The 49,144-nt window shown below is 63.9% G+C and carries 46 protein-coding genes and 2 pseudogenes; 25 read left to right on the top strand and 23 right to left on the bottom strand.

Features of this window, described 5'->3' with window-relative positions:
• Nucleotides 1-104: 104 nt before the first annotated feature.
• The 3 genes from ACFV15_RS21875 to ACFV15_RS21865 all read right to left on the bottom strand — a co-directional run bounded on the left by ACFV15_RS21875 (nucleotide 105) and on the right by ACFV15_RS21865 (nucleotide 3,155).
• A complete protein-coding gene (locus ACFV15_RS21875) occupies nucleotides 105-533 on the bottom strand; it encodes a hypothetical protein (RefSeq protein ID WP_378352372.1) in 429 nt (142 codons plus the stop codon).
• A 118-nt stretch (nucleotides 534-651) separates the two neighbouring features.
• Entirely contained in the window at nucleotides 652-1,929 is a 1,278-nt protein-coding gene (locus ACFV15_RS21870; RefSeq protein ID WP_378352371.1) for a hypothetical protein, read from the bottom strand.
• Nucleotides 1,926-3,155, bottom strand: a complete 1,230-nt coding sequence (locus ACFV15_RS21865) for an MFS transporter (protein WP_378352369.1) — start codon at nucleotides 3,153-3,155, stop codon at nucleotides 1,926-1,928. Before ACFV15_RS21865 ends, ACFV15_RS21870 begins: the two co-directional genes overlap by 4 nt.
• A 112-nt stretch (nucleotides 3,156-3,267) precedes the next feature.
• On the opposite strand from ACFV15_RS21865, the gene ACFV15_RS21860 reads away from it, so the two are divergent.
• The 5 genes from ACFV15_RS21860 (at nucleotide 3,268) to ACFV15_RS21840 (ending at nucleotide 8,758) form a co-directional block, all read left to right on the top strand.
• The gene (locus ACFV15_RS21860) at nucleotides 3,268-3,708 is read left to right on the top strand and encodes a gamma-glutamylcyclotransferase family protein (protein WP_378352367.1); all 441 of its coding nucleotides are present in this window, start codon (nucleotides 3,268-3,270) and stop codon (nucleotides 3,706-3,708) included.
• A gap of 88 nt (nucleotides 3,709-3,796) precedes the next feature.
• Nucleotides 3,797-4,717, top strand: coding sequence for an O-methyltransferase (locus ACFV15_RS21855; RefSeq protein ID WP_378352365.1), 921 nt, complete (start codon nucleotides 3,797-3,799; stop codon nucleotides 4,715-4,717).
• A complete protein-coding gene (locus ACFV15_RS21850) occupies nucleotides 4,705-5,256 on the top strand; it encodes a GNAT family N-acetyltransferase (RefSeq protein WP_378352363.1) in 552 nt (183 codons plus the stop codon). The genes ACFV15_RS21855 and ACFV15_RS21850 overlap by 13 nt, the downstream gene beginning before the upstream one ends.
• Complete coding sequence (locus tag ACFV15_RS21845) at nucleotides 5,253-6,245, top strand: SIS domain-containing protein (protein ID WP_378352361.1); 993 nt, start codon at nucleotides 5,253-5,255, stop codon at nucleotides 6,243-6,245. Before ACFV15_RS21850 ends, ACFV15_RS21845 begins: the two co-directional genes overlap by 4 nt.
• Before the next feature lie 1,790 nt (nucleotides 6,246-8,035).
• On the top strand, nucleotides 8,036-8,758 hold the full coding sequence (locus ACFV15_RS21840; RefSeq protein ID WP_378352360.1) for a hypothetical protein: 723 nt from the start codon (nucleotides 8,036-8,038) through the stop codon (nucleotides 8,756-8,758).
• A 45-nt stretch (nucleotides 8,759-8,803) separates the two neighbouring features.
• On the opposite strand, the gene ACFV15_RS21835 is transcribed toward ACFV15_RS21840, so the two are convergent.
• The gene (locus ACFV15_RS21835) at nucleotides 8,804-8,935 is read right to left on the bottom strand and encodes a hypothetical protein (protein WP_378352358.1); all 132 of its coding nucleotides are present in this window, start codon (nucleotides 8,933-8,935) and stop codon (nucleotides 8,804-8,806) included.
• Between the two features lie 88 nt (nucleotides 8,936-9,023).
• On the opposite strand from ACFV15_RS21835, the gene ACFV15_RS21830 reads away from it, so the two are divergent.
• Nucleotides 9,024-9,956: a hypothetical protein gene (locus ACFV15_RS21830; protein ID WP_378352356.1), complete on the top strand. Its 933-nt coding sequence runs from the start codon at nucleotides 9,024-9,026 to the stop codon at nucleotides 9,954-9,956.
• A gap of 3 nt (nucleotides 9,957-9,959) precedes the next feature.
• On the opposite strand, the gene ACFV15_RS21825 is transcribed toward ACFV15_RS21830, so the two are convergent.
• Both ACFV15_RS21825 and ACFV15_RS21820 read right to left on the bottom strand, forming a co-directional pair.
• Nucleotides 9,960-10,985 (bottom strand): hypothetical protein, encoded by a 1,026-nt coding sequence (locus ACFV15_RS21825; protein ID WP_378352354.1) that lies wholly within the window; start codon nucleotides 10,983-10,985, stop codon nucleotides 9,960-9,962.
• A gap of 477 nt (nucleotides 10,986-11,462) precedes the next feature.
• A complete protein-coding gene (locus tag ACFV15_RS21820; protein WP_378352352.1) occupies nucleotides 11,463-12,971 on the bottom strand; it encodes a hypothetical protein in 1,509 nt (502 codons plus the stop codon).
• 187 nt (nucleotides 12,972-13,158) lie between these two features.
• On the opposite strand from ACFV15_RS21820, the gene ACFV15_RS21815 reads away from it, so the two are divergent.
• Together ACFV15_RS21815 and ACFV15_RS21810 are read left to right on the top strand one after the other, a co-directional pair.
• Entirely contained in the window at nucleotides 13,159-13,905 is a 747-nt protein-coding gene (locus ACFV15_RS21815) for a hypothetical protein (protein ID WP_378352351.1), read from the top strand.
• 624 nt (nucleotides 13,906-14,529) lie between these two features.
• Nucleotides 14,530-15,273, top strand: a complete 744-nt coding sequence (locus tag ACFV15_RS21810; RefSeq protein ID WP_378352349.1) for an ATP-binding protein — start codon at nucleotides 14,530-14,532, stop codon at nucleotides 15,271-15,273.
• 969 nt (nucleotides 15,274-16,242) lie between these two features.
• Here ACFV15_RS21810 and ACFV15_RS21805 read toward each other — a convergent pair.
• The 3 genes from ACFV15_RS21805 to ACFV15_RS21795 all read right to left on the bottom strand — a co-directional run bounded on the left by ACFV15_RS21805 (nucleotide 16,243) and on the right by ACFV15_RS21795 (nucleotide 18,035).
• Complete coding sequence (locus ACFV15_RS21805) at nucleotides 16,243-16,599, bottom strand: hypothetical protein (RefSeq protein ID WP_378352347.1); 357 nt, start codon at nucleotides 16,597-16,599, stop codon at nucleotides 16,243-16,245.
• Between the two features lie 461 nt (nucleotides 16,600-17,060).
• Complete coding sequence (locus ACFV15_RS21800; protein WP_378352346.1) at nucleotides 17,061-17,351, bottom strand: hypothetical protein; 291 nt, start codon at nucleotides 17,349-17,351, stop codon at nucleotides 17,061-17,063.
• A gap of 486 nt (nucleotides 17,352-17,837) precedes the next feature.
• Nucleotides 17,838-18,035 (bottom strand): hypothetical protein, encoded by a 198-nt coding sequence (locus tag ACFV15_RS21795; RefSeq protein WP_378352345.1) that lies wholly within the window; start codon nucleotides 18,033-18,035, stop codon nucleotides 17,838-17,840.
• A gap of 516 nt (nucleotides 18,036-18,551) precedes the next feature.
• Here ACFV15_RS21795 and ACFV15_RS21790 point away from each other — a divergent pair.
• Nucleotides 18,552-18,692, top strand: a complete 141-nt coding sequence (locus ACFV15_RS21790) for a hypothetical protein (RefSeq protein ID WP_378352343.1) — start codon at nucleotides 18,552-18,554, stop codon at nucleotides 18,690-18,692.
• A 20-nt stretch (nucleotides 18,693-18,712) separates the two neighbouring features.
• Here ACFV15_RS21790 and ACFV15_RS21785 read toward each other — a convergent pair whose 3' ends face one another.
• On the bottom strand, nucleotides 18,713-19,327 hold the full coding sequence (locus tag ACFV15_RS21785; RefSeq protein ID WP_378352342.1) for an Ltp family lipoprotein: 615 nt from the start codon (nucleotides 19,325-19,327) through the stop codon (nucleotides 18,713-18,715).
• A gap of 1,323 nt (nucleotides 19,328-20,650) precedes the next feature.
• Here ACFV15_RS21785 and ACFV15_RS21780 point away from each other — a divergent pair.
• Nucleotides 20,651-20,908 (top strand): hypothetical protein, encoded by a 258-nt coding sequence (locus tag ACFV15_RS21780; protein ID WP_378352341.1) that lies wholly within the window; start codon nucleotides 20,651-20,653, stop codon nucleotides 20,906-20,908.
• A 493-nt stretch (nucleotides 20,909-21,401) separates the two neighbouring features.
• Nucleotides 21,402-21,824, top strand: a complete 423-nt coding sequence (locus tag ACFV15_RS21775) for a hypothetical protein (protein ID WP_378352340.1) — start codon at nucleotides 21,402-21,404, stop codon at nucleotides 21,822-21,824.
• 302 nt (nucleotides 21,825-22,126) lie between these two features.
• On the opposite strand, the gene ACFV15_RS21770 is transcribed toward ACFV15_RS21775, so the two are convergent.
• Together ACFV15_RS21770 and ACFV15_RS21765 are read right to left on the bottom strand one after the other, a co-directional pair.
• Nucleotides 22,127-22,345, bottom strand: coding sequence for a hypothetical protein (locus ACFV15_RS21770; RefSeq protein ID WP_378352338.1), 219 nt, complete (start codon nucleotides 22,343-22,345; stop codon nucleotides 22,127-22,129).
• 482 nt (nucleotides 22,346-22,827) lie between these two features.
• Entirely contained in the window at nucleotides 22,828-23,151 is a 324-nt protein-coding gene (locus ACFV15_RS21765; RefSeq protein WP_378352336.1) for a hypothetical protein, read from the bottom strand.
• 399 nt (nucleotides 23,152-23,550) lie between these two features.
• Here ACFV15_RS21765 and ACFV15_RS21760 point away from each other — a divergent pair, with 399 nt between their 5' ends.
• Nucleotides 23,551-24,375, top strand: coding sequence for a hypothetical protein (locus tag ACFV15_RS21760; protein ID WP_378352335.1), 825 nt, complete (start codon nucleotides 23,551-23,553; stop codon nucleotides 24,373-24,375).
• Nucleotides 24,376-24,516: 141 nt separating this feature from the next.
• Here ACFV15_RS21760 and ACFV15_RS21755 read toward each other — a convergent pair.
• Nucleotides 24,517-24,783: pseudogene (locus ACFV15_RS21755) on the bottom strand (transposase); the annotation flags it as partial.
• A gap of 306 nt (nucleotides 24,784-25,089) precedes the next feature.
• On the opposite strand from ACFV15_RS21755, the gene ACFV15_RS21750 reads away from it, so the two are divergent.
• Both ACFV15_RS21750 and ACFV15_RS21745 read left to right on the top strand, forming a co-directional pair.
• Nucleotides 25,090-26,514 (top strand): hypothetical protein, encoded by a 1,425-nt coding sequence (locus ACFV15_RS21750; RefSeq protein WP_378352333.1) that lies wholly within the window; start codon nucleotides 25,090-25,092, stop codon nucleotides 26,512-26,514.
• Nucleotides 26,515-26,692: 178 nt separating this feature from the next.
• Nucleotides 26,693-26,845 (top strand): hypothetical protein, encoded by a 153-nt coding sequence (locus ACFV15_RS21745; RefSeq protein ID WP_378352331.1) that lies wholly within the window; start codon nucleotides 26,693-26,695, stop codon nucleotides 26,843-26,845.
• 193 nt (nucleotides 26,846-27,038) lie between these two features.
• Here ACFV15_RS21745 and ACFV15_RS21740 read toward each other — a convergent pair whose 3' ends face one another.
• The 4 genes and pseudogenes from ACFV15_RS21740 to ACFV15_RS21725 form a co-directional block, all read right to left on the bottom strand.
• Entirely contained in the window at nucleotides 27,039-28,097 is a 1,059-nt protein-coding gene (locus tag ACFV15_RS21740; RefSeq protein ID WP_378352330.1) for a hypothetical protein, read from the bottom strand.
• Between the two features lie 201 nt (nucleotides 28,098-28,298).
• Nucleotides 28,299-29,051: a hypothetical protein gene (locus ACFV15_RS21735; protein WP_378352329.1), complete on the bottom strand. Its 753-nt coding sequence runs from the start codon at nucleotides 29,049-29,051 to the stop codon at nucleotides 28,299-28,301.
• An 18-nt stretch (nucleotides 29,052-29,069) separates the two neighbouring features.
• The gene (locus ACFV15_RS21730) at nucleotides 29,070-29,228 is read right to left on the bottom strand and encodes a hypothetical protein (protein ID WP_378352328.1); all 159 of its coding nucleotides are present in this window, start codon (nucleotides 29,226-29,228) and stop codon (nucleotides 29,070-29,072) included.
• Nucleotides 29,229-29,327: 99 nt separating this feature from the next.
• A pseudogene (locus ACFV15_RS21725) lies at nucleotides 29,328-29,516 on the bottom strand (transposase); the annotation flags it as partial.
• Between the two features lie 685 nt (nucleotides 29,517-30,201).
• Between ACFV15_RS21725 and ACFV15_RS21720 the strand changes: the two are divergent.
• From ACFV15_RS21720 to ACFV15_RS21685, 8 genes are all read left to right on the top strand, one after another.
• Nucleotides 30,202-31,008: a hypothetical protein gene (locus tag ACFV15_RS21720; protein ID WP_378352327.1), complete on the top strand. Its 807-nt coding sequence runs from the start codon at nucleotides 30,202-30,204 to the stop codon at nucleotides 31,006-31,008.
• On the top strand, nucleotides 31,005-32,138 hold the full coding sequence (locus ACFV15_RS21715) for a class I SAM-dependent methyltransferase (protein ID WP_378352326.1): 1,134 nt from the start codon (nucleotides 31,005-31,007) through the stop codon (nucleotides 32,136-32,138). Before ACFV15_RS21720 ends, ACFV15_RS21715 begins: the two co-directional genes overlap by 4 nt.
• A complete protein-coding gene (locus ACFV15_RS21710; RefSeq protein ID WP_378352324.1) occupies nucleotides 32,135-33,169 on the top strand; it encodes a UbiA family prenyltransferase in 1,035 nt (344 codons plus the stop codon). The genes ACFV15_RS21715 and ACFV15_RS21710 overlap by 4 nt, the downstream gene beginning before the upstream one ends.
• Nucleotide 33,170: 1 nt before the next feature.
• On the top strand, nucleotides 33,171-33,785 hold the full coding sequence (locus tag ACFV15_RS21705; RefSeq protein ID WP_378352322.1) for a hypothetical protein: 615 nt from the start codon (nucleotides 33,171-33,173) through the stop codon (nucleotides 33,783-33,785).
• Nucleotides 33,775-34,530 carry a class I SAM-dependent methyltransferase gene (locus tag ACFV15_RS21700; RefSeq protein ID WP_378352321.1) on the top strand — a complete coding sequence of 252 codons (756 nt, stop codon included), beginning with the start codon at nucleotides 33,775-33,777 and terminating at the stop codon, nucleotides 34,528-34,530. The genes ACFV15_RS21705 and ACFV15_RS21700 overlap by 11 nt, the downstream gene beginning before the upstream one ends.
• Nucleotides 34,531-34,538: 8 nt before the next feature.
• Nucleotides 34,539-35,273: a class I SAM-dependent methyltransferase gene (locus tag ACFV15_RS21695; protein WP_378352319.1), complete on the top strand. Its 735-nt coding sequence runs from the start codon at nucleotides 34,539-34,541 to the stop codon at nucleotides 35,271-35,273.
• Nucleotides 35,270-37,516 carry an NACHT domain-containing protein gene (locus tag ACFV15_RS21690; protein WP_378352318.1) on the top strand — a complete coding sequence of 749 codons (2,247 nt, stop codon included), beginning with the start codon at nucleotides 35,270-35,272 and terminating at the stop codon, nucleotides 37,514-37,516. The genes ACFV15_RS21695 and ACFV15_RS21690 overlap by 4 nt, the downstream gene beginning before the upstream one ends.
• Before the next feature lie 313 nt (nucleotides 37,517-37,829).
• Nucleotides 37,830-39,221 carry a hypothetical protein gene (locus ACFV15_RS21685; RefSeq protein ID WP_378352317.1) on the top strand — a complete coding sequence of 464 codons (1,392 nt, stop codon included), beginning with the start codon at nucleotides 37,830-37,832 and terminating at the stop codon, nucleotides 39,219-39,221.
• Nucleotides 39,222-39,844: 623 nt separating this feature from the next.
• On the opposite strand, the gene ACFV15_RS21680 is transcribed toward ACFV15_RS21685, so the two are convergent.
• Nucleotides 39,845-40,831 carry a hypothetical protein gene (locus ACFV15_RS21680; RefSeq protein ID WP_378352316.1) on the bottom strand — a complete coding sequence of 329 codons (987 nt, stop codon included), beginning with the start codon at nucleotides 40,829-40,831 and terminating at the stop codon, nucleotides 39,845-39,847.
• 73 nt (nucleotides 40,832-40,904) lie between these two features.
• Here ACFV15_RS21680 and ACFV15_RS21675 point away from each other — a divergent pair, with 73 nt between their 5' ends.
• A complete protein-coding gene (locus ACFV15_RS21675; protein ID WP_378352315.1) occupies nucleotides 40,905-41,573 on the top strand; it encodes a hypothetical protein in 669 nt (222 codons plus the stop codon).
• On the opposite strand, the gene ACFV15_RS21670 is transcribed toward ACFV15_RS21675, so the two are convergent.
• From ACFV15_RS21670 to ACFV15_RS21650, 5 genes are all read right to left on the bottom strand, one after another.
• Nucleotides 41,557-42,666: a hypothetical protein gene (locus ACFV15_RS21670; RefSeq protein WP_378352313.1), complete on the bottom strand. Its 1,110-nt coding sequence runs from the start codon at nucleotides 42,664-42,666 to the stop codon at nucleotides 41,557-41,559. The two genes, ACFV15_RS21675 and ACFV15_RS21670, sit on opposite strands and share 17 nt — an antisense overlap.
• A gap of 300 nt (nucleotides 42,667-42,966) precedes the next feature.
• On the bottom strand, nucleotides 42,967-43,317 hold the full coding sequence (locus tag ACFV15_RS21665; RefSeq protein ID WP_378352312.1) for a hypothetical protein: 351 nt from the start codon (nucleotides 43,315-43,317) through the stop codon (nucleotides 42,967-42,969).
• 694 nt (nucleotides 43,318-44,011) lie between these two features.
• Complete coding sequence (locus ACFV15_RS21660) at nucleotides 44,012-46,093, bottom strand: P-loop NTPase fold protein (RefSeq protein ID WP_378352311.1); 2,082 nt, start codon at nucleotides 46,091-46,093, stop codon at nucleotides 44,012-44,014.
• A 99-nt stretch (nucleotides 46,094-46,192) separates the two neighbouring features.
• A complete protein-coding gene (locus ACFV15_RS21655) occupies nucleotides 46,193-47,110 on the bottom strand; it encodes a hypothetical protein (RefSeq protein ID WP_378352310.1) in 918 nt (305 codons plus the stop codon).
• A gap of 84 nt (nucleotides 47,111-47,194) precedes the next feature.
• A complete protein-coding gene (locus ACFV15_RS21650; RefSeq protein WP_378352309.1) occupies nucleotides 47,195-47,644 on the bottom strand; it encodes a hypothetical protein in 450 nt (149 codons plus the stop codon).
• 174 nt (nucleotides 47,645-47,818) lie between these two features.
• Here ACFV15_RS21650 and ACFV15_RS21645 point away from each other — a divergent pair, with 174 nt between their 5' ends.
• Both ACFV15_RS21645 and ACFV15_RS21640 read left to right on the top strand, forming a co-directional pair.
• Nucleotides 47,819-48,124, top strand: a complete 306-nt coding sequence (locus ACFV15_RS21645) for a hypothetical protein (protein WP_370945353.1) — start codon at nucleotides 47,819-47,821, stop codon at nucleotides 48,122-48,124.
• Nucleotides 48,124-48,987, top strand: a complete 864-nt coding sequence (locus ACFV15_RS21640; protein ID WP_378352307.1) for a transcriptional regulator — start codon at nucleotides 48,124-48,126, stop codon at nucleotides 48,985-48,987. The genes ACFV15_RS21645 and ACFV15_RS21640 overlap by 1 nt, the downstream gene beginning before the upstream one ends.
• Nucleotides 48,988-49,144: the final 157 nt, after the last annotated feature.

The raw sequence follows: 49,144 nt of genomic DNA, 5'->3' as shown, positions 1-49,144 counted from the left end.
GGCGCCCTCCTGGGGGCCCCGGGTGCGGGGCCGCCCTTATTATCGTTGTGGGGGGGGTGGGGGTGGGGGGGTTTTCCCCCCCCCCCCAACGCTCACGACGTCGGTCAGAAGTGCTCGTCCCCCTTATCCCAGTCCATGGAGGGCCTCGGGACACGGGGGTTCAGGGCTTCCGCGATCCAGATGAAGCGCTGGCTGCCGGCTGGGTCGGTCACGCTGACCGTGAATCCAGCGCGCATGCAGGCGTCGGTGTTGCGCGTGTGAGTGTCGACCAGGCACTTGTGAATCTTGCGTACCAGGGTCTTCCCGTCCCGCTGCACCTCAACGGTCAGCCACGTCGGATTGGTCTTGCCGCACCCGTAACCCTGCACCCTGACATTCACAACGGTCGCCGACGCCTGGTAGCCGGTTGTGACAACCGCGCACCCCGTGCCACCCCCACCGGGATGTTCCCCGGCCTGCGCGGGCGCCGCCATGGCCCCCCCGGACATCAAAAGCCCGAACGTCGCTCCAACAATCCTTGTCGCCTTCTTCATTGTGCTACCTCAAAGTCTTGAGCCGCGGCGTTTCGCGAACCTTGAGAGCAGCATGACGACGCGCCCGCCCAGACTCCGCCCAGACGAAGCCCACGCCCAAGCCCGGGCCGTGTCTGTCTCAGCTGTCCCGATGGGTGAAGGCGGTGGTCGCTCGGGCCTGGGAGTTCGCGCCCAGGTTCACCACCGCGCCGCCACCTTTCGGCACGGCTCGGTTGAACGTACCCGCGAAGCCTTCCGGGGTGACGAAAAGGCCCCAAGCCGGTGTCCAGTCGTGTATCTCGCCTGTCGAGGCGTCCACCACCGGCTCGGTCGCCGCTAGTACGCGGCGTTGCACCACGAAAGACCGTCGCACAGCCTCGTCCAGCAACTCCGCCCAGTCCTTTTCGGACGTTTCCCAGCCCGCTACCACGCCGTGGCCGCCGAAGTCGCGCGGTGGCTTGACGATCAAGTGCTCACGTTCGTGGATGCACCGGTCCACGAGGTCGCGGGTGACCTTTCTGGTCCACGGCAGCACCCGGTCGACCAGCGCCCGTTCCGCGGCGGACATCCAGCGCGCGTCGGACAGCAGTGCGAGTGCTCCTTTGTTCGAATACAGTGAACTGCTCATCGGCGTGAACAGCGCGCAGGTGCCTGCCGCGTGCGCACGGAGGATCTGGTCGACCGCGGGGGTGTTCGCCGGTACGTGGTCCACGGTGAAATAGCGCAGCACCACGTCGATCCGGGTGCCGCCGAGAAACAGACGCCTGGAACGGGTACGCACCTCGCTGAGCCCGCCCAGCACCACGTCCATGCCGAGCCGGGAGAACGCCTCGGCGTAGGAATCGAGCAACTCGCGGTACGCGGGCAGGTCGGAGTCGGCGCACACCAGTGCCACTACCGGATCCGGCACGGGTGACGCCGCCCGCAACGACCGGGCCACGGCGGCCGTTGTGTCGACGTACCCCAGGCCGTGCTCCGCCGCGAACGAGGCGAACGATGGCACGCTCAGCAACGCCTGGTGCAGGGAGGTGGTGTCCAGGCCGCCGAGGTCGCTGGCGACATTGAATTCCAGCATCGTGAACGACGAGCCGTCACGGTAGAAATCGGCGCGGCCGTACTGAAGTGGCGGTCCGTCGTGATAGGACGTCAGCAAGCCGGACGTCACGGGATCGATGCCGAGCGTGGAGCAGTAGCGCGCCACGTCGCCGTCGAACACACGGGAAGGCAACGACCCCAGAAGATCCAGCACGGCGATCGCGTCGCGTGCGCACGACAGGAGCTCGGACTCCGGCACGAAGAGTGGGCGGGACAGCAGATTGCCGCGCCAGAACCGCCGATAAGCGGGTGGTAGCTCCGCAGCCCCGACCGCGTCCGCCAGTGCCGGGTTCGAGATATACCGCGCCGTGACGGAGTTCATGCCGCCACCGCCTCAGGCAGGTCTCGCAGCCGACGCAGCGGGGAGAGCAGCAAGACCATCGCGGCGCCAAGGAAACCGGCTCCGGCCACCACCAGCGCCCACCGCGCGCCGAGTGCCGTGCCCAGCAGGCCACCCGCCAGCGCGCCCAACGGGAGCGCGCCCCACATCAGGAAACGCACGCTCGCGTTCATCCGGCCGAGCAGGCGGTCCGGGCAGATCGCCTGGCGGAAGCTGAGGTTCGACACGTTGAACACCGAAAGGATCAGGTGTGCCAAGAAGAAGCCCGCTGCGAAGAACGCGAGCCCCCAGCCCGGGAAAGTCAGTGGCAGCAACAAGAACGCGGGCACACACGCGAGCTCGGACACCCAGATGGCGCGCGAGCGGCCGATCGCGTCGGCGACCTTGCCCGCTACCAGTGCGCCGGCCAGACCGCCGGCGCCGGCCAGCGCGAGCAGCGCTCCGACCACGGACCCCGCCAATGCCAGCTCTTGCGCCAGCAGCACGACGACCAATGGCTGGGTGATGCCGTAGCTGAAGTTGAAGATCGTGGCCGCCACCGTAGTCGTGCGTAGCAATCTGTTGCCCAGCACGAATTTCAGGCCTTCGGCGATCTGCGAACGCAGCGAACGCGCCTCGGAGTTCGCGGGTAATTCCTCCACCGCGGGTATTCGGGACAACAGGAACGCCGACGCCACGTAGCCTGCGGAGGTCAGGAAGACGGCGTTGACGGCACCGAGCGCCTGGGACAGCACGCCGCCGAGCGCGGGACCCGCGGCCACCGCCGTCGAGCGGGTGGACTCCAAGCGCCCATTGGCGGCCACCAGTGCCGCTCGCCCGACCAGCGCGGGCACGTACGACTGGTAGGTCACGTCGAACACGACCTGCGCGAGGCCTGCGGCGAACACCACGAACAGCAGTTGCGGGAACGTCAGCACGTCAAACCACCACAGCGCGGGCACGAGGGTGAGCAGGCCCGCTCGCAGCAGGTCACAGCTGATCAGCACGGGACGTCGGCGCATGCGGTCGGCCAGCACGCCGGCAGGCAACGCGATAAGCAGGAAGCCCGCGGTCTGTGCCGCGGACAGCAGTCCCAGTTCGAAGGGGGTCGCGGCGAGCACGGTCGCGGCGAGCAGCCGCACCGACACGTCGCCGATCTGACCGCCGAACACGCTGGCCGCCTGCCCCGCCCACAGCAGTCCGAAACCGTTCCCCCGAGCCTTTTCCACGCGAACACAGTTGCACGGGTATATTTTTCCCACAATGTGAAGTGCTCAGCCTCACACGCCGATCTCTGCTATTTAGACCCCTGCTTGAAGAGATCTCTGAAACAGTGCAGGCATGATCGACGCCAGTGGGCGCAACCGGCTCGCGAATCAGCCGGACGAATTGTTCGCATACGGAAGTCTCACGTTCCCCGAGGTGCTCGACGTGCTACTGGGCCGCGTTCCGGAATGCGTACCGGCAACGGCGCCCGGCTGGCGCATCGCGGCTTTGCGGGAGCGGCCGTTTCCGGTACTCGTGCCCGGTGAAGGAGTTGCCGAAGGTGTGCTGGTCATCGGTCTCACGTCGGCTGAATGGCAGGTGGTCGACGCGTTCGAGGCGCCTTCGTACGAACTGCGTGAGCTCGACCTCGACATCGGTCCCGGTTGGACATACGTCGCGGGTGCCGAGGCGGACGCGGACTGGGGAATACTGCCGAGCGACTGGGTGAGAGCCGATTTCGACCTGCATACTTATCTGCGGCGATGTGCCGAATGGCGTAATACCATTACCGCGTGATGCAGTTCAATGCGCGTTATGCGGAAAAAGTTCATTGTTAAGCGCACGCACGCAAGATGATAGTGCGGAGAATTTCTAGGGGGTTTCAATGACTGCCATCGTGCGGTCGAGGACGGCGCACGCCGTCATCGATTCGGCATTGGGAGGCTGCGCGGAGTACCGGGCTTTCCGGAACGGCCTGATGTCGCGTGCCGACTACTCGCGATGGGTCGAGGCTCACTTCGACGAGCTGAGCGAGCTGGGGTTGAACCGCGACAAGCAGAACCTGTCCACGCGCTTTCCCAGTGACGACCACGCCTGCGTGACGGACCTGCTCGCGGCGCTCGCGAAGGACGGGCTCGTGCCGGGCACCGAATACCCGGTGGACGCGTTCGAGGAGTTCGCCCAGCGGGTCGCCGAAGAGTGGGACCACGGCGGGCGGACCACCTTCATCTTCTCCGAGGAAGCTCGGCTGATGTTCGCGCTGGCGCACCAGGTGCGCCCGCGCAACGCGGTGTTCCTCGGCTCCTACTACGGGTACTGGGCGATCTGGGCGCTACCGGCCATCGCTGCCACAGGCGGGCATTTGACGCTCGTTGACGTCGACGGAGATGTGATGGCGCTGGCGGAACGCAACATCGCCGCGCTCGGCTACGCGAACCTGGTCGACTTTGTGGTCGCCGACGCCGCCGAGTACGCGCGCACGATGAACGACGTGGACCTGTGCGTGCTGGACGCCGAGGGTCCGCTGGACGCGCCTGACCCCGATCTGCGGGACAAGGCGATCTATTACCCGCACACCCGGGCCATCAGCCACGCACTGCCGGCGGGCGCGTTGCTCGTGGCGCACAACGTGCTGCTGGATAATTTGACCGAGAACGCCTACTTCGCGGGCCGCATCGCCGGCAACAAGGCCCAGTTCGCCAAGTGGAAGGGCCACCTGGACGCGTTCTACGACGTGCACCAGGTGTTCTCGACCACCGAAGGCGTTGGCGTGTACCGGAGAAACAGTTCGCCATGCGCGGGATAGCCGGCCTGCCGACCGTGCGGGTGGCCACGTCCGCAGATCTGGAGGACATGCGGGCGATCTACAACCACGCGGTGCGGCACACGGACGCCACCCTTGACACCGACGAGAAAACGCCGGAGCAGATGGCTATCTGGCTGGCCGCGCACGGCGGCCGCAACCCCGCCGTGGTCGCCGAGCGGGACGGCCAGGTCATCGGCTACGGCACACTGAGCCCGTTCGCGCCTCGTGGTGGATATCGGCCCAGCACCGAGATCTCGGTCTATGTAGCGCCTGGCGCGCAGGGCACGGGCGTTGGCAAGACGTTGACCGGCTGGCTGGTGGACTTCGCGCGCGACGAGGGCTACAGCACGATCATCAGCTTCAACACCGACACCAACATCGCGTCGATCCGGATGATCGAGCGGTACGGGTTCGCGCGCACCGGCTTGATCCAGCACGTCGGGGCCAAGCTGGGCAGTCTGGTCAACCTCGCGGTCTTCCAGCTGATCTTCCCGGAAAACCTATCCCGCTACCAGAACGAACAGGACAGCACAGCATGACGGACCTCGCCTTCGACCACCATGTCGCGCAGCAGCCGGACGTGGTCGCGGCTCTGCTTGACACCGAGTCGCCCGTACTCGACCCGGACCGTCCCATCGTGTTCACCGGTATCGGCACGTCACTGCACGCCTGCCGGATCGCGGCGGCGTGGACCCGGATCGTCACCGGCGGCCGCGTCCGCCCGGCCGCGATCGACGCGCACGACCTCGCGCTGAGCGAGTCCGTGCGGTCCGCTGACCAGGTCGTCGTGGTCAGCCACCGGGGCACCAAGCGCTATCCGAACCAGGTGCTGGCCGCGGCCGCCGAGGTGGGCGCGTCGACGATCGCGATCACCGGCGTGGGGGACAACGCCCCGGTGGCCGACGTGGTCGTGCGCACCTGCCCGCAGGAAAAGGCCAGCACACACACGGTGTCGTACACGGCGGCGCTGGCCGTGCTCGGCGGTCTCGTAGCGCGGACGTTCGACGCCGCGGACCTCACCGAGGCGCTGGCCGGGGCACCCACGGCGATGCGGGCGACGCTCGAACTGCCGCTTCCCGCCGAGGCGGTGGACGCGGTCGTGTCCGCGTCCCCGACCCTCGTCACCGGCACCGGGCTCGACGCGATCACCGCGGCCGAGGCGGCGCTGAAGCTCAAGGAGGGCACCTATCGCTGGGCGGAAGGTCTGCACACGGAATTCGCGCTACACGGCACGCCTGCGGTCTTCTCCTCCTCGACCGCCGCGTTTCTGCTCCGTTCTGGAGCCGACGGTGGCCGGACCGCCGACGCCCAGGACCTGCTCGACAAGCTAGGCGCGACGACAATGATCGTCGCCGAAGACGGCGACGTGCGCTTCGCGGCGACCCACCCGCTGGCGCGTCCGCTGGTGACCGTGTTGCCGTTCCACCGGCTGGTGTCGGCGGCGGCCGCACGGCTCGGTGCGAACCCCGACCTCACACACCTCGAAGCCGAGCCGTGGGCGAGTGCCATTCGCGCCGTGCAGCTGTGACCACAAGGGTGCGAACGCGGCGTTGCCAACCCAGCGTTCGCACCCTTGGGCGTTGAGCTTGCGGGACAACAGGCCCCCTGGGACGCAGGTCACCGAGACGGTGAAGTAGCAGACACTGCCAGCGGAGGACCATCTGCGAGGCAGGCCCGCGATTTGGTGGGTCGTGTGGGACTCGAACCCACAACCTACGGATTAAAAGTTTCCTGGTCAGCGGTGTCGGCGAGTGTCGTGCAGTGTCGCCTAATGCCGATTGTGCAGCTAGAAACGAGAGGCGTTCGTTTTCGACTACCATCGAGTGCCGCGCAGTGTCGGGCAATGTTTCGGCACAGGAGCACCCGGGGAGCGCCGTGCGGTGAGTGTTCCCACTGATGGCCGTCCTCGTGAGGGTCCATTGCGGGGAGTCGGATCTGGGCCTGATGTGGCGTACGAAGCTGGCCGGCGGCGGCTTCGGAACTACGCCGGGTGGGCGTATGAGCCAGATGCTATCGCGACAGAATAGTTCGATTTTCGCCATATTTTCGCCCCTTTTGAGCCTGTAATGTGCCGTCTCGAGAGTGCCTGATTCTGTCCGCAGGGTTTCGACCACATCACTGCCTTCCTAGTGATCATGTGTGCCTACTACTTGACGCGCGTCTGGGCTATTCGCTCTCCGCGTCGCTCCGGGCTCCACTTGTGTCGGATGACCCGCTGCGGGACTACCAGGTCGCCAGCGGTGGGACCATCGATAGTAGTGCAAAATTGGAACAGGTTCTCGTGCGGGTGGTTGGTGAACGCTGCGTTCCCGAACGATCGGTAAGTGGCATGAGCGTGGGACAGTTCATGCCAGGAAGGCTCAGTCGGCGAGACCGTTGGCCAGAGCTTTCGCCAGTTCGTGCGGTGCTGGTCCGGTGTCGAGCAGATCCAGGCCGCTCGCAGCCCAGGATCGTGGGCTGGGCTGGGCCGCTACTACCGCGAGGCTGCCTCTGAGGAACTTCTTCCAGCACTGCAGGTGGCCGTCGGCCAGCGTGGCGGGAGACTTTGTCCTCTCTCCGGGCCCACTGGGTACCTTGTCGGGACTGTATTTGCTTACGATCTTGCGCGATCATTTTCGTAGGTTTTGTGTGCCCAGTTGGAGCCATCTGGAGTAATGTGGCGCAGTCGGGGCACTGCTCAGTGGGGGATCTTGATGCGGTTTCAGACTTTCGGATTGTGTCCCTCAAGCCAGTGGTGGTCGGGCAGGGGCTCGACGGGGCAGGTAGGCGCTTCGTTGCGATCGTTTGCTGCCGTGTTCTCTGTTCTGGCAGAAGTAAGGGAGTTCGGTCCCTTCGGCTCTACTCTTTCTTGATCGGCTAGCCCTGCTTATATACGCAGTTCTGTCGAGCCTCCGACGTGCTTCTCTTTGGGCAAGACAATCTGATGAATCGAAAGGTTGGCGATGGTCGTTCAAGCACCGAAGAAAAAGTCAAGTGTTGCAAGCCCTATCACTATGGTGCCACCAAAGGTGGATCCGCCAGCGATAGTTGCGGCCGCGGGGCGCGCGCCTGACAGCCAAACCAATATTGTGGTTGCCATGCCGCACAGTAACGAAAGGAGAATAAGAATCGCAAATGAAAGTGCCTTGCCATTCACGGGTTCGCGCTTTCCTTTCTGGTTTTCTGCACAAGATTTAGTCGGATTCTCTGACGATTCGGTATCACCGGCAGGGAAGGCTTCTGTCTGTGCGCCCTATTGGACAGGTTGGGTGGTGGCGTGGTCACCTCTTCTGGACTTACTATGACTGCCTCTGGACTTGACATGACTTGGAGGCGCTGATGCCGGCGCATATGCGTCCGCTGCACAACGATGGCCCGCTTGTCGGCTTCGCCAGGGAGCTTCGAGCCCTGCGTGACTCCGCTCGCCCGCCCGTGCCGGTGCGGGATATCGCGCGTCCTCCTGGCAAGTACATCCCAGGGGACGCTCGCTACGACAGGCCGGCTAAGCAGACGATCTACGCGGCTCTGTCGGGGAAGCAATTGCCGACCGAAGAGACGCTTGAAGTGATGGTCCTTGCGTGGTCTGGGCGCGGGAACGATGATCTTCATGGCTGGAGGAGGCGTCGCCGAGCAGTGCAGGAGAAGCTGGCTGCAACCGCGGCGAAGCCGTCGACAAAACCATTTTCACTAAAGGCTGAGGTTATTTTTCAATCTCTTCCGAAAATAATCGATCATTCTGCAGAAGCGGCAATTTTTCACGAGAAACTTCTTTTGGCCATAGGGGAAAAGGTAGAAAGCTTTGATCTCCTTACGGTATACCCAGAAAGGACCGCGCACGCCGTATACTTTGGCTATCGACTCCCCAGTGAAGATGTGCTGAACGACTTCTTGAGGATTGCCAAGGCGAACGACAAAGACTCTGATGACCTGCATGTCCTATGGCGGCGCGCCAAAGATAGTGTCGGATATATTGCCGCGATGGCGATCATGGCAGGAGGTCAAGGACTCATGGGAAACGCTGCGCTAAAGGAGGTCTATGTAGACGATCCAAAATTTGGATGACGAGACAAATTGAATTTATCCAGAGGGCGCGTAGTCGGCGATCGCTCAGGCCTGGACGCAGTAGCCGGCGAACGTCTCCAGTGCGGTGACTTGTTCATCGCCTGTCATGGCGTCGAACGCGTCGTCGCGATCAGCGGTCGGGCGCATGTCCTGCGGCAGCTCGAGCTGACGCGGCACAGTGTGCTGCCGCAACGAATCCGGCGGGTTCGCTTGACCGGCTAGTGTGGCGAGGCTGCTGGTGTCCCGTCGGGGAAGAGGAATGTGGATGGTCCAGGTCGGTGACGAGCAGATTTATCGCGTGCGGGACTTTGACTCCTCGCAGCGTGTTCGTGTCGTCGCCATCGAGATGCAAAAGAAGACCGCGAAGTACGAGGTCGAGTTCCTCGATGGCGAGAGTGCCGGGAAGCGGGAGAAAGTTCCGGGGAAGCGGCTTCGCGGAGCGTGGTCTGGGGTACGTGAGTACGACGAGCTGATGGCGAACTGGGAACGGCTCGCCGCGTTCGAGCTGACCGATCTCGAGGAATCAGCCGTGGAGACTGTGTTCTCGGAGTTGATCCCGGAGGAGGTCGCGGGTTGGGAGTGGTCGGCGCTGGTGCGTTGGGTTACGACGATCCACGACCCGGTAGCGCTCGCGCCGCTCATCGGGATACCGGTCAGTGAACTCCTCGGTCAGGTCGCTTCCTTCGCGACCGGCGACGGCACGGTGGTTTCCCCCGAGGGCACGCTCATGATCGCCGAGTACGCCTGCCGGGTGAACCCAATGCCGATCTTGGACGGCGTGATCGAGGAGGAACGAGAGTGCCGGGAGAAAACGAAGCGCGGCGAGTCTTACACGAGTCACGACGGACATGAGAGAACGTCGGATCCGGATTGGGAATACCGCTGGTACCTCAAGCACTATCGGCCTCGGCATGAGTTGCTGCGTGGTTGGTGCGGTCATCGCGCGGTCACCATGCAGGAGCGCCTGGCTGCTGCTGAGGCGGAGGTGCAGCGCCTGGATGTGCTCATCACCCGGCTTATCGACCAGATGAAGGAGCACGATCACGGCCATTTCGCCGAGGTGATGGAGCAGGTGCACGAGGAGGAGCGGATCACGGCGGCCAACTACCGTCCCGTTGTCGACCGTCCGCTGAAGCCGTCGGAGATTCCCGTCCGGTATGAGCGCGCGCCTCGACGCTGGGGATACCGTCACTGGTGACGGTCATTGGTTTCTGAAGGCCTGCAAGTCGCTCGTGGTCGGCATGCCTTGGGGAAGGTGAGGACGGACCGCGCGGTCGGGGAACGGGTCTATCGCGTCAGCGACCTTCATGATCCGGTCTGCCCAGGACAGCGCATCCGTGTGCTGCTCCGCAGTCAGCGATGATGCCTGTCGGCGTACCTCCGCCGCGTAGGCACGGAGTTGGCCCGCCTCGGACCAGTGTCTCGCTTGACGCCGTGCCTCCTCATCGATCAGGTTCTCCCGTTGCGCGATCGCGGCGCGTTGCGCTGCCTCGGCCTGACGCTTTGCGCGTTCGACTCTCGCCAGGTCCTCTTGGCGTTGCCGTTCCGCGGCTGCTGCGCGCTGCACGGCGAGGTGTCCGAGTCGGAGCCGGATTTCCTCGAGAATCTCCACGAGGTCGTCCTCGAGGCGATGGTCGTCGGTGTCTTTCCAGTTGTCGGTCCAGAACCGCTCGCCGCCGGCCACGACGATCACGAGGTGTTCATCCGGGACCTGGTCGAAGTCGGGGAAAATGTAGCCCTGGCGCGCTCGTGTGAGTTCGCGTTCTGTGGGTTCGTGGGGCCGCCGGAGCGTGGCCTGGGTGAATCGGAGCCAGACCTCCTCGCGGTCGAGAGCGAACCGGATCTCGTTGTGATGATCGCGTCTGCCGGCGTATCCGCGTGTGTGTCGTTCGGCGTGGAGCGACACGGTCATCCCGAGTTCGCGGGCACCTCGGACCAGGGCGTCGAGCAGGCGGAACGCTCGGTCGCGGGGCGTTCCCTGAACGGGAAAGTCCTCCAGTTCCATGCTCACCTGCACGACATCGGTCGGGTCCGGCAGTGTCGTGGACACGGCTCGGGCCAGTAGCTTGGTCTGCCACTCGGGCGGCGACTCCAGCGTGATCGCCATCCAATAGCTGCCGTCGCGCTGGACGTATTCGAACGACAGCCGCTGACCCTGCGGGATCCGCCCGAACCGCCGCGCCGACGCCGCGAGCTGGCGTTGCTTGGGCACCTGGTCGATCGGCACGAGGACACGATGATCGACTGCGTCATGGAGCTTTTCCATGAAGTGGTCTACAGGTCCTCGCTTCTGCGCGACCGGCTTCACCGGCGGTGTGGCAGCAGGGCGAGCCGCGACAGCCTTAGGACGCTGCTGTGTCCGCGGTGCCGGTGTCTTGGGACTCTGCTGGGGTTTCTCGTCGCCAGACGAGGATCGGCGGTGGTCGTCGCGGGACGAGTATGAGTTGTTCTCGAGGTAGTAGATGCCTTCCTTCGTGATCGAGGCAACCCACGACGGACCGTGGCCTTTCACTACGAGCAGGCCGCGGTTGTGCAGCGCGCGAGCGACCAGGCGGTGCGACCAATCCTCGTAGATTCCCGTCGCGCATCCGCCGCGTACCCAGTCGAGGACTTCTCGTTGAGCGGCAGTGAGCGGCGCCTTCCGGCTGGTCATCTACGTTCCCCCCTTTGAAGGATTCGCGCACGGTCTTCGCGAGTCACAGTGTTACTGGGCGCCGCCGACAGTGTTCAGCCATGCTTGGAAGGTGACCGTCTTGCGAGGCTGCGAGTCGAGGTGGTCAGCAACAGCCTGCCATCGGGCTGTGTCGTCGCCGCATGCCTCGATGATCATGGTGGCCGTTAGGTCGGCCTGCTGCGCGCTGTCCAGGACGCGGTGAGCAGGCAGCGCACGCAGGATGTCGGGGGTGGTGAAGCGGGATCGGAGAAGGGCTTCGCAGGTGGTGTCGCGTTGTTCGGCTCGAGCCCGTAGGTACTTGAGGTGTCCGGCGAGTTCGGCTGCGGGGTCGTCGGACTCGGCGAGCTCACGGTCGGAGGGGACGTGGATGAGCGCGGGACGGCCGGCGTCGGCCGCTCGACGACGTTCGTCCAGCTGGGTGCGTGCCGCGGCGCGCAGGTCACCCTCGCCGTGCTGCTCGACAGACAGCAGCGCAGGCTCATCCAAGGCAGCAAGCAGCGCCATCAAGTCGGCGTGCGGTGTCGCGGGGTTGGTCGTCAGTGCCGCGACCGTGCGGGCCCGTTCCTCCTCCCACGACGGTCCGTCCTGACGCTGTCGCGACAGATAGTCCGGCTTGGTGGCGTGACGCGTCGCCGCGACCGCACCGGAGAGCAAGGCCGTGTCGTCGCTCAACTCCGCCAGCGCGGTGAGCTCCGGCCAATGCGTGAAGCGGCCATCGGGTGCCCAGCCGTCCTCGACGGCTTCCTGCACGACTCGGCGCAGCTCCGTGTCGGCTATGTCGCGCAGGCGTGGCCAGCGGCGCACTCGGTCTGCGGCGTGGGACAGCCGTACCCCTGCGAACAAGTCATCGCCATCGCGCAGGTCGTCACGGGTCACCTCGGGCAGACACGCGGACAGAACGTCGTCGGTCAGCTGTTCGGCATGGTCGAGCAGGATCCGCCGAATATGCTGGGCATCGTTGCCATCGCGAGCGAGTTGCTTCCACAGTTCCGGCGCCGGCTCGAGAAGCTGCCACGCCGTCCCCGCGCGCCTGCGTGCCTCCTGAGCAAGCTGCTCCATCGCCTGCTGCCGCTCCCACTCCGACATCTCGGTCAGCCGAGGCCGCGCAGTCGTCTCGGTCAGCGCAGCATGGATCAGTGCGATCCGGATGGCGGACGGCAGCGAGCCGAAGGTCCGGGTCCACTTCGCCGCGAGATGCTCAACCTCATCGACACCCACCTGGGAAGCCAGCTCGGTGGCACGATCCCGCCAGCCCTGTTCTTCGCAGTACAGAACCAGTCCCGCGAACGCACCATGGGCCTGCACGGCAACCTCAAGCAGCGCCGGACGCGCGGGCCATCGATTTAGAACGTCCAGTGCCAGGTAGCGCGAAGCGCGGCGGATGATCTCGCCCCGCAGCTCATCGTCGAGATCACTCCGCTCCGCCACATCCACGATGTGGCTGGGTGCCAGCGTCGCAACCGTGGCGATCACACCTTGCACCTGAGGACGCGACAGCTCCGGCGCACGGACCAGAGCGGCGAGAACCGGAGATTCCATGCCGACAGCGTGACACGAGATCCATCGCGCCATGGTCTGTGACACTCACCGGAGGCGCACCTCCCGGCGCCGCAACTCACAGCTGGCGCAGGTATCCCGCTGTTGTCGGACGCCGCGGATACCCAATCCTCCCAAGGCGGCGTCGCTTCGCCGGGCGCTGCCGGGCGTGTTGGTGCAGTGTGTGCCGATGACCCGGCAGCAACCCTGGCCACCGTTCGATCTGTCCGCATATCGACACTTGGGTGACCCCCTGGCCGCGCACGAACTGACCCGCGCCGACCACCGGCGCCAGGCCGACCACGTGGCTCTGGCCGAGCATGCCCGCACAACGGTGGCCACATTTCCGCCACTATCAAAGGACCAGATTGACCGCCTGGCCGCCACTTTGCACCGGATTGAGCGACAGCCGCGAAGCAACCTGATGCGCTGGCGGCTGCGGCTCTACTGCGGCCACATGATCGAACGGACCGCCCACCGCGAGTACACAACAATCTACGACGCGTTCTCCGGCGAATGCGTCTGCCCGACCTGCGGGCTCCACCCCTCGATCATCATCGCGGCCACGCCACTAGGCCTCGCCGCACCCGAACAGCCGCCCACAATCGATACTGACGCACTTGAACGGGAACTCGCCTGCGTGGAGAAACGAATGTCCGCCCTTGATCGGGAACGTCAACGACTCACCGACCGCGCAACCGTACTACGGCAGCAGGTGGAGACGATCCGGCCCTGCACAGACCAGGAACACCAGTTCACGGTTCGCCCTGCCTCGACGGTCCTGCACCGACGCGACTGCCGGCACCTCACCAGCTACCGCACGACCGCACCGGGCCGCGAGCTACTACGGCTCCACACATCCCAAGCCGACGAGTGGCTACGAGCGAACCCAGGCCGACGTTCGTGCCAAACATGCCAGCCCGCACCATGCGGCTGACATCGCCGTCAATTGCGGTGACTGGTCACCTCCACGCTGTATACGAGCAGTCGAAACGGTTGCGATGGCACACCTTCGTCAACGGTCATAGTCAGTCGCCGGCGTCGTAACTTCAAAGGCGCCCGCCGGGCTGACCCGGCCGAACGGCCTGGCACTTTCGCCCCTTGGAAGAACCCTGGTGTACAAGATCGCGGTCTGCGGCTGCGGCGTATCAAGAAGATCAGCGGCATCGCGGCCCCCGACGACCCCGGGCTGGGCCTGCGGTTCGTCGTCGATACCGCCCGAGTCCGGGGCAACAGCCCGCAGTGGTTCGGCGGCAAAACCGTGCGGGCCGTCCTCGCCGGCAACCGGGACGCACACCGTTTCGCCGCAGGTCCACAGGGGACTGCCTAACGTCGATAGTGCCGGGTCGTCCGGCCACGCCACACCTGAGGCGAAGCTGCTCTGTCGCCACAACGATGGAGGGATCACCTGAAAACCCCGACCTCACCCGATCGAGTGACTACTGGGCGGTTCTGACGTCCCCTGCTCCTGGCACGGCGTACATTCTTCGCTCCGCATTTCGCGGACGCGCGGCGAGACCTCGACCGGGCGAAGAGCGCCAGTGAGAGGGCGGCAGGGGTTGTGACCGGGGAGGATCCGCTCAGCTGCGAACTATCCACGCTGCACGGCGCCACGATCGTCCGGACCTCAGGTGTGCTGAACGTCCACACCTACCCGCGGCTACGCGACATCCTGCTCAAATGCGCGGCCGACCAGCCCCGCGCCGTGATCGCCGACCTCGACGAGCTCAAGATCACGCACGACTACCTGACCAGTGTCTTCGTCACCGTCTGGATGCGCATCTCGACCTGGTCGGCAGTGCCCCTGATCGTCGTGCCCGGGCCGGCGACCGCGGCACTGTTCGATCACCAACCGGCACGACGGTTCCTCACGACCCAGCCGACCGTGCTCGCCGCCCTCGAGCACCTGCACGAACCGCCGTCGCGGCAGCGCACCGAACTGTGGCTACCGCCGTCGCCCCTGAGTGTCCACGCCGCACGGCAATTCGTCACCGACACCTGTCACAACTGGGACATCGGCGCCATGACCGCGGACGCCGTCACCGTCGCGAGCGAACTGGTCGCCAACGCGGCCCGGCATACACACTCGCCGGCACGGCTGCGCCTGGAACTGCGCTCACGGACACTCACCGTCGCGGTCGCCGACGACGACCCACGACCTGCACCCTTGCCGCAACCACCCGACACCCCCGGCGACCGTCGCGGCGGGCTCCGGCTCATCACCCAGCTCGCCTACATCTGCGGATGCTCACACCGCCAATCCGGAGGCAAGGTCACCTGGGCGGTTCTGCGCATGAGCAGGTGACCGCTGAACGAGTGGGCCGCCACCACGGCAATAGGGTTCTTCTGTCGCGTCCACGGCCGGAGCGATCGTCGCGTACAGCGACGGCACTGTCGCCGTGTTGGCAGGCCGCGTGTTCGGAGCAGACTCCTTGGACCGGTAGTGAGATCGGCGGGACCGTCGGTGGGCAGGCAGCCGCCTCTGTGCCGACCGGTTTCGTTGATCGAATCTGGTGTTTGCGCCGCCGTTTGTGCCCACGGCGTTCGCCGCGCCTGCATCCCGCTGCCGGTACCGGCAGCGCCGGGTTGGACCGGTCTCGCCGGTCACGTCGGCGGCATCACGATGTGACCGCCGTCGGGTGACCGGCCGTTTGGCCTCACGCCGGTCTGGGTACCACGAACTCTGGCCTCGTCGCGTCCCTTGCGCTGACTCGACAGCATCGATGGCAACCCAGGGGTGCTGATGGTGGTGGACGATCAAACACGACTCGGACTCGGCGAGGCCCTCGGCGACGCGGTCAGGGAGTCGCTGGTGAGGAGCGAACAGCTGACCGAGCTGGTGATGTCCGCGCTGTCCCACGCCGTCGAGTTGCGTTCCACCGCCGATTCCCTCACCAGCGCCGCCGTGCGGGCTCGGGCACGTGCACGCCACCGAGTCCGGTACTCCCAGTGCTTGCGCGCGCAGTCGGCCAACACCACTCCAATCGGCGACGGTGACCAGCCCTCTGCCGCACCGTTGTCGGTCCCCGCTTGCGGCAGGCTATGTCGGTAGCGGCCACGAAGTGCAGCGCACAGTACGCGCCTCCACACGCAGTGAGTCAAGTCGGCCTCGGCACGGGATGCGTTTCGTCTCGCGCGTGGAAGCTGTCGCCACGACTGTCCGTATCGGGGCGGGGATTGGACGACCCGGGCCAGGGCCGGGTCGCCGGTGCTTCCGGATCCCGCGGGAACGCGTCGGGAGGCTGCTTACCTGCCAGGCATGCAGTAGAGGGCGTCAAACCAATGGGAACGGAACTTGACCAAGTTCTGGGATTCGACGCGAGACTGGCCTCCTGCCCTTCGGACAGGAACACCCGATGACGGAGCGCCCGCTGAAACTGAGCCGGCGCGTGAACAGGGGGCAATTCATCACCGTGCCCGCAATCCAGACCCGCACGTCAGCGAAGTCGACCTCGGCTTCCTCGCCGGGCTGATGCTGCTGGGGCACCATGCCCTGCAGATGCCGCTGCTCCTCGCGCAGCTCGGCGACCAGCTCCGGCTGACGGCGGGCGACGTACTCGTAGACCACGGTCTGCCCCGCCGCGGTGAACCCATGCTCGGTGACCAGCCGCTCGTAGATCCGCGCGGTCATATGTTTCTGCGTGCGCAGGTGCCGACTGACCAGCTCGCAGCGTCTCCTCGATCAGGCCGTAAGCAAGTTCCAGCACCGAATGTCGCGGCGGCTTCTTTTGTTCCTTGGAGTGTCGGACTCCAGCGCTTCCCACACCGTCCGGCGGTGCTGCACCCCCTGCCGCTCGGCAAGCTCACGGACAGCTACGTCCGGCTCCAACCGTTGATCACGGCGAGTACGTGCGAATAACGCGACGCGCGACAACGACAACTCGGCCGCGTGGGTTCAAGGCGCACATCGTTGCCGGTACGGACGGGTGACGACCCGTCCTTCACGTGACGGGGGGTCCACAACGGACTCGGTGGAGCCGAGACCCGCCGGACGGCCACTGGTGGCGCCAGAATTTCTCGGACAACCGGGGTCGGAACTGCTCGGTATAAACAGCCTGCCGTCGAACCGCGTCTGATAGTCATCCTGACACGTCACCCCTGTGCCTGTGACGCCATCAGTTCGCGCCAGATCTCCATCCTCCTGTCTCGCCACCGACGAACAGAGTTATCGCGGTCCCGTAAGTTCCCTTCGTGCGCCCACACTGTGATATCACCGACGATGAAGCTCCCTTTTGAGGCTGGTAGCTGGTCTTGAGGCAGCGCGCGGACCTGTTCCTCGTCACTGACTGCAATTGCGGCGCGAACCACAGTGTGGATTTCAGTCTTTGTCGGCCAGCGATCGAGGTGCTTCTTTAGCTCGTTGCCGAATATCAGTTCTGCCATGTCGATCTCCTCGAAGTCATGTGCGAAGCTTGGACACTCGTTACCTAGCTCTGTTCCGGTGTGGTTCAAATCAATTTCGCCATTCTCGATCTTTTTTCGTCGCTCTTGGCGCCACCTCTCCCCGGCTGCAAATCTGACTAAGTCGTCTGGATCTGCGCGCTTAGGGGGAGTGCTGGTATCGCAAATCGCGGTGTATCCACACAAACTGCATCGAAGTGGCTGCATGTTCGCAGTATCGTCACCGCCGTCGTGCATCAATAGTGCACGATCCGGTTAATCCTCGGACGATCACCGCGATGACAACGTTGCGGCCGAGTTGCGATCTACTGCGCCGTAGCGACGCGGATCATCACGCGTGCCATCTTCGCGTCTGCTGATGCGATGCCCGGGCCAATCCGGAACGGTGGGAGTCCAGCCAGCGCGCAGTAAGGCGGCGCGCTGCGGCGCTCGCCGTTGCATCGCGCATGGTCAGCTGTCGTTGTCCGCTCACACACCGAGGCGGTCGAGGAAGGTTCGGCGATGACATGCCAGAGACGACGCCTGCTCATCCAGCTTGAAGCCCGAACTCGGCGCCGGGCCATAGCCACCATAGGGAACGGCGTCTCGTTCGAGCACTCGTGCAGCCTGCGCGGCTCTTTCATTTTCATCCGTCACCCAGAAGGCGACGTTGTCGAACAGTCCCATACCAGCGTTGCGCCCCTGACCTCTCACGACCGGCGACTTGCTCTACTGACCGGTGCTTGCTTGCACACCGTCCGTAACACCTTAGCGAAGAAGCAGTCTTGTGACAGTGGCCTGCGCAAGAACACTCTGTCCGGTCGATCACTGCGGCTACGTATAGCCACAACGCAAATGTCGCCACCTGGGTAAACCCAATAGCATGCACGGAACGTGCACGGTGTTGACGGCGAGCACACTAGAAGGCGTTTTTGTTGGCAAGGCGCCAATTTGATGAAGTCGCTGCTCGTTTTCCGCGATTTGCTAGGCGAGTCAGCTCGCCCGGCAACCCGATCACGCCGACCGTCGGGGTCAAACCCGGGGCTTGACAGCCCCTCGCCTGAATCGTCACCCAACAGCTTTGCCGTGGCCGTAGCTTCCGCAGCAGTTGCGACGACTGTTTACACCAGCGTGCGTCAGGACTGTGCTCGCGAAAACCCTGCCAACACTCGGCTGGGACCGACGGGTATTAGTGCCTGAACAATGACCGACTACAACATCAACAAGACCGTCGCGATCATCGTCGGCACCGGCCGTGGCGGCGCGGCCAACCACGTCACGCCGATCAACAGGCAGATGACATGCCGGAAACCGTTACGCCCGCTGGTTGCGTCGCGGAGTTGACGGCGGACCGGTATGAGCTGTTACTTGCAGGCGGCAGTCTGGTGAGCGCCGTAGGTGGCCTGGGCCTTCGTGTAGCCGTCCCCGGCCGAAGACGACAGCTGGTTGACCAGGCCGGAGCACGAGAAGGGCTGTATGTCCAGGTAGGACTGCGCGGACTTGGCTGCCTGCGCGTTCCAGTCGATGTGCAGGCTGTCCACGGCCTGTGTGGCGACGTCCTTCGGGTAGCCATCTCCCGCCTGCGACGACAGTTGCTTGATCAGGCCGGCGCGTGAAAACCCGCTGATGCTGAGATACGACTCGGCGGAACTCCGGGCCAGCTCTACCTGTGGCGAGAACTGCGGTGCCTCACTCGTGGCGGGCGCGACAGCCTCGGGAGTGGACTGCGGCGGCGCGGTGGCCTGGCTCGTGGGCGCGGTGGCCTGGCTCGTGGGTGCCGTGGCCTGGCTCGTTGGTGTGGCGACTTGGCTGGGCGGGGCGGTGGTAGCGGACTTGTCAGGAGTGCTGGTGGCTGCAGCGACGATGATGATGAGCATCAGCGCGGCGACGATGCCCAGAACCCAGGACCAACGGCGGCGCTTCTTGGGCTTGGACGGGAGGACGTTCGGCATGTTGGTGGTCGGCGGGCCGGTGTCCATGGCGGTTCCTTTGTTTGACGGGCTGATAGGTAAGGCGTTTTGATCGATTGGAGTGTTACGAGCTTTTTACGAATGGCCAGCACGGCCAGGAGGAAGATCTCTGGCCACCCGATGTCGACGCCGCACGCCATCGCGACCGCCCAGAGCAGCCTGGCGACTGCGACCAGGAACGCGACGAGGTCGCCCCATCGGCCCCTCATTGCCACGCATCCGGTCCGGCGAGGTGTTCCTGACTGCGCAGGTCGGGCAAGTAGGGCATGCGCCGGGGCGCCCACCGCTACGTCATCAGCACAGCGTCATCGAGCAAGCCCGCGACGTGATCACCGACGAATCCGAGGCACCGTCCGGCGCGTGACTCGAGACGGATCCTCAGCGCCGCGGATCTCCGGCGTGAGTGACCCGCCGAGCCCGAGCCGCATGACTGTCGTGGTTCCGACCTCGGTGAGGTCGTTGACGGAGGTCCGGCCTTACCGACGGCGTGTCGGCCGCAAGTCGAACCCCCGGGCAATCGCTCAAAGGGCTACGAGCTTCATAAGCGTCGCAAGGACGTACATCGCTGAGCGCTACGTCGAGGACGGCAACGTCGACCGCGAAACGTAGGTCAAGGGGTACGCCAAGTCATAACGCCAGCCCTCGCCGTCACCTGTTAGTCGAGACACGTGACGGAGTGCGTGCGCCTTCACATCAACCGAGGGGGAAGGATGCGCTGTGCCGCTTGGCCGAGGACGTACCACAAGCAGGCGGCGATCCTGAGTCGGTCGGTCTCTCTTAAACACGTCCCATCGCGGAACGTCCTCATCTCGGCATTTCCGGACGTTCGATCGCCGTCGCCATGATCGGTCCGCAAGGTAGATCTGGAACATGTTCTCTCGGCGGATCACCTGCTGTTGGTGGTCCACTGGCCAGCAACGGCAGGTGATTCCGCAACAGGTGGCAGACAACACCACCCGGACCTGCGGCTTCACTACAGCCAAGAGGTGCAAGGATCGGTTGCCCACGGAGAAACGCGGTCGCGTCTCGGGACAAACCAGTTCGCCGGTCGTGGTTACCCCGCGCACCGCCGAGGCGCTCGAGCGGGCGCTGTGGGGTGCTCGTCGACGAGGTCTACGGCCTTGACTACGACATAGGAGCCCACTCCGGGCGTGGGTCAGTGTCGCAAGCCCAAACCGATGGCCACGGCGAGCGGGTGCCGCCGCTGCTGTCGTGGGAGCTGGAGCGGCTGGAGAGGATGAAGATGGCTCTGGAGTAGGCGGGCCGACCGGTGACCGGTTCGATCTTCGCCAGCTCGACGGCGGCCTGCGCGACCCGAGCAACGTCCTTCGGATGATCCGGGAGGTACGCGGCGGGGATGAGTTCCTCTGGGTGACCACGCACACCCTGCGCAAGACGACGGCGACGGTGCTCGACGACAAGGGCGTGCACACTCGCCTGGTCGCTGATCACCTCGACCACTCGCGGGTGCCGATGGCCCAGGACGTCTACCTGGCTCGCAAGACGGTCACCTGGGAGGCGGCGGACGCTCTGGAAGACCTGCTGGATAACCAGTCCGCCCCAAAGACGGTGATAGACCCAGGGAGATGATCTTGTAGCAGTCGTAGGTCAGGGCGCTGACCAGGCGAAAGAGTGGGGCGCGTGGGACTCGAACCCACAACCTACAGATTAAAAGTTTCCTGGTCAGCGGTGTCAGCGAGTGTCGTGAAGTGTCGCCTAATGCCGATTGTGCAGCTAGAAATGAGAGACGTTCGTTTTCGAGTGTCGTTGAGTGTCGCCTAGTGTCGGGCAATGTTTTGGCACAGGAGCACCGGGGGAGCAGCGTAGGGCGTGACGTTCTGGTCGGCTGCGGTGAGCCGGTCTGGTCTGGGGAACAGGGGCAACGCCTTTGTGTCCGAACAAAGGGGGAAGCTCAAGACGCGAGCGAAGGGCGCCTCATAGATGCAGGACTCGACGGCGTCGAGGTTCGTTGCCCGAGTAACTTGGCCGCGATGTGGACGGGGCGGACCGCCGATTACGGCCTCGATGGTCGGTGTTCTCTTATCCGGATGATGCGGTCAGGCGCCTGTGTCACCATCGTGGCGTGGAGCTTGGTGAAGGCATGCGTGCAGTTCGCATCCCACCGCAGGATGATGGCTGGCTCGGCTTCGACCTCGCCGAAGTCATGTCCGCGGTGGGCGATCGTGATGACCTGCGGTGGTTCCTGCGGTTTGCCTCGTTCAATGGCGACGTGTCCGCTGTGTGGTCGGATGGGATTGACCGTGTCGAGGCCAATTCTCGTTTGGTCGACGGCGTTCCGATGACGTGGGAGCAGATGCGACGACTGGCAGCGGCGTGCACGCAGATCATCGACGGCGAGTTCCGCGGATATCAGGACGGTCAACTACGCCTGCGCCTGGAAGTAATTGACAGCAGCTACTGGGTTGTCACGGCTGACGATCCTCAGGCACTGACAAGTGTTCGCTTGGCGTTTCACGGCGTGACAAACGATCCGCAGCTTACGTGACAGGAAGCGCCTCTTCACACCTTCTGGAGCGCTCCTACCGGGGAACAGCTGCATGGGCCGATGATCGGTGTACGGGGTCGAGCGCGCAGACCCTGGCGTCACCGAGCATGAGGTCGCCACCGAAGACGTCCTTGACGATCAAGGCCGTAATGTCGCAGTGTCGTACTGGGCCACGCGAACGACGGCAGGCTCCGAGCCGTGTCGACTCCCACGTATGTGGAGGTGGTGGCCGCGGCGGAAGGTCCCGCCTTGGCGGCGGTTTGGTGGAGTTCGCTGACCGGCGGGTGAGAACAGCGCCAGGGTCACTGCTCGTGCTTGTCCGTGAGCTCCTCGATCTTGGCGATGATTTCCCTGTCGGATGCGACGCTGAGCACTGTGAGGCCCGCTAGGACCAGGTTCCTGCTTGAGTAGCCGAGCTTCACTGACAGCCACGCTCGCAGGTCGCCAAGCTCTTGGCGCAGCGCATCCCGCTGCGCGCGCACGTCCTCGAAGCGCTCCTCCGCATCAGCCTGCTCCCTCACGCTGTCAGTTTCACATAGCCCGCAGCCTGGACGTACGGTTCCGATTGGCTCGCTGCTACTCGGCATGCGTGAGCGAGGGGCTGGACTGCGTGCGCGGTCAGCGAGTGGCTAGTGGGGCCGGACGAGGTCGATCAAGCTGTACGAGCCGTCTTCGTGCCGCTCGAAGTACGGTGTGTACCCACCCGGGTTGCCGACACGATGCTTGGGCAAGAACACGCCGTATGTGTGGTCAGCCCAGCCTGGGCAAGCTGTTCGGACGTCTGCTGGCCGAAACCGTTCCGGCAAGGTCCCCTGTGTCCGAGCCTGCCGGATGTCCTCGACGAACCGACTCATGGCAGCAGCATCGCACGCCGCCTATGCCGCAGGCAGCGCGAGTGTTGGTCACCGACTGGCGACAGTGACGCGTGTCGCGGGCAACCCGGTCAGCGGCATGAGCGAGGTTGACTTCCTGAAAATGGGCCTGTGTCGCCAGGTGAGGGCTATCAGTGTTGCCGCTGTGGGCAGTCGGCATCCAGTATCAGTACCGTCATGTCCAGGAGTCGTTGGTAGTACTCGCGACCGTAGGCGTCCAGCTCGGGGATAACCCGAAGGAGTCGCTGTTCGCATTCGGCGAGGAGGTTCCATCTCCAGTCATCTAGAAGACCTTGTCGCTTCAGCCAGACGGAGACACAACCGGCTGGGTCCGCGTCAAGCATCACCATGTCGAAGCCTGCCACGTCGGCGCCTCGCCACTGGCCCGGGAACGGCGCCTCGATGTGGGCGTCGAAAAGCGTCGTGACTGCTACTAGCCGATCCGTGAGATCCAACGGCTTTCCCCCTCTGGGCCGACGAAGCAATGGTACGGGCGCACGCTCATCGGCATGAGCGCGCACCCCTGGCGGCAGCTCATAGGTGCTCGACTCGCGGCAGAAGAGGGCGACCGGCGAACCGGCCTGGCCAGGGTGTTGCGCCGTAGCGACAGTGTGGTGGCCAGCCGGACGGCCGCGCTGGCTGGGGAGGGTGCTCGGTGCCTAATGAAGGCGGGCGGCGACAGGAGCCGGGGCGGCCGTCCTGTTCGTCAACGGCCAGAAAATGGCTAACAGAAAGATCGCGAATCGGATCTGGCCAATGCTGCCAGCGACCACCTGCAAGCCGACGTAGCGGTTTGCGGCTGGCCTCGGCCACCCTCAGGATCGAGTATGTCTCAATCTTAGCGGGTCAACGGCTTGGCAGGTACCGTCGACAGGCAAGATCAGGAAGCTCTTCGACGGCAGCTCGAAGCCTGCGAGTTGTTCGAGGTACGAGTGGATGTTCGCAAGCCGACAGGCAGCCAAGTGCACTCAAGATCTGCGCAGATATGGCTTTCTGCAACATTCTGTGGTCCAGAAGCGTCTTTGATGAGTATGAGCCACGATACTGCGTCAACGCCTGAGTCAAACGGCTGCACGAAGCTCGACGATGAGGAGTTGCCGCGGGTCACTTCTCTGTCGGCACGTGACCGGCTCGATCTCGCCCGTTGGCACATCGATCGATACGATCGTCTGCGGGCCTCCACCTCGAGTAGAGCGGCGGTAGTGCTGAGCGCCGGAGCAATTTTGACTGCAGGCAACGCCGTAATTCTCTCCCAGCTACTTCAGCAGACACTTCCAGCAAATGTGTGGCTTGTTACCATATGCACTGTCGGGCTCACAATCAGCGCCGCCCTGATCGTGCTCGCGATCATAAGGGCCACGGGAGTCCTCGTCAGCCTTCGCTTGACCAGGGAGATGTTCCCCGAGTCAGACCTCCCAACGGGCCTGGTGTTCAATGCGACCGACACAGTACGGCATGCCCCTGAATTCAGAAGATTTTATCAGGTGGTCGGAGAACAAAATCTCCCCGACGTTTTGTTGTCTGCGCATGTCGAGCTTTGGATCATCATTCGTCAGCATCGACACCGGTACGCCAAGCTTCGTGACTCGGTCCGAGCCCTGCGGTACGCAGCGATGATCTTTCTCGTCGTTCTCACTGTTCTAGTGATCACCAACCTGATCATTCGAGTCGTTTGGTGAACCGACAGACGCCGACATCGCCTACTAGGCTGTCACTCCAGCAACGCGACCAGCAGCACGAGAGTACGTTGCTGGGAGCACTACGAGCCGTAGCCCGGTTGCCAACGGACGAGCGGGAACGCTATTTCCCGACAGGTTGCCCTGCGTGAGATACGCGGCAGCCTTACGCAGTACCTCGTTCTCCTGCTTCAGCAGTCGGTTGCGTTTGCGGAGTTCCCGCAGCTCAGCGGACTCATCCCGCGTCACCCCGGGCCGCTTGCCGTCCTCGACGTCGGCGGCACGCAGCCAGTTCGCCAGACAGGACTCGGAGATCCCGAAGTCTTTGGCGACCTGCTTTAACGGGACCTGGACCTGACGGGCGACCGCGACGACGTCGTCACGAAACTCACGAGGGTAGGGCTTAGGCACGACGGCATCCTTCCAAGCAAGGCCGAAGCCTCACAGGTCAACCAAACCCTGAGCAGTCCCGGGTGGCTCGGTGTGCCTCAGGCAGAGGAGCCGCCAACGTCGACGGCGTGCTCTACGCGGCAGTTCGTCGTAACGTTCGGTCGGCGCTCTATGCCGTCCGAACGACGTCCCCCGGCATGCTGTTCATCGACGACCACCTCGTCGGCGATCAGCAGTTGGGGACTGTAACGGCAGGCGCGTCCGGCACGACCTCTGTGTGGATCCAGGGGAGGCGGTTTGCCGATACGGACAACCGATCCGCGCAGCATGCGGGTCACGACTTACCCACGACAGCGCGCGATGGTGCGCGTCAACCTCGCGCTTATCGCCGTGGGCGTGGGTGCCGTGCTCGTCTTCGGCATCGGCCAGCAGTCCTTGAGCGCCACGACGACCGGGCTGCTCCTCGCAATGGCCGCGTTCGTCATCGGCGTCCTCGCCGGGTTCGTTTTCGGGCTGCCGCGCACGGTCCAGGGCGAGCGCCCCAAAGACGATGTGGGGAACGGCCCGTCTTACCTGGCTAACACCAACCTCGAACAGATCTCCGACTGGCTGACGAAGATCATCGTCGGTGTAGGGCTGGTCGAAGCCACGTCGTTCGGCACGTGGTTCGGCCGGTTCAGTACCAGCCTCGGCCCGGCACTGGGTGACGGCGCGGCCGGCGTCGTAGCGGTTGGTACGACCGTGGCCTTCTTCGCGCCGCTGGGCTTCCTGTCCGGCTACCTGTGGGCGCGCACATTCCTCGTAGTCACTTTGAAGGAGTTCGACCAGCTCCCGCCAAACTCGGTCGCCGGACCACTGCTCGACCTCGACAGACGGGTGCGGGATGCGGTGCAACAGCTCTCGCGGGAACGCGCGGCAGCGGACATGCAAATGAGAAAGCGCGTGCTGCGCAGTCGCGAACAGGTCGTGGAGTACCTCGATCCGGTGCCCACCGTGGTGCACGCGCTCGGCGACCTGTGGCGCACCATCGAAGAAACTCTGGCGCTGCTGATCGAACCACTCAGCCCGCAGGGCCGCACGACAGAGGACATGGTGGAGATACTGCATCGACGTGGCGTGCTCGACGACGGGATGATCGGCAGCCTGACCGCGCTGCAGAAGGCTTCCCGGAGTGTGGCCTCCGGGGCGACGTTGTTCGCCGACGACGCGACTACAGTCCGACAGTCCGGTCCGGCTCTGCTTCAGGAGCTCGCCCGGCTGCGCGGTTACGCGCCAGCGTTGTTCGAGAAACATGTGATGCGGCAGCTCAACCGTCTTGCTGACGAAGGTGTCCAGATTACGCACGGTGCCATCCCGCGCCGACTGTTTCAGAGTGAACAGCTGGTCGAATATGCGGGGGACGTGAGGGCGAGCGACATCGAGGCCGACGCCATCCTCGAACGGGGCGAGCGCGTCCTCTTTGTCGAGGTCCGCGCACAAGTGCGAAGAGAAGGCCGTCCGCTGGAGGAGACCCTGGATTGGCTGGCGCGGATACCGCAGCAGGTCCCGGTGCTGCTGGTATTCCTGGGCGACAAAACCAGTATGCCTTCTGCGTCTGACCTGGTCCTGGCCGCGCCGCCCAGGACCGACGACAGCAGCGGCCATGTGAACCGGACCGACCTACTCGACGTACTCGGTTGGGACGCGGAGTCCGAATCCTTTTTCAATCGCGTCAGGGCCAAGCTGGCGCCGGCCGAGCCCGATGCCGATTAACGTCGTTCGTGCGCAAACCCACAGGGGTCCCTCCGGTGGCGAGCTTTCTCCTCGTACCACGCATGATCCTGCCTCCGTCCTGGAGAACTCCCCTCCGACGCCAGAAGCATCGACCTCTGAACGAAACTATGCCGACCAATTAGCAGCGCGGAAACAGCGATGGTGCGGGTTCGCTTCCATGTCACTGTTGCAGCGCCGGGGATTGGAGACCAGCGGCCGGATCGCGCTACTCGGCGTCCCGGCTCGCTACCTCTGCCTGACCACCGACGATCACCTCGCACCAGAACCTCACTTGCTGTCACTGGGCAAGGACCTGTTCGTACGGCTATGAGTCTGTCAAACGAACGTTTTACAGTCCCGGCTGCAGGTCAAGCACCCGGCCGCTGAGGTCCGTCAGGGCACTGGCGGCTATTGGGAGTTGTGGCCGGCGGAGAAGGTTGCCACGTAACGACTTTGTCGAGAACGCGACTGACGGCGGCAGTCAAGGAAGCGCGGACGTCGGCCGAAGTACCAGCAATCGCTGGTCAGTCCTGCGGGTGGGCCTCGTAGTTGAACGACAAGCCGTCCGGCGCGAGTGCGAGCAGCTTGGCAAGCACAGGCTCTGTATTCCGGCTCCACATCTTGCTGAGCACCCAGGTTCGGTCACCTTCGCGCAGAGGCGAGTCGACGAACCACCTGCCGAGATTGCCCTTCGCCTTCGGATAGGCGGCTACGAACTGCTCAGAGACCTCGTCGTCAGTGGGTGTGCCAAGGAAGCTGAGAAAGCGAGAGTTCGGAAGTGCCTCGGCCAGCTGAGTTGCAGGCACACCGGCAGCGTGAAGACCACACACCAGAGCGAGCACCGCTTGTCGCTTGCGTAGAGGCTCGGTAGTTCCATCAGGCGTCGTGATCGCGTAGGGCGTCCAGTCGCGTCCGCTGCCTACCCGAACAGCGCGTGCCTGGGTTTCTCGGCGGCGCAGCTGGATCGTGAGATCTGTGGCTTCGGGAAGCGGTATGACCTGCTGGACATCGAGGAGTAGCCGCTCGCCGACCTTGTACGGGGTCAGCCGAACGCATTGGATATCGAGCCCGTAGACCTCATTCAGCCACAGCACGGTCGTGGTGATCTCGCGGTCGAACCCACCAGACACCAACACGACGCGGACTTCCCGGCTCAGGATGGCTTCGTCACCGCCCACATCTTCGAGCCACTCGGCTAGGCGGCCTCGGGCGCTCCCCTCGGTGTCCGGCTCGACTTGCTGCAGGTAGCGCTCGTACGCTTCGCAGACGTCGTCGAACGTCAGTGCCGAGACCATGGCCGCATACCGCAGCGCTTGCAGCTCCAGATGCCCGCCGTCTGTCGTGCGCTTGAGCTCGATGACAACAGGTTTTCCCTCGCGGTCAATCCCGAGCAGGTCGATGCGTCGCCGGGCGCCGGCGAACTCGGCGAACTCCTCACTGACGATGAGGACGTCCTCGATCACCGCGTCGATCTGAACTCGCAGCAGACGCTGCAGGTCCGCGCGTTCGAGTACTTGCTCGGCGGCGAACGTCGACGACGGAACAGCTTCTAGCTTCTCAGCGGTCAACTCGAAGAGCGGCATGCCCGCTAGCTTTGCGCGAGTCGCCAGTTGGCGGAAGTGCTGCTGGGTTACGGATGAGCCATCAGGGGCCGTTCGACAGCCAGGCCCGGGCAGTGACCGGCTCACTCGGCTGTCGCTGCCGAGCGCGTGCAACACCGGCCACCAGAACGAGGCTGTAGCGGCTCGTGACGCTCTGGATGGGCCGGACGGCTTCGGCGCCGGTCAGGAGCACTGATCGGGGGGAACGAGCTGAGAATCCAGCGTCGGAAGCGCGCAGTCCAGCGGTGTTTCGGGCCACGCCCGTGGCGCCAGGCCGAACGCATGTCGGGCGGCACGGACGGCCAGGAAGGCAACGGTGGCGTTGGCACCGCCGCCGATCGCCGCGCCGATGCCGAACGGGACCACCCGGCCGAGCACGATGATCCCTTGCTTGGTTCCGTACTTGGTGATGAAGTTCTTGCCGAGGACTTTGTTGATCTGTTTCAGCGTCGTCGTGGGCACCTTGCCGACGACCTGGCGGGCCCAGTGCTGACCGGTGCGCTCGGCGACCTTGCCGATGGTCGTGGAGCCGGACTCGCCGAGCAGGATCCCCATGACGAGCGTCCGCCGGCGTTCGATCTCGTCCAGCTGGACCCCATGGACCTCGGCGAGCGAGAGCACGAACAGGGCGCTCAGCTCGAGCGAGGAGAAGAACTCGCCCGCCGACAGTGCCAGCGCGATCCCGGTACCGACGGCAGGGGCTGCCGCGGTGGCCCCGACCGCAGCCCCCGTGCTCGCCAGTGCGCTGACGTACATCCGCTCCAGGGTGCGGACGACCTCCGCCGGCGTCGCATCCGGGTTGCGCTGGCGGGCACGGGCAATATTTTTGCGGACCAGCGGTGCCTGCGCGCCGATGGCCTTGTCCAGCAGATCGAGGATCGGCTGGCCCCGTCCGCTTGACGCCGGGACCGGTCCTTCGAGGGCGTCAGAGGCCACACCGAACTCCTTGAATCGTCACGTTTCGCGCCCAGTTTCGCACCTGCCCGGCCCCGACTGTGCGCAGCCCGTGTCCCTGGCGTCGTTGGTCGAACAGGCACCACCCAGCTCGAAGTTGAGCAGGGCGACGGCGGTGATGCCCACGAGCTCCTTCTTGATCATTTGTGTTGTTGCCAACGGTGGCATCGTATTTGCTTATCGGGATGGCTGGCATTGACGGGGTATCCCGCTGTTGTCGGACGCCGCGGATATCTAAGAGCCTGTCTTTGATCCTGTCTAGGTGGTCTTGGCCTGCTTTTGGCGGGTCAGGCGCCTGGTCATCATAGTGATCATGGAGAGGTTGATGAATGCTGCGGAGTGATCGGTGAGGCGTTCGTAGTGGCGGACGTTGCGGCGGGCTTGGGTGATCCAGGAGAAGGTCCGTTCGACGACCCAGCGTCGGGGCAGGAGTACAAATGTTGTCTGGACTCTGTGAGGACTGGGAATGACGTCGCGGCGTAGGCCTGGCCGTTCGGGGACTGTAGATGGTGAGCGAGCATCCAACTGCGGGCTGGTTCATCAGGCTCGCAACCTGTTTACGGCTCTTGGTGATCGCGCGGAGGGTCTGCGTTCCTGGTCAAGAATCGGGACGGCAGGGTGTTTCGCACTTGTAATCGGAAGGTTCCGTAACGGTTCACCTCGTCGGGACGTCTTACCTTCGGTCCGGAAAAATTCGACACACGTTGCGTGCCTGGCGATCTGGTCCTGCAAGAGTGGGACTCGGGGAGTTCGGTGCTGAGGAGGATCTTGGACTGACAGTCGCTGGTGGGAAAATCAAGAACGTCACGGTAGGTGTGTTACGGAAAGTCTTGCGTCATAAGGATCTTGGGAGGGTACTATGACGACAGTTTGCGAAAATGAGGACACAACCGTTGGTGCTGTGCAAACGGAACTGGCGAAGCTGGCCGATGTGCGGGAGAACCCGCCGTCGCGGGCCGCCTTGCTTGAACGGTTGCCGCAGGCCAACGGTGATCAGGACACCTGGTGAGCTGAACGGCCTACCCAGATGCCGATTTCACTTCCACGGTCGCTCACCGATGAAGCAGAGCGATCGCCGTGGCACGAGGTTTCGCTCCGCTCCCGCGCGGTTCTCGCGCGGGAGCTTCCCGCGATGGCCGAAGCGGTCAACCAGTTTCCTGTAGCGGTATTTGGGCTCGACAGTGGCTTCTTCCATCTGCCCGCCGCGCAGGCCAGGGCCTGGGGAGTGCCGAGTGAACAGGTTGAGCGGCTTCGTGATCTGCTCGCAATCGGACATTTTCACTTCGCATTCCAGGATCTCGTGATCGACGAGGGGCACGCGCCCGCGGCCATGTGTGTCATCGCCGACACCAGTCTGCTGCGCTATCTGGACGGCCTCGCCGAGCTGGGGCCAGCTGTGGCGGGTCACTATCGGTCGCTGCACGATCGCTACTACCGAGACTATGCAGCGGCGATAGCTCGTGATCTGGCACACCGCGACGGCTTGCTCTCCTACACCACCGAAGACATCACCGGCCTCGGTGACAAAGCGGCACCGGGGATGACTGCGCTGCACCTGGTGGCAGACTTGGCTGACACACCGTGGCGCGGAGAGCCACTTGCGAGGGCGCTCGTCCGCCTGTGCACGGGATTGCAGTTGCTGGACGACCTCCAGGACGCGGCGGAGGACGCCGCCAATGGCAATATGACCTGGCCGTTGGCGAGCGCGCTGCTTGCGTATCCAGACGTGAATGTCGGCGACGCCGCGGACCTGCGAGCGGCGCTTGCGGGCAGCGGAGCAGCGGACGCATGCCTCAACGTCGCCGAGTCCGCGTTCACCGACGCGGCCGCGCTCGCTGTCGCTACCGAGGCGACGGTACTAGCCGAACTAGCAGATGTATGGCGGCGGCGAGCTGTCGAACAACGGTCCGGCCTGCTGCTGCCTGAGGACATTCGATGACGGCGGACCGACCGCGATGGCTGCTGATACGGGAAACACCTGTCGCCGCACGTGTGATCCACAAGGCATACGGCGGTAGCTATGTCAGGCATCTGGTCAAAGTTCTGGTTACGCCATATCTCACTGCTCGCGGCCATGCCGCCGTGCTCGGTGTCGGCGCTGATCACGGCCGGTCTGGCCTGGCACGGCGGATCCTAGATTCGGTTGTCCACGTGGCATGGGCGCTCACGTTCCCAGGAAAGCGTCAGGAAGCACTGCCGTGGGTCCTTCGGCCTTCGTACGTCGCGGGCTGGCGGCTGGTGAACCTCGCGAAAGATAGCGGGCTGCGCGACGCCGCATCAGCGACGATTGCACTCTCCGGCCATGTGTTCGCACTGGCCGACCGCATCGGCATGGACGTGGTCGCCAGAGTCGACACCACAGCGCAGCGCCTGCTGACCGCGTACCTCCGCAGGGGGTTCCGCGTCACAGGTTCGGACAGCGGTGCGCTCATGCTGTACAGGTCGGCTCGCGATCTCGGTGCCAGCCCGCTTGAGGACAAGTGGCGATCGGTGCTGCGCACGGGCAGGCTCACGCTCTCGGCGTGGACTGCTCGGTTCGGCCCCGCCGAAGGACCTTTCCTTGATCTCGGCGCAGGTGACTCGCCACTCGGAACCGAACTGGCGTCGAGCGGGGTGGTCGCATTTGCCGCCGACCCCCAGTACTCGCTGCGTAGGCGAAACGGTGGCTACGCCGTCGCGGCTACCGCGGAGCATCTGCCGTTCCCCACAGGCGCGTTCGCCACAGTGAATGCGAATTTTGTCATGCAGCACGCGGCGCGGCCACGACGCGCACTCGGCGAGTGTCTTCGAGTGAGTGGTCCGGAGGGCAGGCTTGTACTGCACCCAGTGTGGGCGCCGCGTTCGGTGAGAGCCAGGCTGGGGCGCATCCCCGGTGTCCTGATCGTGCCGGGAAGGGCGTTGCCACCTCGCCGGCAAAGGCCGAGCATAACGCTCAGCGCCCGTGACTTCGACTTGGCAGCGCATGGTGCCGAGGTGGTCGCCGCGCTCTGCCCGCACCCGGTCGTTGCCTGGTTGGGCCGCGTGGCGATGCGACTTGTGATCGTCATTGCGGAAGGGCGACCGAGGTGATCCGGGATCGGGTCGCGGTGACCGTGAACCTACTTCGCCTGCACACCGCGGGGTTCGAGGGCTTCGTTTTCGCGGCAGGACCAATGCTCGAAGGCGTGCCGGTACCGCCAGCGCGCCTTGGGACGCTCTGGCTACTCGGGGCCATGATCAACGGCTATATCTTCGCACTGAACGACTTGGTCGACCTACCACAGGACCGGCTCAACCCGGCCAAGGCACGCAGCCCGCTCGTGACCGGTGCGCTGTCCGAACGTGTGGCTCTGCTGTGGTCGCTGTGCTTGCCGCTCGCCGCGCTCGCAATCGCGTCGCTCGAGGACTGGTCTGTCGGTGCGCAGGTGTCATTCACGCTGCTGCTGGTGCTCGGAGCAGCCGTCAACATATATCAGAAGGCAACGACACACCCACTGCTGATGGATGTGCTGTTCTCGGTGGCGATGGCCGCGCCGCCCGCCATTACGGCGTTCGCGACGGCAGGCACAGTCGGGCCGGTGACGTGGTGTGCGACCGCCCTGTTGTTCCTGCTTTCGCTGCAGCTCAACAGTGTGGCGGGCAACCTCAAAGACCTCGGGTCCGATCGGCGCACCGGGTTCCGGACGGTGGCGATCGCGATGGGCGCGGATCTCGCGGCCGACGGGACGCTGGTCGCGACACCCGCGTATCGCCGGTACTGCAAGGCTTTGTTTGTGTGTGTCGCCACAGTGGGCGCCGTCACTTTGTGGATCGCCACCCGCGGCGCTCCCGTCGAGGTATTGATCTTCTGCGCTGCGGCCGTCGTGGTGTCGGCGGTGACCGGAGCGCTGAGCCTCGACCGGCTCCTCGCCGGCAAGCGGAAGCCGTCCCCGCGTGGCCGCGAGCTGTACTTCGCCTCCGGTTTCCTGGTGCTGCTCGTCGTCATCGTGGTCCGGGCACCGTGGCAGGTCCTCGTTCCCGCTTTGGCGGCGCTGGCCTTATGGGAGGTGGTGTTCGCGCTCTACTGGGCCTGGTACTGGCGGTCGTCGAACCGGGCGTCCGTCGCGGAAACGGTGGTGTGACGTGGGCGCGTGGAGCGTGCTGGCGGTACTCGGCATCCTGGCCGCCAGCCAGACCGGCCTAGCGCTATTTCCACTGCTCACTTCGTACGCGCCGCTGGCGCTGCTCGCCCTGCGTCCGCAGCCGGAGATCATGGTGCTGCTGACAGCGAGGCTGTCCCCGATAGTGATCGTCCTCGTGGCCGTGCCGCTGCGGTTGCTGATCCACGTCTCCTACTACGAGCTGGGCAGATGGGGTGGCGGACGGCTGGTTTCCCGCACCCGGGCGGGCGCGTGGGCGCTCAAGGCACTTTCCCGGCCATGGTTGGGTGTTGTCCTGCTGGTGTCCTGCCTGGCGCATCAGAGCACTCCGGTCGACATGGCGCTCGGTGCGCGGGGCAGCCGGCGTGCGCACACGGTGATCGCCTTACTGATGGGCGTGACCGTCTCCTCGATCCTCCTGGTGTGGCTGGGAACCGAGCTGGCGCCACTCTCGGCCGAGCTGCTGGCGACGCTTGGGGAACACCGCTTTATTGCGCTGTTCGGCGTGATCGCCCTGACCACCTTTGCCCTGTCCACGTGGCAACTCGTACGGACGGCCAAAGCTGCGAGAAAGGAGCACCTCGACGATGAAGCTTGAAGAGACCCACCTGCGTACGATCACTCGTGCGCACTACGAACGCTATCCGTTCATCGAGGGCGGTGCCCTGCGCATAGCGTTGTGGCGGTCGAGACTGGCCGAATTCCTGCCGGACGGTCTCATCCGTGGCGCGCGCGTGCTGGATGTGGGCGCGAGTGTCGGTGAGGTGGCACGTTCGCTGGCCGACCGCGGCGCCGAGGTGACCTGCGTCGACCTGACCACGGCGGCGACGCGTCGCTGCCGCGAACTGAACCCGGCTCTCGGCGTAGTCCAGGCGGACGCGCTCACCCTGCCGTTTCGAGATGCGAGCTTCGACCACTCGATCGCGATCGGAGTCCTGCATCACACCACCGACTGCGCCAAGGGGCTACGGGAAATGGCCAGGGTGACCAGTCCCGGCGGCAGCCTGGTGGTGCTGCTCTACAGCAAGGGAACCCCCTACCATGCCATGTACGCCCTCACCGCGCCGATACGCGCACGATGGACCGTCGACGCGCTGGAGGCGCTACCTCGGTGGGCGAAGAACGCACTACGGTCGATCCTGAAGGTCCAAATAGGACTGCGACTGGACGACAGAATGCTCCGGCGGCTGGCCGCAGACCAGGTCTGGACGCCCCGCGCCACGTTCCACACGACGCGTGAAGTCGCGCGCTGGGGCCGCGAGTGCGGTCTCAGGCTCGTCAAGCGGAAGCGGATTCCTTTTTATTCAAAGATTTTCGTATTTGAACGCGAGGCGGCTGGATGACTACCGCCATGGACAGGACCAGAGCGCACTACGAACGCTTCCCGTTCGTCCAGGGCGGCGGGCGGCGGGTTCGGCACTGGCAACGACGGCTGCGCCCTTTCCTGCCCGATGCCGTGGTCCGGGGCGCGGTGGTACTAGATGCGGGGTGCGGATCGGGTGAGATCGCCTGCGGACTGGCCGATCGCGGCGCCAGGGTGGTCGCGGTGGACCTGACCAGCGCGGCCACCAGGCGAACCCGTGCGGCCAGCCCGGCCGCGGTGATCTGCCAGGCCGACGTGCTGCGGTTGCCGTTGCCCGATCGGTCCGTCGATCACACGGTCTCGATAGGCGTGCTGCATCACACCCCCGACTGCTTCGCGGGGCTGTGTGAACTCGCCAGGGTCACTAGGCCAGGCGGATCGATCGTTGTGCTGCTCTATGCGAGGCTGACGCCGTACCACACGCTGTACTCGATGACCGCGCCGCTCCGCCGCCGGGTTCCGGTGACTGCACTCGATCGCGCTCCCGGGTGGTGGTGGCGGGTGGTCCGGTTGGTGGTGGCCGCTCAGGTAGGCAGACGGCTCGGGGACGACCAGCTCAAGGCGCTCATTGCCGACCAGGTCTTCACCCCGGTGGCCACCTTCCACCCAGCCAGGGAAATCAGCCGGTGGGCCGACGCACTCGGCCTGGTTGTGTACCGGCGAAAAAAGCTTTTCCTGCACGCAAATCTGGTCGAGTTCAGGTGCACGGGGACCGCGCGATGAAACCGGTGCAGCGCAGTCGGCCCCTGTCGCCCACCGCCCTCTCGGTCGCGAGTGTGGTGACGATCGGCTTCTGCGGCTGGTTCTTCGAGATCGGGTACTGGTTCTTCGGGTTCGTCGCACTCGGCGTCGGCGCCGCGCTGGTCTACGTCGAACGAACCCGGACGACGCCGACTACCTCGACGCCCACCACGCAAATCGTCGGAAGCGCCGTTACAACCGCGGCGGCGGCATGGACCGCGCAGCTGGAGGAGCGCGGCGTGTTCGAATGGCACACTCTGCCGCTGCGCTGGCGAAAGGTCGGTGAGCATCCGCCGAGTGCCGCGGCAACGTACACGTGGAACCGCGTCGACGACTTCTACCGGAATCTCGAAACACGCAGGCTGATCATACTTGGAGCGCCGGGGGCAGGTAAGACCGTCCTCGCCATACAGCTGGCGCGCCAGCTGCTAGAGGCGTGGAACGGGACAGAGCGCTTCCCCCTGTTCGTCTCACTTTCCTCGTGGAACCCGGCCGAAGTTCGGTTCCCGGACTGGCTGAAGGACCGGCTGGCGACCAGCTACCCCTCACTTTCCGCGCTAGATGCCACCGGGCGTCGGATCGCAGACTCGCTGGTGGACGAGCACAAGGTGCTGCCTGTCCTTGACGGGCTCGACGAGCTGAGCCGCCCGCTACGAGTGATCGCGCTGGCCGCGATTACCAGGATGGCGCCATTCCCGTTCGTGTTGACCTGCCAGACTGTCGAATATGCGGCGCTGACGGACACCACCACGCCGCCGCGGGATGTCGTCGCCGTGGAGATCGAGCCACTGCGGGCCGCCGACGTCCGCGCTTACATGACTGCGGGCGAACGCGTGCCCGGTTCGATGGATGAACTTCTCCGGGACGAGGGCAATCCGCTGCTACGGATGCTGTCGACACCGTTGATGTGCTTTCTCATGAAGGTCGGGTACACGGGGGCGCCCGGTCAGACCCAGGAATTGGCCGCACTCGCCGAAAAATCGCCAGCCGCGCTGGAGGCGTACCTGCTCAAACGGTTCGTGCCCGCATTATTCGACACCGGCAGGCGTGGCCCGAAACAGATCCACGACTGGGGCGCGGACCGCGCCACGCGTTGGCTCTCCTACCTCGCGCGCGACCTGGTCAGGCGTAAAGAACGTGACTTGGTGCCGTGGCGCTTGCATGAGTCACTGGTAGATCCAGGAGCTGCTGGAATCGTGCTGAGTGGGGTCGTGTCCGGTGGCGTGCTCGGGGTGGTGATCGGGCTCGGCGGAGCAGCTGCGACCGCGGTACTGCGGCTGCTCGCTGACCGGTTTGGCATCGTCGCCGAGCCCAGCCCGCTCTTTCCGACATCTTGGGCCCTGGTGCTGGCGGGATCGGCGATCGCTGCGTTGCTCGTACTGCAGTCCACCCGTACGAGGGCGATCCGCAACGGAAGCACCAGATTCAGCTCGCGTGGCGCCCATTACGCGATCGGCGGCATGGTGCGCCTGCTCGTCGGTATCCTCGGTGGCGCGGGCATCGTGCTCCTCTCCCGGTTCAGCGGCGCGCTCGGACTGGTCGCATTCAGCGGTGGCCTGATGATGGGCATGATCACCACAGCGTTGGCGGACTGGAGCCGTGAGTGGCGGGTCGGGCGAAGCCCACGTCGAATCCGGATTCGCATCCAGAACATCCCCGACGCTGTCGTGTACGGGCTCGGCGGTGGCTTGCTGACTGCGCTGGGTGCTGCCGTGCTGATAGGTTTCGAAGCGGGCGCACTCGTAGCGGCTGCTGCGGTCACCGTCGGGGTAGTGATCAACCTACTTGACGAACAGGTCGACGAGAGACAAGCTGACCGTGCTGCCTCGGTGCTTGCTTCCGATCGCTGGGCGACAACGCTGCAACTCGCGTCGGTCGGAGCGGTGGTCGGGGTGTTCACCGAGTTCGTCCGCGAGGGCGGCGCGACCGCGCCACTGGTCTTCGGTATCGGGCTGGGCACTGGTGCTGGATTGGCGCTGGGCGTGGCGGCGGCGGTCCTCGGCGGACTGCCTGTGTTATTCCCATCAACGGTCTGGGTCAGGTATCTGACCGCCAAATGGTGGCTCGCGTCGGGCAAGCACGTGCCGATTCGCCTGATCCCCTTCCTTGATGACGCCTGCACTCTCGGCGTGCTGCGCCGGGTAGGCGCCGTATACCAATTCCGCCACATCGACCTTCAGCGCCATCTGTCCGGCCCCACACTCGACCGACGAAATGACAGCTAGCGCGTTACCCGGTGTAGTAAACGCGATCCCTCCTTGCAGTTGATCTGCGGTTTAATCGGATGAGCTGCCTGCCAACCAGGTCACCGAGTGGCTTGGCTGACAGATCTCAAAGGGCTCGACCACGCGAGCATGGTCACAAAAATGGGCCAGAATCACCTTCGTGTGTCCGCCGACACCTGACCCTGCCGAGCGCTGGACGACACATGGCTCCATTCGGGTAGACGTCATGGCCTTGCGACTGATCCACTCGTTCGATGGCTGACACAGCCCTACTGCGTGCGTTGAGTTGGTGTCATGGGGAGGTGCGCTGTCGATGGATGCCGATGAAGCGATCAAGAGGCTCTTCGAGCTGGCTGATGTGGCCATCGAGTCGAGTGATCAACTGGCGGGCAAGGTGCAGCGGAAGGCGTCGAAGCTCGCCGACGAGCGGCGCAAGAAGGGCCAGGAAATCGACCAGGTCAAGCCTCGGCTGATTCCGGTGCCTGAACGCGAGCACGGCAGGAACATGCGCATCATGCCTTGGGAGCTGCTGCATCTGCTTGGGCGGGCGACGGTGCTGTCCGGGCACGGTTCGTCGCGGGCGTTAGCGCAGCACTGGGGGTGTCTGAAGTACATCACGTCGCTTCAGCGGAACACTCACGGTCGGATGGAGCTCTCGGAGAGCGGTAAGGACCCTCGGTATCACCGGCGGTCGGTGCAAGCCGAGGATCTGGGCATCGCGTTCGCGCTGGCCGCGGCACTCCGGATCGCGCAGCGACGTCACCCGGACTATCGCTTCGAGGTCGTCGACGCAGATGTCGCTCTGGAGGCGGGTTGGGCGCTGCGCGGCAATGAGGTGAAGACGAAGTCGAATACCAGGCTTCGGCCCGACTACTTCCTGTTCGGCTTCCGGGACGGCTCGCCCGCACGCGTGATCACCGTGGAGTGCAAGGGATCCCACGGGGCCGCTGATGCCCAGCACAAGCAGCTGGCGAAGGCTGCCGCGCAAGTGAACGCCGTGGTGATCGGAGATCCGGGGCACGGAGATGTGACGCCGCCCGGCCTGATGATGTCCACCTCACTGGACGACACCGGCGGCATTCAAATGAGGATCCTCGACCCACCCGGCGATGGCACGCTTGCCCTGTCGGGCGATGGCACCGGCCACGAGTCCGGTCTCAACGGGCCTGTCGAGCAGTACCACGAGTTTCCCGGAATCCCGGTACGTGACGAGGAGGCAGAGCGCGACCGTCGGCCGGGGTTCTATATCGCTCCTGAACGGTCGGAGTGGTTCGCTCGGGTGCTTGCTCGGACAGCGAGCGCCGGGCTGCTGGCCTTCGCTGGGGATCGCGACACCGCCGGACGCCTGCTCACCCCGCGCCAACGGGCTAGGCTAGGGGGCGAACACGAGTCCGGGCCCAGCCACGTCGACTTCGACACGGGGATAGGTCTGGCCGGCATGCGCCTCGTCGGCACCGACCACGTGTTTCGACTGCAATCGCAGCGCATGGAGGTGTTCTCGGGGATTCCCCATGCGCTCCACGATCTCCTGAGCGGTGAGCCCGACCTCAAGGGGCGTCACCACATGCTGCCCGAACTGAGTGCTCGGTGGCACGAACGCCAGGAAGACATCCTGGCGGAATGGGGCGGGGTGGTCTTCATGGACATCAACGGTGCGGTCATGGGGCTTAGAAAGATGGGAGCTGGCAGGGTTCCTCTCGACTAGGTGCGACGGCTAGTTGGCCGAGTCGCCGTGTGGGCGCACTTCGGCATTTCAGGATGTTCGGTCGCCGTCGCCGTGATTGGTCCGCAAGGTAGATCTGGAACATGTTCTGTCGGTGGATCATCTGCTGTTGGTGGTCCACCGGCCAGCAACGGCAGGTGATCCTGCAACAAGTGGCGAAACAGCATCACCCGGACCTGCGGGCTTCACAACAGTTAGGGGCGTGTTGGTGGCCAGTTTGAATTCCCCGCTGGCGGCCGGGGTGGCGGGGAATTATCTGGCCATAGGCCGGCTGCGTAGCGTGGCTCGCGAGCGACGTGGTCGTAGCCTGTGACGAGGTGCCGCGCACAGCGAGCGAGCGCGGCTTCGATTCGTGTGCTAGATCGCTGCGCTGCTCGACGGGCCGTGCTGACGGTCGAAGCACGGTCGACGTCACGGCAACGGTCGCGTGGCCGCGGTTGGTCGACGAGCGTGTGGCGATCACTGACCGTGCAATTGGCCGTGAGCGGGGAATCGAACTGGCCGTCCACGGGGTTTCCGACTGGCCGCTGACACGCTGATACTCCCTTAGGCGCTGGCAACTCCCATCGTGGTTCGGCGACCTGCTTCGTTCAGCGCGAGCGAAGTCATCGTCGCTTCGTGATGCCCAACGTGAGCACGCTTCCACGATGGCCCTGTTCACGTCGGTCCACCAGGAGAAGGTCCAAGTCCGGGCTGACGGCGTGTTCCTGGGTGATCAGCCGGTTTCTCATCGCCGTCTGGATCGTGAGCGTGAACTCTGTTCCGGGCGTCGCCGTGAATCCCTCGGGCAGTCGGGTACGTAGCTGGCGGGTGGCTGCCGGTCCGGCTGCGATGACGAGAAGGCGTTCGTCGGTCTCGCGTTCGGCCACGTCGTGGAGGACGTTTGCGATTCGTTGCCATAAGTCAGACGGCCGGTCGACGCGATCTGGCAGGTAGGCGAGAGCAGCCAAGACCGTTGTAGTGGGCGAAGCCAGTTCCAGCGCTCGAACCGATGGATCAGCTAGGGGTTCGTCACTGAGCTCGATGTGGCTGGAATCGGTGCCGCATTCGGTGAGGCACTGTGCCAGGGCATAGGTGGCGGCGTCGGTGGTGAGCAGGTGGTCGCGGCCGGCATCGGCTTCCGCGTCGAGGTACGCGGCCAGCTCTATGGCGACGCTTGTCCAATCGTGCCCTCCGAGACCGAGCTGCCCGAATCGCGGCAACGTTCCCGCTCCGGCCCGCCACTCTCGGAGCAGCCCGTGGTAAGGCTCGGGCAGCAGGTCCGTGGCGGCTGCGGGCACCGCGCCAAGAAAGTCGTCGCCGAGTTGGAGGCCGAGCCGGACGATGTCGTCGAGCTGCAGTCGCTGGGCGCCGGCGAGGCGCTTTTCCGCTGGTCGGAGTGAGTCCGGTGTTCCCAACAACTTGGCTAGTACGGAGCCGGTGAAATGTCTGCCCGGCGATTGGCGCTGCCACGCCTCACGCGCTGCAAGGAGCAGCAAATGCTGGAGGTGCAGGGTGGCGACTTCCACGGGGTCGTGACGGGCAGAGGGCCGCCAGTTCACCGTGGACCGCCCGAACCCCTCCGGCAGAGGGCTGTTCGCCGACTCAGCCACCTTTCAAGGATCAGCGTCGATTTCTGACGTGTCAACGTCGAGAATCGACGCTCGAAGACCGTAGGCTGGTTGGGTGACGGACCACACTGGAACCAGTCACGATGCGGACCGGCGGGACTTGCTATCCGAGATCGGCCGTATCGTGGGGCACGGCGGTACGCCGGTCACCGGCGTGCGTCTCCTGGGCGCCGAGGTCGATGTTCTGGTGATCATTGACGAGCAGGAACACGTCCGGCGTAGCGCAGTGCAAGCGGAGTGCCTGGATGAGTTCGAGGTCGTGAGTGTTCTAGCGAACCTGCCTCGCTGGGAGCCCGTTTCGCTACAGTCGCTGTCAACCCGGGAACAGCGTGCCGTGCGGCGGGCGCCACGAGGCTGCCTCGGCTTGGACGTCGGCACGGTGACTCGGCTGGCTGGTCCCCCAGTGTCAGCGGTACTCGTCGTCGTCCGCGACAACGACTGGGATCGCGGTCTCAACACGGCAAGCCAGTTCGCCCCAGTCGCCACACGCGTGCTGCTCGTGGACCACGAGCCGGCGGATCTAGCTCTCGCCGCGGCGGAGGCGGCGGAGTACGGCATCGGCTTGGCTGTAAAGGCGGGCACGACCGTGCGGATATTGGTGCCGCCGGAGCGGTGGCGGGAAAGTTACTTCACCCCGGGTGGATGGCTGTTCCGTGAACAGGCATACCAGGCGTTCGCGGGTCAGACCGCACGCGCCGGGGCGGACGTCACGACCCGAGTGTGAGCCACGCTCGCTGGCTGTCGTCCATTGTGATGGTTCTGATCCGGGTCCTGCGGCGAAGGTCGGCGTAAGCGGCCTCGACGGTCCGCCGGTAGGCGTGCAGCCAAGCCCGGCGCTCCGCAACCGGGGTGGTCGTCAGCTGCGCACCAAGCGGGAGCCACGCTCGCAGGTTGTGCAGATTCGCGACCGCGTGGTCCGCGTGGGTGTTCGTCAGCGTCGTCAGATCGCGTCCGCAGCACCCAGGCAGGACACAAATCGGCGGCCGGACGTTGCGGAACCACGGTTCGTACACGGCCTGATGACGGAAGCTGTCGATCTCGGGAAGCAAGACGATGGGACTACGGTCCGGCGGCATTTTCCGCGTCTTGGCCGGGCGACGCCCGGTCACCGTGTGCCGCAAGCTGGCGAGGTACCCGATCGCGCCACCCAGCCCACCATGCGCAAGAGCCTCGAACACTGCGAAATCGCTCCTGTGCAGGAATACATCTGCCGCGGACGCGGTCACCACCCGCAAACCGTCTGCGACGGCTTGCGCGGCGAACGGGTCGAACTGTCCTGTCACGATCAACGCGACCGGGTGGCGTGAGCGCTCCAAAATGGTGACCATGTCGGCTCGCTCGGCGCCTGTGAGCATACGAGCGGGCACTGGGGCTGCGATCACGACTCCCGGCGTGACGAGCGCGTTGGCTGCTGTGACCGCGGCGTCTAAGGTGGCGAGATCACGGACCCGCCCAGTGGGGGTTAACGCGAAATCCGCACCGTCGGCGAGTTGGTACCGCATGCACTGTGCGAGCGACAGCGACCCGGCACCGAGAATCGACGGCAGGTACATCGGCTCGGACGGCGTGGCGGTGTACCTCAAGTAGCTGGTTGTGTCCTTGCCGACCAGCAACCGCGAGCCGTAAACGCCCTTTACTGTCCGGACGGCTCGAGCGCATTGCTCATCGACGATCACGATCCCACTGAACCCGGAATCGACAACCTCACCCACCGCGTTCGACACCGACGCCGCGGACGTCGCCACCAAAATGCGATCCTGCAGCAGCGACCGCGTCAATGATGAGCCTGCTTGAGCTACCGTCGTCGCCACCAGCACCTCCGCCGCGATCGCTGGTGTCCATAGTGACTGACGCCTCGATAGATCCCAGGTATGACACGCGGGTCGACTAGCACCGACCAGAGGATGCTGGAAAGACATGGCATAGTCCGTCGCAGGCCTGGCCGGAACTGTGCCCTCGGCGAGGCTCTTACAGCATCCGCACGAACGCACGCATGCCTAGCTAGTCGCCAGTCAACTCGTCGGCCTGGTCGGACGCGAATGCACGACCAGCGGCATAGAGCGGGCATTTGGATTACTGCGAATGGGTCCTGTGTCGCCAGGCGATGGCGAGGGCTATCAGTGCTGGCGCTGCGGGCGGTCCGCATCCAGTAGCAGTACCGTCATGTCCAGGAGTCGTTGGTAGTACTCGCGACCGTGGGCGTCCAGCTCGAGGATAACCCGAATGAGTCGCTGTTCGCATTCGACAGCGAGGACGTTCCATCTCCAGTCATCCAGAAGACCTTGTCGCTTCAGCCAGACCGAGACACAACCGGCTGGGTCCGCGTCAAGCATCACCATGTCGAAGCCGGCCACGTCGGCACCTCGCCACCGGCTCGGGAACGGCGCCTCGTTGTGGGCCTCGAAAAGCGTCGTGACTGCTGCCAGCCGATCCGTAAGATCCAACGGCTTCACCCCCTCGTAGGCCACCGAAGCAATGGTGCGGGCGCACGCTCATCGGATTTTCCGGATGTTCGATCGCGGTCGCCATGATTGGTCCGCAAGGTGGGGCTGGAATATGTTCTCTCGGTGGATCACCTGCTGTTGGTGGTCCACCGACCACCAACAGCAGGTGATCCCGCAACAGGTGGAGGACAACACCACCCGGACCTGCGGCTTCGCAATGACAGCCAAGGGCCTACCCAGTCACGACACATCTGCATACCGAACGGCGCGACAGCTATAACCAGCCGAGATCGACCAGATGATCAAGGCTTATTGCGGAGGCTCGACAGTCCGGCACCTTGCCACTGAGATCGACGTCTATTGGTCAACGGTCGGCAAGCTCCTCGAAGCCCGTAGCGTGGACACTCGCCAACTCCTACTCACCCAAGACGAGATCAAGAAGGCTAGCGAGCTCTACAAAGCAGGCGCGACACTGGAAGACCTCGCTGGGCAGTATCACGTGGGGGATACGACCGTACGGCGATGTCTGCTCGCCAGTGGAATCGCGCTAGGCCCGCGAGGTCGACAGCGTCGAGCCGACCAGTAAGTCTGATACTGGACAACTTTGCGATCAGAACCGTAGCGCCACTTACCGGCAAGGCTCTCGTTACAGAGAAGCGTACAGGTTATATTTGCATGTTGAATATGCGATTTGTTCAACATGCAAATGTCGGAAACCTTAAAACCGCTCCGGTCGCCAACCGGTTAGGTATTTCATTGCTAGCTCAGTGGCATCCGCAACCTCCTGGTCGACAGAGTCGATGTGGTGGCGCACGGACTGGACGCCGTCACGAAGAGTCTCCTGGTCGCCATAAATCGTTTCTAGCGTCTCCCAGTGCAGCCGGGCTTCGCGTTGAATCACACGACTGCCTACCGACTGGCTCCGGACCTGGCACACCGATTGCAAGAGCAGTGCGCAGTTAAATTCGGGGTCACCAAATAGGTTCGTCATAAACGTCGATTCTTCCTCTGTGTGGTTTCTCATCCAGATCATCAAGCCCAGCAGGTTTGGCTCGGTTTTGAGCTGCGCGCCATTGGCCCGCTGGATTTCGGCGCTGAGCATGGACTCCAGTTCTCTGGCGGCCACCTCGGAGACAAGGCGATGCCCAGTACCTTCGACATGGCCTATCATGTGAACAAACTCTAGCTTGGATGACAGAGTCGAAATCTGAGGGAGCACCTCCCTTGAAGCAGCTTCGACCTTTGCCTCGTCATCCAGACGGCGAAATAGTCGCAGGACGACTCGTGTCACATGGAGGCGGCCATCGCCCATGGACAACATTCCCCGCTCCCGCTCCGGCAGAGAGGGCAACGTGTTAAGCAAGCCAATGCTTCCTGGAACAACAGCTTCAACAGGGTACTCGCCTTCAAAATTCTCGAGAGCGACAATAACATCTTCCCGCTCGTGCGGATCAAGTAGCTTGAAGAACTCCTCAAAGGCTTCAGCATTGTTCATAACAGACAGTGCATTAGTGGCATGATTGAAGGAATCCAGATCCTTGTTTGTGAGACGCTCAAAATAGAAGCTCAACAGAGCAGGGTGGGCAAGCCGATGCTCTCTGATCCACATCCTCTGCCATGACGCATCGTAATGCATCCCGTTGTCAATGTGGCGGTCGGCAGCTGGAAAGACGCGGTGGACCAATGCTTTAGCTACTGCTGAATGCTCCGCTGAGGTGGCGATTAGGTTGTCGATTGCATCCTTATGCTCGGAGTCTTCGCGCCTACCGATGAAGCTGGAACTAGGTTCAGTCAGTGCTACCTTATTTTCGATCGCCGCCCTATAGAGGTCCGGAACGAACACCCGAACGGCTTCCATTGCCAAGACGTCTACGATTTCTACTTCACCTCGCAGACTGCGGAGGGTACCCTGAAGTGAGGCCGCAAAGCGGCGGACGTCGCGCATATTGCGCAGCAAGGGGTCGATGATCTCTGCAAATACGTCTAACCATCTCTGCTCATCAAATCGCGGCTCCGAAAGGTGGATGCCATTGATAATGGAGTCAAGTGTCCTTCCCAGTTCGGCCCGGAGCAACGTAACGGGGATGGCTGGAATATCAACCGATACTTGCACGATCTTCTCTAGGTAGTTGCGACCTGAAAGGCCCGTTTCGCTGAGCGCCTGCTCGACTCGCTCGCGATCGAAAGCCAAGAGATACACGACATTGGGAAAGCTGGCGGTTAGGCGCACAAGCTTGAAGATATGGCGGATCTCATTGGTGTCGAGGCGATCTATGTCATCAATGACTACGATTAGAGGCTGCTCTAGATTTGCCAGGATTCCGGCCAGTTTGGCGCGCTTTTGGGTTACGCTTTCTTTCTTTCGTTCATGAAACTGCTTGAGCGCTTTAGTGCTGGCGCCAAGCCGTGTAATCCACGAACCAAGCACTGGAATTGCACCCAGCGGACTTAAGAGTTCGCCGTACGCGCTAAGCTCGGTTGCAATCTTACTAAACTTGCCCTCTTTTATATCGAGTTGCGCGGCGAGTTCGGTGAAAAATGAATCCACCAACTGTTCCGTGCCGGAAAACATCCACGGGTTGAAGTCGAGAACAGTTAATGGCGGTTCGGTCTCTAAGTGTCGTCGTATCAAGTTAATGAGCGACGTCTTGCCGTAACCCCACGGGCCCATAACGGCAACAACACTGCCTTCCGTTGCATCGACCTGCCGCAACTCGTCGGCTAGATGCTTTGCAAGTGGGGCGCGGCCAAGCGCGTCCTGCGGAGTGTCGCGAATGGGGTTGTCGCCAGTAACTGCCATGGCGCATTTCATCACAAGCGATGGGCAATGTCACGCGCATCTGGCTGTCCTGAACTCTACCGTGTTCAAAGTGTCGCAAGATCGAGTTATATCCAGGGTCTAGGTGAGCAAACTGGTCGCCTTCAGGAAAATGTCACCGGTTTGCGCGGCATGCTGACGCTTGCGCATAAGAAGGTCCGGAAACAGAATTCTCTCCTCGAGCGTCATCGTAAGGTCGGAACCATCCATCAGAAGCAGAGTAGGCCGCCGACTATGGCCAATCAGCGTCAAGGCGTTTGGTTGAAAGCCGCTCATCGACAGGAAAAGACCGAGCGTGTTGTCTAGCTTACGATTTACCTTGCTTGAGAACGTATCCAAATCCGCGAGCGGTGTCAGCTCTTTTTGCCACTTGGCCTCGAGCAAGTATTCAACACCCTGGAACGTAAAAGCTCCGTCGATCTGCTCGCCATGAATTCGAAATGAGCCTTTCGCATCAATGTCGTACAGTGCAAATAGGTCGTTCAGAAGCTTCTCAAGTGAGTAACCTCGTGTCTGAGGATCTTGACTCATGATCGTGAAGAACAGCTGTTTAAGCTCCGCGAGCTTCTCGCTCATGGCGCGAGCATTCTCATTTCGGGCCAGCTCGGCTTCGAGACGGCGCGCTGCGTCTTCTTTCTCGCTTCTGAGCTTACGATACGGTTCGACCTGCTTACGTAAGGACGTTAACGAGTTGACCGCCTCGTCATATTTCTTCTGGCCATCAGTGAGTCGCTTGAGGTGACTTGGATCTTCAACCTCTGCAACCGTAAGCAGGAGGTTCAGGAGCACGTCAAAATACTTGTGTTGATTAGCCGCAAGCTTATCGATGAGCTGGGTAACGATCTGATGCTTGTATGCCGTCCAGTCCAGCTCCGCCACAAGGGAGCGATCACCCAGAGTAGCGTTCAAGAAGGCACGGAGATCGTTCTTGTACCAGTACGTGAGCCGCAACGCCTCCTTGAGGGGGTGGAGCACCGCCGCATTGACGTGTTTCGGCATGTTGGATTTCCTCACCGTGGACCGGCCTCTGGCACGGTAAGTCGGCGAAACGCTAAATCGCGTTACACCCGGTAGCGGGCCCATCTACGCCAGTACTGGCATCAGCACGTCAGGGCGCAGGAAGAAGTCCTGCACGTACGGCGAGTTGCGGTGCGGCTCCAAGCGAGTCCGCAAGTCCTTCACCGCACCGGTCGAACGGCTGGACTTGACGGTCGCCGCCAGCTTGACAGCTTTCATTCCGGCTGCGGTTGCGGCGGCCAGGTCGTGATCGTACAGTGCGGCCCTGGCCATCGTTGCCTCGGCGAGAGAAGCGCGTCGAGCTCGGTTCTGTCGGGTGGCATCGTTAGCAGACAGCTTGGCGAAGGCGGCCGCTTCCCGCGGTCGCTCCAGGTCGCGGAAGGCGTGGGCGTACTCGCCGTTGAGGTAGGCCACGTCGATGAAGCGCGCCCACTCAGGCTCGTCTTCGGGTCTGATGCGTTCAAAAGATTGCTCAGACAGGTGCACACTGCGGGCAGCCGCTCCGGCGTCGCCCATAGAGGCTTCAGCTCGCGCTTGCAGCGTCCGGAGATCTGCCAGGCAGGCCGGGGACTAGTGAATGGGATCGCCAACGGAGTGTCGGGTGTCAACCGGACGGTGAGTGCTGAGCCTGCGGGTAGCGTCGCGCTTCGCGATCGTGTCATCAGCTCATGGGTGATGGAGAATAGAAACGTGGACCGGGAGTACCTTGACGAGACCTTGAGCCGTCTCGTCAAGGACGCCGGATTCCAGCCGGAGGATTGGACCCACACCGAGGTCAAGGAGTACAGACGTCTCGTTCAAGGCGCTCATGCCGCGAAGATCGACACCGATCTGCGGAACATGCGACTGCTACGGATCGAGCCCCATTTCAACGACCCCGCTAAGGCGCGCGCGACGCTGAGCTCGGGCCGCGTAATTGGACTGACCTTCAAGAGCTCCGGCGGCCACGTCGCCGTGGTGTTGGATCTCCTGCCTCTCGGGACGGACAACCTGTAATGAGAAGCGTTCCTACCGAGCCGCCGCCGATCAACCCCGAGCCGCTAGGCAAATGGCTGGCTGACGAGCTTGAGGCCCGCGGCTGGTCCCAGGCAGACTTCGCCGCCATCCTTGGACGACCGACCCGGTTCATCTCCGAGATCATCAACGGCAAGAAAGAGATCACCCGCGAGTCGGCCGCACAGATCGGTGCCGCTCTCGACCAGACCGCCGAGATGTGGCTGAACCTGCAGGACCAGTACCTGCTCGCCGAGCAGGCGAAGGACCTGCGCACGCAGGCCAAGCTCAACGATGTCCGCAAGCGGGCACTGATCAGCAAGCACGCCCCAGTTGAGCTGCTCCGCAAGCGCGACATCCTGCGCTCGACGGAGTTCGACTCCCTCGAGGACGAGCCCAAGTTTCTGGCGTCCGCCAGGCGGTTGTCACGGAGAAACGTGGTCGCATTTCGTGAACCAAACCAGCCTGCCGGTCGTGGTTGCCCCGCGCTCCGCTGCGGCGCTCGAGCGGGCGCTGGGTGTGCTCGCCGTCGAGGTCTACGGCTTCGCCTGCGACAGAGGGGCCCGCTCTGGTGGGGCGCGGGGACCGTTGGGTGTGGTCCCGGCGTGTGTGGTCGGGGCAGGATGTCTGGTTTCTGCGTCGCTACGCGTGAGCCTTGGATGACCCTTGCCGCCGACCTGAGCGAGGGCGATCGCTTACGCTGGCTTGCGCCGCCGAGGAGGTTGTGCTCGACCTCGCCATTCAGGACGCTGAACGCCACCTCCACGACGAACTCGCCGCAAACTGGAGACCGGGCTGTCACCTTCGCGGTTCGCCTACGACTGGTTCGCTCTGCGGGACGTGCTGTTCCAGGACAGAGACTGTGACGGCGGACGCTCTGGAAGACCTGCTGGATAACCCGTCCGACCCCAAAAGTGGGGATAAAGCGGGGAGATGACCATGGGGCGATCGCAGGTCAGCGCGCTGACCTGCGAAAACTGTGGGGCGCGTGGGACTCGAACCCACAACCTACAGATTAAAAGT

Source organism: Amycolatopsis sp. NPDC059657, from assembly GCF_042734395.1.
In the GTDB taxonomy this organism is placed as follows: domain Bacteria; phylum Actinomycetota; class Actinomycetes; order Mycobacteriales; family Pseudonocardiaceae; genus Amycolatopsis.
Note: the sequence above shows the minus strand (reverse complement) of the source record. Positions and strands in the feature narration are given on the sequence as shown.

What these genes read in the sequence shown, in the direction of transcription:
- ACFV15_RS21855 (WP_378352365.1), top strand. Translation starts at nt 3,797, where the DNA reads ATGACTGCCATCGTGCGGTCGAGGACGGCGCACGCCGTCATCGATTCG.
- ACFV15_RS21700 (WP_378352321.1), top strand. Translation starts at nt 33,775, where the DNA reads ATGAAGCTTGAAGAGACCCACCTGCGTACGATCACTCGTGCGCACTAC.
- ACFV15_RS21860 (WP_378352367.1), top strand. Translation starts at nt 3,268, where the DNA reads ATGATCGACGCCAGTGGGCGCAACCGGCTCGCGAATCAGCCGGACGAA.
- ACFV15_RS21840 (WP_378352360.1), top strand. Translation starts at nt 8,036, where the DNA reads ATGCCGGCGCATATGCGTCCGCTGCACAACGATGGCCCGCTTGTCGGC.
- ACFV15_RS21695 (WP_378352319.1), top strand. Translation starts at nt 34,539, where the DNA reads ATGGACAGGACCAGAGCGCACTACGAACGCTTCCCGTTCGTCCAGGGC.
- ACFV15_RS21820 (WP_378352352.1), bottom strand. Translation starts at nt 12,971, where the DNA reads ATGGAATCTCCGGTTCTCGCCGCTCTGGTCCGTGCGCCGGAGCTGTCG.
- ACFV15_RS21720 (WP_378352327.1), top strand. Translation starts at nt 30,202, where the DNA reads ATGGCCGAAGCGGTCAACCAGTTTCCTGTAGCGGTATTTGGGCTCGAC.
- ACFV15_RS21745 (WP_378352331.1), top strand. Translation starts at nt 26,693, where the DNA reads ATGTCACTGTTGCAGCGCCGGGGATTGGAGACCAGCGGCCGGATCGCG.
- ACFV15_RS21815 (WP_378352351.1), top strand. Translation starts at nt 13,159, where the DNA reads ATGACCCGGCAGCAACCCTGGCCACCGTTCGATCTGTCCGCATATCGA.
- ACFV15_RS21870 (WP_378352371.1), bottom strand. Translation starts at nt 1,929, where the DNA reads ATGAACTCCGTCACGGCGCGGTATATCTCGAACCCGGCACTGGCGGAC.
- ACFV15_RS21830 (WP_378352356.1), top strand. Translation starts at nt 9,024, where the DNA reads ATGGTCCAGGTCGGTGACGAGCAGATTTATCGCGTGCGGGACTTTGAC.
- ACFV15_RS21795 (WP_378352345.1), bottom strand. Translation starts at nt 18,035, where the DNA reads ATGGGACTGTTCGACAACGTCGCCTTCTGGGTGACGGATGAAAATGAA.
- ACFV15_RS21875 (WP_378352372.1), bottom strand. Translation starts at nt 533, where the DNA reads ATGAAGAAGGCGACAAGGATTGTTGGAGCGACGTTCGGGCTTTTGATG.
- ACFV15_RS21740 (WP_378352330.1), bottom strand. Translation starts at nt 28,097, where the DNA reads ATGCCGCTCTTCGAGTTGACCGCTGAGAAGCTAGAAGCTGTTCCGTCG.
- ACFV15_RS21845 (WP_378352361.1), top strand. Translation starts at nt 5,253, where the DNA reads ATGACGGACCTCGCCTTCGACCACCATGTCGCGCAGCAGCCGGACGTG.
- ACFV15_RS21800 (WP_378352346.1), bottom strand. Translation starts at nt 17,351, where the DNA reads ATGGCAGAACTGATATTCGGCAACGAGCTAAAGAAGCACCTCGATCGC.
- ACFV15_RS21805 (WP_378352347.1), bottom strand. Translation starts at nt 16,599, where the DNA reads ATGACCGCGCGGATCTACGAGCGGCTGGTCACCGAGCATGGGTTCACC.
- ACFV15_RS21850 (WP_378352363.1), top strand. Translation starts at nt 4,705, where the DNA reads ATGCGCGGGATAGCCGGCCTGCCGACCGTGCGGGTGGCCACGTCCGCA.
- ACFV15_RS21685 (WP_378352317.1), top strand. Translation starts at nt 37,830, where the DNA reads ATGGATGCCGATGAAGCGATCAAGAGGCTCTTCGAGCTGGCTGATGTG.
- ACFV15_RS21690 (WP_378352318.1), top strand. Translation starts at nt 35,270, where the DNA reads ATGAAACCGGTGCAGCGCAGTCGGCCCCTGTCGCCCACCGCCCTCTCG.
- ACFV15_RS21715 (WP_378352326.1), top strand. Translation starts at nt 31,005, where the DNA reads ATGACGGCGGACCGACCGCGATGGCTGCTGATACGGGAAACACCTGTC.
- ACFV15_RS21660 (WP_378352311.1), bottom strand. Translation starts at nt 46,093, where the DNA reads ATGGCAGTTACTGGCGACAACCCCATTCGCGACACTCCGCAGGACGCG.
- ACFV15_RS21750 (WP_378352333.1), top strand. Translation starts at nt 25,090, where the DNA reads ATGCGGGTCACGACTTACCCACGACAGCGCGCGATGGTGCGCGTCAAC.
- ACFV15_RS21655 (WP_378352310.1), bottom strand. Translation starts at nt 47,110, where the DNA reads ATGCCGAAACACGTCAATGCGGCGGTGCTCCACCCCCTCAAGGAGGCG.
- ACFV15_RS21640 (WP_378352307.1), top strand. Translation starts at nt 48,124, where the DNA reads ATGAGAAGCGTTCCTACCGAGCCGCCGCCGATCAACCCCGAGCCGCTA.
- ACFV15_RS21785 (WP_378352342.1), bottom strand. Translation starts at nt 19,327, where the DNA reads ATGGACACCGGCCCGCCGACCACCAACATGCCGAACGTCCTCCCGTCC.
- ACFV15_RS21650 (WP_378352309.1), bottom strand. Translation starts at nt 47,644, where the DNA reads ATGGGCGACGCCGGAGCGGCTGCCCGCAGTGTGCACCTGTCTGAGCAA.
- ACFV15_RS21790 (WP_378352343.1), top strand. Translation starts at nt 18,552, where the DNA reads ATGACCGACTACAACATCAACAAGACCGTCGCGATCATCGTCGGCACC.
- ACFV15_RS21780 (WP_378352341.1), top strand. Translation starts at nt 20,651, where the DNA reads ATGATCCGGGAGGTACGCGGCGGGGATGAGTTCCTCTGGGTGACCACG.